The sequence below is a fragment of the Methanocalculus taiwanensis genome (assembly GCF_024372745.1).
Lineage (GTDB): Archaea > Halobacteriota > Methanomicrobia > Methanomicrobiales > Methanocorpusculaceae > Methanocalculus > Methanocalculus taiwanensis.
On record NZ_VOTZ01000004.1, the window covers coordinates 57672 to 115342 of the forward strand.

At 51.4% G+C, this 57671-nt stretch carries 55 protein-coding genes and 1 other RNA gene (2 of these 56 cut by a window edge); 28 read left to right on the forward strand and 28 right to left on the reverse strand.

Annotated features, from left to right (window positions below; all coding sequences use genetic code 11):
- The 10 genes from arlH to FTO68_RS02915 all read left to right on the forward strand — a co-directional run.
- Positions 1-314 carry the end of an archaellum protein ArlH gene (gene arlH / locus FTO68_RS02870; RefSeq protein ID WP_255331862.1) on the forward strand. It extends 448 nt beyond the left edge of the window, so only the last 314 of its 762 coding nucleotides appear in the window; its start codon lies off the left edge, out of view; its stop codon occupies positions 312-314.
- Positions 315-317: 3 nt separating this feature from the next.
- Positions 318-2192: an archaellum flagellar ATPase motor FlaI gene (gene flaI, locus FTO68_RS02875; protein WP_255331863.1), complete on the forward strand. Its 1875-nt coding sequence runs from the start codon at positions 318-320 to the stop codon at positions 2190-2192.
- Positions 2193-2196: 4 nt separating this feature from the next.
- Positions 2197-3807, forward strand: a complete 1611-nt coding sequence (arlJ, locus tag FTO68_RS02880) for an archaellar assembly protein ArlJ/FlaJ (protein ID WP_255331864.1) — start codon at positions 2197-2199, stop codon at positions 3805-3807.
- Complete coding sequence (locus tag FTO68_RS02885; protein WP_255331865.1) at positions 3804-4943, forward strand: hypothetical protein; 1140 nt, start codon at positions 3804-3806, stop codon at positions 4941-4943. The genes arlJ and FTO68_RS02885 overlap by 4 nt, the downstream gene beginning before the upstream one ends.
- Before the next feature lie 44 nt (positions 4944-4987).
- Positions 4988-5794 carry a DUF8579 domain-containing protein gene (locus tag FTO68_RS02890; RefSeq protein WP_255331866.1) on the forward strand — a complete coding sequence of 269 codons (807 nt, stop codon included), beginning with the start codon at positions 4988-4990 and terminating at the stop codon, positions 5792-5794.
- A gap of 71 nt (positions 5795-5865) precedes the next feature.
- Complete coding sequence (locus tag FTO68_RS02895; protein WP_255331867.1) at positions 5866-6228, forward strand: response regulator; 363 nt, start codon at positions 5866-5868, stop codon at positions 6226-6228.
- 3 nt (positions 6229-6231) lie between these two features.
- Positions 6232-7284 carry a chemotaxis-specific protein-glutamate methyltransferase CheB gene (gene cheB, locus FTO68_RS02900; protein WP_255331868.1) on the forward strand — a complete coding sequence of 351 codons (1053 nt, stop codon included), beginning with the start codon at positions 6232-6234 and terminating at the stop codon, positions 7282-7284.
- 1 nt (position 7285) lies between these two features.
- Positions 7286-9517 carry a chemotaxis protein CheA gene (locus FTO68_RS02905; protein WP_255331869.1) on the forward strand — a complete coding sequence of 744 codons (2232 nt, stop codon included), beginning with the start codon at positions 7286-7288 and terminating at the stop codon, positions 9515-9517.
- A 2-nt stretch (positions 9518-9519) separates the two neighbouring features.
- On the forward strand, positions 9520-10140 hold the full coding sequence (locus tag FTO68_RS02910) for a chemotaxis protein CheC (RefSeq protein ID WP_255331870.1): 621 nt from the start codon (positions 9520-9522) through the stop codon (positions 10138-10140).
- A 17-nt stretch (positions 10141-10157) separates the two neighbouring features.
- Positions 10158-10652 carry a chemotaxis protein CheD gene (locus tag FTO68_RS02915; protein WP_255331871.1) on the forward strand — a complete coding sequence of 165 codons (495 nt, stop codon included), beginning with the start codon at positions 10158-10160 and terminating at the stop codon, positions 10650-10652.
- A 19-nt stretch (positions 10653-10671) separates the two neighbouring features.
- Here the strand turns inward: FTO68_RS02915 and FTO68_RS02920 are convergent, their stop codons facing one another.
- A complete protein-coding gene (locus FTO68_RS02920) occupies positions 10672-12453 on the reverse strand; it encodes a ribosome biogenesis/translation initiation ATPase RLI (RefSeq protein ID WP_255331872.1) in 1782 nt (593 codons plus the stop codon).
- A gap of 6 nt (positions 12454-12459) precedes the next feature.
- Positions 12460-12792 (reverse strand): EMC6-like membrane protein, encoded by a 333-nt coding sequence (locus FTO68_RS02925; protein ID WP_255331873.1) that lies wholly within the window; start codon positions 12790-12792, stop codon positions 12460-12462.
- Positions 12793-12848: 56 nt separating this feature from the next.
- Between FTO68_RS02925 and rqcH the strand changes: the two genes are divergently transcribed.
- Positions 12849-14750: a ribosome rescue protein RqcH gene (rqcH, locus tag FTO68_RS02930; protein ID WP_255331874.1), complete on the forward strand. Its 1902-nt coding sequence runs from the start codon at positions 12849-12851 to the stop codon at positions 14748-14750.
- The gene (locus FTO68_RS02935; RefSeq protein WP_255331875.1) at positions 14747-15772 is read left to right on the forward strand and encodes an mRNA surveillance protein pelota; all 1026 of its coding nucleotides are present in this window, start codon (positions 14747-14749) and stop codon (positions 15770-15772) included. Before rqcH ends, FTO68_RS02935 begins: the two co-directional genes overlap by 4 nt.
- 63 nt (positions 15773-15835) lie before the next feature.
- Here the strand turns inward: FTO68_RS02935 and FTO68_RS02940 are convergent, their stop codons facing one another.
- Complete coding sequence (locus tag FTO68_RS02940; RefSeq protein ID WP_255331876.1) at positions 15836-16540, reverse strand: FKBP-type peptidyl-prolyl cis-trans isomerase; 705 nt, start codon at positions 16538-16540, stop codon at positions 15836-15838.
- A gap of 56 nt (positions 16541-16596) precedes the next feature.
- On the opposite strand from FTO68_RS02940, the gene cyaB reads away from it, so the two are divergent.
- Positions 16597-17121 carry a class IV adenylate cyclase gene (gene cyaB, locus FTO68_RS02945; protein ID WP_255331877.1) on the forward strand — a complete coding sequence of 175 codons (525 nt, stop codon included), beginning with the start codon at positions 16597-16599 and terminating at the stop codon, positions 17119-17121.
- On the opposite strand, the gene FTO68_RS02950 is transcribed toward cyaB, so the two are convergent.
- From FTO68_RS02950 to FTO68_RS02960, 3 genes are read right to left on the reverse strand one after another with little or no spacing between them, the layout of a single operon-like run.
- Positions 17090-17758 (reverse strand): metallophosphoesterase family protein, encoded by a 669-nt coding sequence (locus FTO68_RS02950; protein ID WP_255331878.1) that lies wholly within the window; start codon positions 17756-17758, stop codon positions 17090-17092. The two genes, cyaB and FTO68_RS02950, sit on opposite strands and share 32 nt — an antisense overlap.
- Entirely contained in the window at positions 17755-18882 is a 1128-nt protein-coding gene (locus FTO68_RS02955) for a TIGR04013 family B12-binding domain/radical SAM domain-containing protein (RefSeq protein WP_255331879.1), read from the reverse strand. The genes FTO68_RS02950 and FTO68_RS02955 overlap by 4 nt, the downstream gene beginning before the upstream one ends.
- Positions 18883-19293, reverse strand: a complete 411-nt coding sequence (locus FTO68_RS02960; RefSeq protein WP_255331880.1) for a DUF126 domain-containing protein — start codon at positions 19291-19293, stop codon at positions 18883-18885.
- Positions 19294-19337: 44 nt separating this feature from the next.
- Here FTO68_RS02960 and FTO68_RS02965 point away from each other — a divergent pair, with 44 nt between their 5' ends.
- Together FTO68_RS02965 and FTO68_RS02970 are read left to right on the forward strand one after the other, a co-directional pair.
- A complete protein-coding gene (locus FTO68_RS02965) occupies positions 19338-20519 on the forward strand; it encodes a proteasome-activating nucleotidase (RefSeq protein ID WP_255331881.1) in 1182 nt (393 codons plus the stop codon).
- Between the two features lie 19 nt (positions 20520-20538).
- Positions 20539-21012: a DUF5804 family protein gene (locus FTO68_RS02970; RefSeq protein WP_255331882.1), complete on the forward strand. Its 474-nt coding sequence runs from the start codon at positions 20539-20541 to the stop codon at positions 21010-21012.
- 3 nt (positions 21013-21015) lie between these two features.
- Here FTO68_RS02970 and FTO68_RS02975 read toward each other — a convergent pair whose 3' ends face one another.
- Positions 21016-22260, reverse strand: coding sequence for a proteasome-activating nucleotidase (locus tag FTO68_RS02975; protein ID WP_255331883.1), 1245 nt, complete (start codon positions 22258-22260; stop codon positions 21016-21018).
- A 54-nt stretch (positions 22261-22314) separates the two neighbouring features.
- On the opposite strand from FTO68_RS02975, the gene FTO68_RS02980 reads away from it, so the two are divergent.
- Both FTO68_RS02980 and tpiA read left to right on the forward strand, forming a co-directional pair.
- Positions 22315-22836: a multiprotein bridging factor aMBF1 gene (locus FTO68_RS02980; RefSeq protein WP_255331884.1), complete on the forward strand. Its 522-nt coding sequence runs from the start codon at positions 22315-22317 to the stop codon at positions 22834-22836.
- Between the two features lies 1 nt (position 22837).
- Positions 22838-23506, forward strand: a complete 669-nt coding sequence (tpiA, locus tag FTO68_RS02985; protein WP_255331885.1) for a triose-phosphate isomerase — start codon at positions 22838-22840, stop codon at positions 23504-23506.
- A 2-nt stretch (positions 23507-23508) separates the two neighbouring features.
- On the opposite strand, the gene FTO68_RS02990 is transcribed toward tpiA, so the two are convergent.
- Together FTO68_RS02990 and rnpB are read right to left on the reverse strand one after the other, a co-directional pair.
- Positions 23509-24066, reverse strand: a complete 558-nt coding sequence (locus FTO68_RS02990; protein WP_255331886.1) for an XRE family transcriptional regulator — start codon at positions 24064-24066, stop codon at positions 23509-23511.
- 48 nt (positions 24067-24114) lie between these two features.
- Positions 24115-24450: RNase P RNA component (gene rnpB, locus FTO68_RS02995), an RNA gene on the reverse strand.
- 117 nt (positions 24451-24567) lie between these two features.
- On the opposite strand from rnpB, the gene FTO68_RS03000 reads away from it, so the two are divergent.
- Genes FTO68_RS03000 through gltA form a run of 5 tightly spaced genes read left to right on the forward strand, consistent with a single transcriptional unit; the run spans position 24568 to position 30433 of the window.
- Positions 24568-25125, forward strand: a complete 558-nt coding sequence (locus FTO68_RS03000; protein ID WP_255331887.1) for a TIGR00296 family protein — start codon at positions 24568-24570, stop codon at positions 25123-25125.
- Positions 25126-25127: 2 nt separating this feature from the next.
- Positions 25128-26573, forward strand: a complete 1446-nt coding sequence (gene tgtA, locus FTO68_RS03005; protein WP_255331888.1) for a tRNA guanosine(15) transglycosylase TgtA — start codon at positions 25128-25130, stop codon at positions 26571-26573.
- Complete coding sequence (gene arcS, locus FTO68_RS03010; protein WP_255331889.1) at positions 26570-28204, forward strand: archaeosine synthase subunit alpha; 1635 nt, start codon at positions 26570-26572, stop codon at positions 28202-28204. The genes tgtA and arcS overlap by 4 nt, the downstream gene beginning before the upstream one ends.
- A 46-nt stretch (positions 28205-28250) precedes the next feature.
- On the forward strand, positions 28251-29090 hold the full coding sequence (locus tag FTO68_RS03015) for a sulfide/dihydroorotate dehydrogenase-like FAD/NAD-binding protein (RefSeq protein ID WP_255331890.1): 840 nt from the start codon (positions 28251-28253) through the stop codon (positions 29088-29090).
- Positions 29090-30433 (forward strand): NADPH-dependent glutamate synthase, encoded by a 1344-nt coding sequence (gene gltA, locus FTO68_RS03020; protein WP_255331891.1) that lies wholly within the window; start codon positions 29090-29092, stop codon positions 30431-30433. Before FTO68_RS03015 ends, gltA begins: the two co-directional genes overlap by 1 nt.
- Positions 30434-30500: 67 nt before the next feature.
- Here the strand turns inward: gltA and FTO68_RS03025 are convergent, their stop codons facing one another.
- Both FTO68_RS03025 and FTO68_RS03030 read right to left on the reverse strand, forming a co-directional pair.
- On the reverse strand, positions 30501-31361 hold the full coding sequence (locus FTO68_RS03025; RefSeq protein ID WP_255331892.1) for a mechanosensitive ion channel family protein: 861 nt from the start codon (positions 31359-31361) through the stop codon (positions 30501-30503).
- A gap of 5 nt (positions 31362-31366) precedes the next feature.
- Positions 31367-32416 (reverse strand): hypothetical protein, encoded by a 1050-nt coding sequence (locus FTO68_RS03030; protein WP_255331893.1) that lies wholly within the window; start codon positions 32414-32416, stop codon positions 31367-31369.
- A 153-nt stretch (positions 32417-32569) separates the two neighbouring features.
- Between FTO68_RS03030 and FTO68_RS03035 the strand changes: the two genes are divergently transcribed.
- The gene (locus FTO68_RS03035) at positions 32570-34189 is read left to right on the forward strand and encodes a putative manganese-dependent inorganic diphosphatase (protein ID WP_255331894.1); all 1620 of its coding nucleotides are present in this window, start codon (positions 32570-32572) and stop codon (positions 34187-34189) included.
- Here the strand turns inward: FTO68_RS03035 and FTO68_RS03040 are convergent.
- The 4 genes from FTO68_RS03040 to FTO68_RS03055 form a co-directional block, all read right to left on the reverse strand.
- Positions 34184-35422, reverse strand: a complete 1239-nt coding sequence (locus tag FTO68_RS03040) for a GNAT family N-acetyltransferase (RefSeq protein WP_255331895.1) — start codon at positions 35420-35422, stop codon at positions 34184-34186. The genes FTO68_RS03035 and FTO68_RS03040 overlap by 6 nt on opposite strands.
- A 639-nt stretch (positions 35423-36061) precedes the next feature.
- The gene (locus FTO68_RS03045) at positions 36062-36283 is read right to left on the reverse strand and encodes a hypothetical protein (RefSeq protein ID WP_255331896.1); all 222 of its coding nucleotides are present in this window, start codon (positions 36281-36283) and stop codon (positions 36062-36064) included.
- A gap of 3 nt (positions 36284-36286) precedes the next feature.
- Positions 36287-36604 carry a nucleotidyltransferase domain-containing protein gene (locus FTO68_RS03050; RefSeq protein ID WP_255331897.1) on the reverse strand — a complete coding sequence of 106 codons (318 nt, stop codon included), beginning with the start codon at positions 36602-36604 and terminating at the stop codon, positions 36287-36289.
- A gap of 134 nt (positions 36605-36738) precedes the next feature.
- Positions 36739-37815: a GHMP kinase gene (locus tag FTO68_RS03055; protein WP_255331898.1), complete on the reverse strand. Its 1077-nt coding sequence runs from the start codon at positions 37813-37815 to the stop codon at positions 36739-36741.
- Positions 37816-37941: 126 nt separating this feature from the next.
- Here FTO68_RS03055 and FTO68_RS03060 point away from each other — a divergent pair, with 126 nt between their 5' ends.
- Entirely contained in the window at positions 37942-38172 is a 231-nt protein-coding gene (locus FTO68_RS03060; protein WP_255331899.1) for a hypothetical protein, read from the forward strand.
- Positions 38173-38397: 225 nt separating this feature from the next.
- Here the strand turns inward: FTO68_RS03060 and FTO68_RS03065 are convergent, their stop codons facing one another.
- Positions 38398-38733 (reverse strand): hypothetical protein, encoded by a 336-nt coding sequence (locus FTO68_RS03065; RefSeq protein WP_255331900.1) that lies wholly within the window; start codon positions 38731-38733, stop codon positions 38398-38400.
- Positions 38730-39002: a hypothetical protein gene (locus FTO68_RS03070; protein ID WP_255331901.1), complete on the reverse strand. Its 273-nt coding sequence runs from the start codon at positions 39000-39002 to the stop codon at positions 38730-38732. The genes FTO68_RS03065 and FTO68_RS03070 overlap by 4 nt, the downstream gene beginning before the upstream one ends.
- 248 nt (positions 39003-39250) lie before the next feature.
- On the opposite strand from FTO68_RS03070, the gene FTO68_RS03075 reads away from it, so the two are divergent.
- Positions 39251-40336 carry a radical SAM protein gene (locus FTO68_RS03075; RefSeq protein WP_255331902.1) on the forward strand — a complete coding sequence of 362 codons (1086 nt, stop codon included), beginning with the start codon at positions 39251-39253 and terminating at the stop codon, positions 40334-40336.
- On the opposite strand, the gene FTO68_RS03080 is transcribed toward FTO68_RS03075, so the two are convergent.
- From FTO68_RS03080 to mutS, 5 genes are read right to left on the reverse strand one after another with little or no spacing between them, the layout of a single operon-like run.
- Positions 40284-40982: a glycosyltransferase family 2 protein gene (locus FTO68_RS03080; RefSeq protein ID WP_255331903.1), complete on the reverse strand. Its 699-nt coding sequence runs from the start codon at positions 40980-40982 to the stop codon at positions 40284-40286. The two genes, FTO68_RS03075 and FTO68_RS03080, sit on opposite strands and share 53 nt — an antisense overlap.
- Positions 40979-41959, reverse strand: a complete 981-nt coding sequence (locus tag FTO68_RS03085) for a glycosyltransferase family 4 protein (RefSeq protein WP_255331904.1) — start codon at positions 41957-41959, stop codon at positions 40979-40981. The genes FTO68_RS03080 and FTO68_RS03085 overlap by 4 nt, the downstream gene beginning before the upstream one ends.
- Positions 41956-43269 carry a protoporphyrinogen/coproporphyrinogen oxidase gene (locus tag FTO68_RS03090; protein ID WP_255331905.1) on the reverse strand — a complete coding sequence of 438 codons (1314 nt, stop codon included), beginning with the start codon at positions 43267-43269 and terminating at the stop codon, positions 41956-41958. Before FTO68_RS03090 ends, FTO68_RS03085 begins: the two co-directional genes overlap by 4 nt.
- 47 nt (positions 43270-43316) lie before the next feature.
- Complete coding sequence (gene mutL / locus FTO68_RS03095) at positions 43317-45077, reverse strand: DNA mismatch repair endonuclease MutL (protein ID WP_255331906.1); 1761 nt, start codon at positions 45075-45077, stop codon at positions 43317-43319.
- Complete coding sequence (gene mutS / locus FTO68_RS03100) at positions 45078-47702, reverse strand: DNA mismatch repair protein MutS (RefSeq protein ID WP_255331907.1); 2625 nt, start codon at positions 47700-47702, stop codon at positions 45078-45080.
- A gap of 102 nt (positions 47703-47804) precedes the next feature.
- On the opposite strand from mutS, the gene ftsA reads away from it, so the two are divergent.
- Together ftsA and FTO68_RS03110 are read left to right on the forward strand one after the other, a co-directional pair.
- Positions 47805-49160 (forward strand): coenzyme F390 synthetase, encoded by a 1356-nt coding sequence (ftsA, locus tag FTO68_RS03105; protein WP_255331908.1) that lies wholly within the window; start codon positions 47805-47807, stop codon positions 49158-49160.
- Between the two features lie 68 nt (positions 49161-49228).
- Complete coding sequence (locus FTO68_RS03110; protein ID WP_255331910.1) at positions 49229-50872, forward strand: AMP-binding protein; 1644 nt, start codon at positions 49229-49231, stop codon at positions 50870-50872.
- A gap of 2 nt (positions 50873-50874) precedes the next feature.
- Here the strand turns inward: FTO68_RS03110 and FTO68_RS03115 are convergent, their stop codons facing one another.
- The 3 genes from FTO68_RS03115 to FTO68_RS03125 are packed head-to-tail and all read right to left on the reverse strand — an operon-like array spanning position 50875 to position 52967.
- Positions 50875-51204: a DUF3784 domain-containing protein gene (locus FTO68_RS03115; protein ID WP_255331911.1), complete on the reverse strand. Its 330-nt coding sequence runs from the start codon at positions 51202-51204 to the stop codon at positions 50875-50877.
- A 3-nt stretch (positions 51205-51207) separates the two neighbouring features.
- Positions 51208-51417, reverse strand: a complete 210-nt coding sequence (locus FTO68_RS03120; protein ID WP_255331912.1) for a DUF5683 domain-containing protein — start codon at positions 51415-51417, stop codon at positions 51208-51210.
- A 32-nt stretch (positions 51418-51449) separates the two neighbouring features.
- A complete protein-coding gene (locus FTO68_RS03125) occupies positions 51450-52967 on the reverse strand; it encodes an MBL fold metallo-hydrolase (RefSeq protein ID WP_255331913.1) in 1518 nt (505 codons plus the stop codon).
- Positions 52968-53058: 91 nt separating this feature from the next.
- Here FTO68_RS03125 and FTO68_RS03130 point away from each other — a divergent pair, with 91 nt between their 5' ends.
- Positions 53059-54495, forward strand: a complete 1437-nt coding sequence (locus tag FTO68_RS03130) for an aldehyde dehydrogenase family protein (protein ID WP_255331914.1) — start codon at positions 53059-53061, stop codon at positions 54493-54495.
- Here the strand turns inward: FTO68_RS03130 and FTO68_RS11920 are convergent.
- The 3 genes from FTO68_RS11920 to FTO68_RS03145 form a co-directional block, all read right to left on the reverse strand.
- Positions 54470-56353 (reverse strand): sensor histidine kinase, encoded by a 1884-nt coding sequence (locus FTO68_RS11920; RefSeq protein WP_255331915.1) that lies wholly within the window; start codon positions 56351-56353, stop codon positions 54470-54472. The genes FTO68_RS03130 and FTO68_RS11920 overlap by 26 nt on opposite strands.
- Positions 56354-56490: 137 nt before the next feature.
- Entirely contained in the window at positions 56491-56856 is a 366-nt protein-coding gene (locus FTO68_RS03140) for a sensor histidine kinase (RefSeq protein ID WP_255331916.1), read from the reverse strand.
- A 170-nt stretch (positions 56857-57026) separates the two neighbouring features.
- Positions 57027-57671, reverse strand: partial view of a sodium:solute symporter family protein gene (locus FTO68_RS03145; RefSeq protein ID WP_255331917.1) — the end only. Its footprint extends 876 nt past the window's final position; only the last 645 of its 1521 coding nucleotides appear in the window; its start codon lies off the right edge, out of view; its stop codon occupies positions 57027-57029.

Below are 57671 nucleotides of genomic sequence, written 5' to 3' on the forward strand. Positions count from 1 at the left end.
TCTTCTCAGAATATGCTTCCACAGACGTGGTCATGACTTTCTTCACTAACTGTAAAACCCTCGTAGACAATGGAAAGACCATCCTGATCACGCTCCACACCTATGCATTTGAAGAAGACTCCCTTGTACGCATCAGATCCACCTGCGATGCCCACCTGGTGATGAAGAAATCACTCATCGGTGACAAATATGTAATGGTGATGGAGGTTGGAAAAGTGCGGGGTGCACGGAAGACAACCGGAAACCTGGTTTCCTTTGAGGTCCATCCCGGGTATGGTATGAAGATCATTCCGATGTCGGTAGCAAAAGTCTAGACCATGGCATCCTCGCTCTCAATCGACGTAACACTCCCCTTTCAGCCACAAACAGCCGATGTCGAGGAGATCTATGAAGGAGATCTCGAGTCATCAGCGCTGTACCGGATGCTTCCGGAGAATGCACGGGAATATGTCCGCGAGAGCCCCCATCTTCTTGAATATCTCCTTATTTTCCCAGTTGACATCTATGGCATTCCACTTTTCCTCTCGGAACTCAAAGGCGATCTCAAAAAGATGGAGAGTCCGAATGTTATCTACCCTGTCGGTAATGAAACATTCGTCCATATACTCCCCGATCCAAACGATGTACGACAGTATTACATCCCGATAGAGCCCTCGTTCCTCCATAGCGTCGGTTACCTCAACGCAGCAATCGAGTGTAAACTCGTTGACCTCCTCGATGCGCTTGATTATGATCCCGTAACCGAAAAGGAGCGAGCTGATCTTCTCAAAAAACTCTTAAAAGAGATCACATTCATCAAAACATCGCAGGATACCGCACTCATCGAAAGCGCAGAGAGTGAACTGCCAGCGTCGATCAAGGATCGGATCATGAACTTCCTCCAGAAGGATCTCAGTGATACAAAGAAAGACTCAGTTGCGCGTAAATTCCCCGGAGTCCCACAAACTGCGGATGGTAAAGTAATTGTAACTCCTGCACAATATACCGCACTGGAATACGTCCTCATACGCGATAAAGTCGATATGGGGGTTCTAAAACCCTTTCTCCAGGACAGTTATATCGAAGATATCACCTGCAATGGCGTCGGGCCGATCTTCATAGAGCATAAGATCTTCAAAGGCTTGAAATCTGTCATCGAATTTAAAAAATCCGACGAACTTGACCTCTTTGTACTAAAAATGGCTGAGCGGATCAAAAATCCTATCACCTACAAGAGCCCGATTGTGGATGCCACTCTCCTTGACGGCTCACGTATCAACATCGTCTATGGAACCGAGATCAGCAGGCACGGGAGCAACTTCACCATCCGAAAGGCGATGGGCGAACCCCTCTCGATCTTAAATATTATTGACAGCGGCGGTATGGACTACATGTGTGCGGCATATCTCTGGATTTTGATCGAATATGGTATGTCCCTCTTCGTCTCCGGAGAGACGGCGTCAGGCAAGACCACCACACTCAATGCAATAACCGCATTTCTGCCGCCAGAGAATAAAATCGTCACAATTGAGGATACCCCGGAGCTGAACATTCCCCACAGGAACTGGACACGCGAGGTTGCCAAAGGAAAAGGCAAAGGCGAGGGTGAAGGTGGCGAAGTGACAATGTTTGACCTCCTTCGTGCTGCACTCAGGCAGAGGCCAAACCAGATCCTCGTCGGAGAGATCCGTGGTGTTGAGGGCTCAGTTGCCTTTGGTGCGATGCAGACCGGGCACCCTGTGATGAGTACCTTCCACGCATCAAGTGTAGAGAAACTGATCCAGCGTTTAACTGGCGATCCCATCCTCATTCCAAAGACCTTTGTGGACAGTTTAAACCTTGTTGTCATCCAGAGTGCTGTGAAACGGCCAACCGGCGAGACGGTGAGGCGGGTTCTGTCCATATCCGAGCTTGTCGGATATGATCCTGAAAGCCAGGGATTCTCCTTTGTCGAGGCATTTTCATGGGAGCCTGTCACTGATACGCACACCTTTAACGCGAAAGGAATCAGTTTCCTGCTCGAGTACAAAGTGGCAACCCTGCTTGGAATTCCTGAACGGAGGAAAGCCGATATTTATCTTGAGATTGAGAAACGTGCCAAAATATTAGAGAAACTTCATGAGGCAGGATTCACCAGGTACTATGATCTCTTCCATATGCTCACAAAAGTCAGAAAGCAGGGCCTCCTGAAGATCGATATCGGGGGGGACTGAAGGGATGTTTGAGGATGTTGTTGAGCGGCTGAGGGAGAATAATGATGGAAAGCTCCCCTTCGAAGATCTCTTCCAAAGCATATACAAACGCATCACCAGGGTTTTTGATGACCGGAGGATGGCATCTGATATCCTTCTTATGGTCACATATATGGATTCGCTTGCCATTGCAAAGGCAACACGCCCCGAGATTTTTGCCAGTACTTCTGAAAAGAAGGAGTACGCATCGGCAAAAGCGATCAAGAAGATTGAATTCTTTGTCAAGCGGTTTGGGTACAGTTATGTACAGGCAATAACAATCGTGGGTGAAAGGGTTGAAAATGCTCTCTTAAAGACTCTGCTGAATAGATTTGGCAATGCAATGGAGTCCGGGGTGCCCGACATCGATTTCCTTGAGGGCGAACTCTCATCCTCCATGGAGATCTTCAGGAACAACCAGGAAGCCGGATATGAACTCCTGAAGAAGTGGGCGGACGCATACATCGCTATGCTCCTCTCCTCGGTTGTGATCGCTATTACGCTCATGGTGTCAGTTGCAATCTATACGCCAGGTTCTGTTGAGGAGACTCTTGGTATTACCTATGTGATTGTGATCCTGATTTCAGCATTTGGTATTGGAACAATGTTTCAGACGGTTCCAACCGATGATCGCGTCTATAAGTCTGAAGACTGGTCCTCAAAAGAGCAGGGAATGCTGAAAAAACTTGAGAAGATCATTATACCACTCACAATCATCGCATGGCTTCTTGCCTGGGTAATCGGCATCCCTGCGGGCATTGTCTTTATGCTTGTAGGATTTATGGTTGCGCCGCTGGCGATCATCGCATATATTGACAACAGCAATGTCATCGCCCGGGACGAGGAATTCCCAAACTTCATACGTGGAGTTGGTGCAATCATGGGAGGAAAATCAGTGACACTATCAACGGCACTTGCCCAGGTAGATAAGAAATCAATGCCCACACTCTCGCCGCTGCTCCTCTCAGTCTACTCCAAACTGAACCTGGGGCTGGATGAAGAGCTCTCATGGAAACGGTTTATCGGCGAGTGCGGAAGTAATTTTATCTATAAGTACTTCAGTATCTTCCGTGACACCGCAAAGATGGGAGGGGATGCAAAGAAGATCGGAACAGTCGTTGCTGACTCGATGCTTGAGCAGGTGCTGATGAGGAAGCGGCGGGAACTGGCAAGTATGGGTTTTGTGGTTCTCTTAATACCGATGCATGCAGCAATGTGCGCCATCTTCATCGCCCTCTATAATATTCTATCCACCCTCTCAAAATCAATAACGAGTGTAATGACTAGCTTTGAGGCGGCATCGGCAGCAGCGTCGGGGGATGCAATAGGGGGTGCAATGGGTGGAGGGATGATTGGCATGTTCATTGATTTTCCGGATGCCCTGGTCGGTGCCTATGTCGTCCAGATCCTGGTGCTCATCTGTTTTGCAAATGTAATCGTCGGGCAGCTGGCAGTGGGTGGCGATCGGAGCATGGTATATCCATTTCTTTCAATAATGTTTTTAGTCACCGGAATGCTCTTTCTTGCAATTCCACCGGTTGTTGATTTATTCTTCAGCATGGAAGGGCTGGTGTCTACAGGAGGAACTGTTGTATGAAGGATTCATTCAGGCGTATTCTGCTCTTTTTTGGCATTATATTAATAGGATTGATACTCATCTTCATCGATCTGCCAATCCTCTATCTTATTCTGGTTGTATTCCTCTTTGGGGTAATACTCCTCTTCATTACAGGATCACTCTCCCTGAAAAATCTAAGAAGAGAAAAAGAGGATACGATAAAAGAAGAAAAACCAGCAGGACCTACATTTGGCGAGAGGTTTGCAGAAAAAGCACCCACCTTTTATAATCTCTACAAGAAGCTCACCGGTGGAAGCCGAAAGCCAAAAGAGAAGAAAGAGAAAACAAAGAAGGAGAAAGGATCTGGGCTTTTCAGCAGGAAGGAGAAAGGATCCGGGCTTTTCAGCAGGAAGGAGAAGGAGCCTGCACAAACCGCCCCACCAGCCATTGCCGCCCCCGCCCCCGAAGCACCTGACGACGAGCTCGATGAAGAAGATCTCTTCGGCGACATCAACCTGGATGAACTGGATGATGAGGGGCTTGATGATTTTGGAGGAGACGAAGTAGTCCTCGATATGGGGCAGGATGATGCAGGCTACATGGCAGATGATGTCGCATCGATACTTGCCCAGGCAGGAGATCTGGATGACGATCTGGTGGAGGAGGGATTTGATCAGCCGCTGGACACTCCATTGGACGATTCATTTGATGGCTCTTTTGATCAGGAGATTCTCACAGGCAGTGATGATCTCGATTCAATCGATCTTGATGAGATTGAAATGGATGAGGAACCGGAACTTCCGGATGACCTGGTGGATCTGGATGAGATGCCCGATCCATTCGCAGATATTCCTGTTGAGGAAGAAAAGAGCCGGGATAAAAAGAAAAAGGATGACTTCGGGTTTGGCGCAGGTGCTGAGGCCATCAGTTCGAATGTCGGATTCCTTGACGCAAAAGAGACAGAGAAGAAGAGTTCCTTCTTCTCCAAATCCAGCGGTGGAACGGGCTCAGAGGGCGATCTTCTCAGTGAGCTGAAGAGCAGCGCAAAAAATGTCAGAAAAAAACAGGATTTAAGCCTTGTCCGTGATTTAAAGGATGCCGAGGTTTCACCGGAAGAACTGGAAGAAGAGCTATCAAATCTCCTGACCATCCTTGGAGGGAAAAAAGATGAATAATTATCATCCAGCCAGAGAGATGTATAGAGGAAGGGTGATAGTCGATGGTTAGCGCACCAGTAAAAATCCAGCATAATGATGAATGGATCAATCTGAAGATTCAAATAGATGATGAAAAAATTGCCATTCCATCACCGGTTAATGCAACGATTCCGCTCAGGCATATACTCGATCTGGAGGAGAAGAAGAAGAATACTCTGACTATTGTCAAAAAAGACGGGAAAACCATCGATCTCGTCTCTGTTGACAAGGTGCTTTTTGTACTGAAGCATAAGATACTGATGAAATGCAGCGGATATCGGCTGATGGTTCAGTTTATTTCCCCTGCAATACGCGGGGGAGTACTTGTAACAAACGCTACCTGGGAGAAAGGTGCAATCATCGTCCTCAAAACAGGCATCTGGTGCATTACCCAGAACAAACAGATCTGCATTCCTATCTCTGATGTAACAGGTATTGAGATGACAAAGAGAGAGGTAAACGATAAGCCGACCGATGTTGTCAAGATCGATCACCTTGAGCACCACGATGTCGTCTCCAGTTTCATCCTCACCCAGGTCTCAACGCTTGAGATACTCCATAATTTCCTCCAGGAAGCAACAGCGGGCATAAAGATGGAGGGAACCGAACTTGGACCAATGGATCAGCAGATCGCCATGCTCGTGTATTCTGGCATGGACTCCTCGTCAATCCAGAATATGCTCCAGATACAATTTAAAGAGATTGATCGCGTCTATGAGAAGTTAATCAACCTTAATATGGCTGAAGTCAAAGAGATCAGAAGAGAGGTTCAGCTCACTGCAAAAGGTGTCCGGTATATCACCGATGCAACAAAAGCTGGTGTGAATTGATCTGTAGAAATAGTAATCTACAGAACAAAACTCTAAATATCGTCCCACACACATATCTGGATGGATGCTGAATGGGTAGAATATTGATTGTTGATGATACATTGTTTATGAGAACTCTTCTCAAAAACATTCTTTTCTCTGGTGGCCATGAGATCGTTGGCGAGGCAGGAGACGGGACAGAGGCTGTTGAAAAATACCAGGCACTGAAACCCGATCTGGTCACAATGGACGTTGTGATGCCAAAGATGAATGGAATCGAGGCACTGAAGGAGATTAAAAAGATGGATCCCGGTGCAAAAGTCGTCATGTGTACGGCTGTCGGCCAGGAACAGATGGTGAAGCTCGCCATAAAAAGTGGTGCACGCGGATATGTGGTGAAACCTTTCCAGGCCCCAAAAGTGCTTGATGAAGTGAAGAACGTCCTGGCATCATAGACTATGATCACGGTTCTCATTATAGATGACTCCGTCTTCATGCGGACGATTCTGAAGGATATCATCGGCCGTGATCCTGAAATAGAGATTCTTGGAACAGCAGTGGATGGTATCGATGCACTGGCAAAGATCGAACGGCTGGAGCCCGATATCATCACACTCGATATAGAAATGCCCCGGATGAATGGGATCGAGGTGCTTCAGAAGCTCAGGCGGGCAAATTTCGCAAAAAAGCCAAAGATCCTTATGCTCAGTTCACTCACCGCCGAGGGAGCTGAGATGACATTAACAGCAATCCGGCTTGGAGCATCGGATTTCCTCCTGAAACCAACTGACCTCCGAAAAGTCAGGAGCATTGAGGAGGATGTTGTCAGCAAGATCAAACATCTCATCTCCCTGCCAAAAACGATCGTGAAAAAACCGCAATCACGAACGGGACTGGCTCCATCAGAGGCAAAGGCCGATACGCTTGTGTTGATCGGATCATCTGCAGGGGGGCCGCAGATGCTTGATACACTCCTTTCGATGTTACCGCCGGATCTTGGGGCAGGGGTTGTGGTCACCCAGCATATGCCGGTTGGTTTTACCGCGGCACTTGCCGAGCGTTTTAACCGGATCTGTCCGCTTGATGTTAAAGAGACCGAAAATGGAGATCTCATCCAGAATAACCGGGTGCTGCTCTCAAAAGCCGGATACCATACGATAATTACCAATGCCCTGACAACACCCGGAAAGATTGCAGGAAAGATCGTTCATTCAAGCGGCCAGCCCATGCACGGGGTCAAACCGGCAGTCGATAAGACATTTATATCTGCATCGAAGATCTATGGAAAGAATATTGTATCAGTGATCCTCTCAGGAATGGGAAATGACGGGGGTGCCGGAATGCTTGCCATCAGGGAGGCAGGCGGGCGGACATTCGTTGTTCGTGAAGACGAATGCCTTGTCTATGGTATGGCACGGTCTGCACTTGAACATAATGCCGTTCAGGAGACATATTCGCTAAATAAGATGGCAGATGAGATTCACCGGGCAGTCCGGAGAATAGGAGGATAGTATGGTCGAGTCGGAGTTTGAACAATACAGAGGTCTTTTTGTTGCCGAATCACGTGAAAATCACGAAGTGATCGTCAGAAACCTTCTCATTCTTGAAGGCGGCGAAGATCCCGGTGCAATCGATGAGATCTTCCGTGCAGCACATACACTGAAAGGTGCCTCCGCCTCGATGGGTTTTGACACGATGGAACATCTCTGCCATGCAATGGAAGATGTCTTCCAGGCGATCAGAAATAAGGATCTCTCGGTAACCCAGGACTTAATGGATCTCCTCCTCAGCACCGTCGATATCATCGAGGAACAGATTGACGAGATAGAAGAGGGCGGCGATGGGAGTTCGATCAATGTGGATGAGATGGTCGAATCCCTCAGGAGAGCCACCGGAAATGGCGGACCCGCTGAAACTCCATTAAAAACAGAGGTTCCAAAAACAACATCTTTACCCGCTATAGAGACGCTGAATGGCAATCCACACTATACCATTCGGATCACAATCGATGAATCATCCCTGATGAAGGATGTCAGGGCATTAATAGCAATCGGGAACCTCGAACAGTTCGGCACAATTATCACATCAGATCCCCCTCTTTTAGTTCTTGAAGATGAAGATGCACCATTTGACGGTGTACTGACTATTGTAATGGAGAGCGATGCAGGTGCAGAAGCACTCCGATCAGCTGCATCGGGAACCGAGGTTTCCGAAGTCTTCATTGAGGAGATGGGGCATGGGGATACGCCAGCAGAGAGGAGCACCATACCTGATCTTCCCGGATACCAGATGATCATCAGTGTCGAGGAGGAATCGGCGATGAAAGGACTCCGGGCCTGCATCTCCCTCGAGCGCCTTGAAGAGTGCGGAACAATCCTCAGTTGCGATCCTCCGCGTGAGGCGGTTGAAGACGGCCTCTTTGATTCAAACTTTCAGCTGACGATCGCAACCGGCCAGGATCCGGAGGAATTGAAGAAGGCGGCGATGGTACCGGAGATCCGCTCAGTCGACATTATTCCTCTAAAATCACAGGAGCCGGCAGGTAAAAAGGCTTCATCTGCACCACAGTCCCGCGAACAGGCTCCGAAGAAGAAAGATGAGTCCAAGAGCCGCGAGATCAAGAACCTGAGGGTTGATATCCAGCAGCTCGATCGGATGATGAACTTAATTGAGGATCTTGTGATCAACCGGGGACGCCTCAAGCAGATTGCAGAGAAGAACAAGATGAAGGAGATGGACGAGGCGATCAGCATGATCGATCGATCCGTTTCCGATCTCCAGGTCCTGATGATGGATATCAGGATGATCCCCTTAAACCACATATTCAACCGCCTGCCGCGTGTGGTCAGGGATACCGCCCATTATGATGGCAAGGATGTCAACTTTGTCATGGAGGGGGGTGAGACCGAGCTTGACAGAAGCGTGATGGACGGATTAAATGATCCCCTCCTCCATCTCATCAGAAACGCCGTCAACCACGGCATCGAATCACCGGAGCGACGCAGGGAAATTGGAAAACCTGAAAAAGGCCTGGTGCAGCTTTCTGCCCGCCGTGACCGTGATAATGTCATCATCGAACTAAGAGATGACGGTGCCGGAATTAATGTCGAGAAGGTGAAGGCAAAAGCTATCGAGAGGGGGATTCTTTCCCCGGATATGGCGGATCAACTGACAAAAGAGGATGCGATCAGCTACCTCTTCCATCCTGGCTTCAGCACAGCCGAAACCATCACCGACATCAGCGGACGTGGTGTCGGACTGGATGTCGTCAGGGGTGCAATCGAATCACTCAAGGGAACGATCCGTGTCACATCCCATGAAGGGAAGGGATCAACATTCGAGCTTCTCCTCCCGCCAACGATGGCGATCGTTGAGGTGATGATCGTCAGGCTGAACAACCGGAGGATTGCAATCCCAATCAGCGCCATCGTTGAGGTGGCAAGCATGAGGCGGGAGAATATTCACCGTATCGGAACACAGGACTCAATCCTCCTCAGAGATGAGGTACTGCCCCTGCATATGCTCGAAGAGATGTTCGGACGATCCGATTCAACTGAGATCCTGATAGTAGTACAGTATAACAAGGTGAAATGTTGTATTGCCGTTGATCTTGTTGAAGGACAGCAGGAGGTTGTGGTGAAGCCACTGAGCAGGATTATCGGAGTGATCCGTGGTATATCGGGGATCACCATCCTTGGAGACGGGCATGTAGTTCCGGTATTAGATGTAAATACAATGGTGTAACAATGGCATTACTGACACCCACACAGATGGATGCGTTGAGCGAACTGGGCAACATCGGGGCATCCCATGCGGCAACAACGCTCTCGCAGATGTTAATGGGCCAGATAGAGATGACAGTGCCTCTGGTTGAGGTCGTAGATCTGGCAGATATTTATAAGCACGTAACAGATGAAACCTCCGCTCTTGTGATATTCCAGATGCAGGGCGAGCTCGAACAGGGGGGGTATGTGATATTTATCATGCCGCTCTCTTCTGCGATGCGGATGACCAATACGATGCTCGGGATGGGAGACGAGGAGCGAGAGCTGAATGAAATGGACGAGAGTGCATTAAATGAGGTCGGCAACATCATGGTATCTGCATTCCTTGATGCAACCGCAGAACTCCTGGGCGTTGTCATGCTCCCCTCACCCCCGGTTCTTGTGGTTGATATGGCGCATGCCGCAATCGAACAGCTTCTTGCCGAGGTTGCATTCGATGTCAATGAGGTCGTCTTCTTTCACACAAAACTCACATGCGATCAGTATGCCATCAACGGCGACCTCGTGATGCTGCCCGAGATGAACACGCTCTCCCGGATCCTTGAGCTGATGGATGACCTCCTGAAGAAACACGCCTGTTGAGGTGATGGAGTCTTTGAATGGCTGATACAAACCAGGGCCACAGTCAACGGGCAATCGTAATAGGCATCGGCGAATACCATACCGGAGCGGAGCCTATGACCTCGATCGGGCTTGGATCATGTATCGGGCTGATTATGCATGATAAAATCCTTGGTATTGGCGGTATGGCCCATATCATGCTCCCGGAGAGTGGAGGGAAGCGGGATCGCCTCGGAAAATATGCGGATACCGCAATCGATATCCTTTTGCAGGAGCTTTCAAAGAAGGGATCATCGAAAAATATGCTCCAGGCAAAGATGGTTGGCGGCGCACAGATGTTTGCCAACTTCAGCGGAAATCTCTCTATTGGCGAGCGAAATATTGAAGCTGTCAGAGCAGGTTTAAAACAGAAAGGGATCTCCCTTAAAGGGGAGGATGTGGGTGGAACAAAAGGAAGAACCATCCTTTACTGCCCGGCAAATAACTTTACCATATCAATCAGGCGTGCAGATGGCACCTGTTCTGAAATCTAAAAAAAATGTTTTTCCTCTTTTACTCATCTGATGCTGTTGCGTAATAATATTCTCCACGGGACTTCTGGTCACGGTCAAGAAATGAGCCGAGCTTATTGATCCTGGGCCTGCCGGTCTTATCCCGCCTGAATGTAATCCCGAGATTGGCAAGGAACCGGTTCATACCATCCTGCATCCTGAACGGGCCATATGCCGCACCCCGGCTTCCTGGCTCACCCTCAAAGACGAGGAGCCTTTCTGAGAGCATATCAATTGAGTACATATCATGATCGATGACCAGAATACCCACCTCTTTTCCCTCAGCAAAATGCTTCATAACAGAAACGGCATTCATCCGCTGTTCTACATCAAGATGGGCGCTGGGCTCATCAAGGATATAAAGATCGGCATCCTGCGAGAGGCAGAGAGCGATAGCCACACGCTGGAGTTCTCCTCCGGAAAGCGTATCTGCAGGGGACTGGAGTATGGGTTCAAGCACAAGGGGCTCGATGATCTCATGCTGGTAATATGAAGTATCAAACCGCCTTGTAGCTGATCTGAGAAGCTCCTCAACGGTTGCATCTGAACCTGCCCTGATGTACTGGGGTTTATATGAGACTTTGATACCTGGTTGCACAGCATCTGATCCTGAATCTGGTTCCTCGACACCGGCAAGCAGTTTTGCAAAAGTACTTTTTCCGATACCATTTGCACCCACCAGGCCAAGCACCTCGCCTTTGCGGATATCCCCACCCTCAATCGTCAGGCTGAACCCGGGGTACGTCTTTTTCATCGAAGGGATGGTAAGGAGCGTCTCACGCTCGATGGTCTTCATATGCGATCTCGTCTCAAAGACCACCTGGTTCTTTCTGAACCTGACATTCTCCTCATGGAGGTAGCCTTCAAGATACTGGTTGATCCCGACACGAACACCCTTTGGCCGGGTGATCACACCAAAGACGGCTGGCTTGCCATACCCGACATGCACAGTATCTGCCAGAAGATCAAGGATAGCCAGATCATGTTCGACGATCATGATAGGGCGTATTGCCGCAAGCTCACGAATCATCCGGGCAGTTGCCATTCTCTGGTAGATATCAAGGAATGGCGTAATTTCATCGAGAAAATAGAAATCAGCTTCGCGGGAGAGGCATGCAGCAAATGCAACCCGCTGGAGTTCTCCTCCGGAGAGAGTATCGATATTTTTATTGAGAATGCTTGAGAGGGAGAGCTCCCGGATGTAGTGATCCAGCCGGCCGGTCTCATCTGTCCTCCTCAGAAGGTCTTCGACCCTGCCCTGAAAGACCTTTGGAATTCCGTCAATATATTGTGGCTTGACGGCAACCTTGACACCCCTCTCTGCAACAGCCTTGATATAGTCAAAGAGCTCGGTTCCGGCGTACTGCTTCAGGATTCGATCCCAGGTTCCTTCGATCTCCTCTTCTTCGCCGAGATTTGGCTTCAGCTGGCCCGAGAGGATTGCAACAGAGGTGCTCTTCCCAATACCGTTTGGTCCAAGGATACCGGAGACTTTTCCTTCTACCGGGATCGGCAGGCCATAGAGGGCAAAACCGTTCTTCCCGTACCGATGGGTAGGATTGTCAAGTTCGACCGGGAGGGTGATGATATCAATCGCTCCAAACGGGCACTTCTTGATACAGATACCGCATCCGACACAGAGCTCTTCTGAGATCTCTGCCTTCCCATCTTCCCCGATGACGACAGTCTCGTCTCCGGTTCTGACGCGCGGACAGTAGATGATGCATTCGTTTCCGCACTTCTTCGAGTGGCAACGATCACGATGGACGACTGCTAGACGCATGGTGGATCAGAGAAGACTCGTTGTCAGGAGGATAGTCCAGGTGATGAACCATATGGCAAATGTCATGAATCCCTGGTAGAACCAGTCTTTCTTGCCAAGTTCGGTGAGATCAATCCCGATGAACGCAAAGATATGTTTCTGAAAGACGATTCCTGCGAGCAGAATGAATACAGCAAGCATCATATTCGGCTGTATACCTGAAGCATCAGGCACCCCCCCAAGCATATACGAGAGTATGCCTGCGATGAGACCCAGTACGCATGCAATAAGGGTCCGCTTAACCCTCTTTTTATGCTGCTCCTTCTTCTCAATACGTTTATCTGTGGTATCCTTACTCATCTTCGCACCAGTGGTGTATTTTTTAGTCTTCGCATCTTATGTATCTTGGTATTCACATGGCAACAGACAAAGGAATGAGCGGGCTTGATCTGGCAGCATTAACCTCAGAGCTTCAAAGCCTTCTTCCTCTGTGGGTAGGCAAAATATACCAGTACGACAACACATCATTTGGCTTTCGTTTCAATGGAGAAGATAAGGCACGCCACCTCTTTTTTATTGAGATCGGGAGGCGTGCACATCGTGTTCCTGAACTTCCTCCGGCCCCGAAGAACCCCTCAGGATATTCCATGTATCTCAGGAAGTACCTGGACGGGGGAAAGATCCTCTCAGTCAGACAGAAGAGTATCGAGCGGGTAGTTATTCTCGAAATCGGGAAAGGAGGAGGGACGCTCCACCTCATCATTGAGCTCTTTGACGAGGGGAACCTCATCATCACCGACGAGAGCTTCATTATCCAGAATGCTCTGAAGAAACGGCGGTTTAGGGAACGGGAGATTGTCAGTGGGGAGAGATATGATCTTGAAGGCATCGATCTCGCCGATCTGACCCCCGGAGAATTCGGGGAAATCCTGAGATCCCAGGAACGGGATCTCGTCAGGGCAGTTGCCGTCGGTCTGATGTTTGGGGGCGTGATGGCTGAGGAGCTCTGTCTCCGTGCAGGTGTTGAAAAGGCATTCCCGACTCAATACCTCAACGAAGATATCCTCTCCCGCCTCTATCTGGCATACAGGAGCATCATTGGCGATGCACGAACACATACCCATCCTGTGATCGATACACAAGGATGCTGGCCATTCCCCCTCTCAGTTTCAGTAGATCCTGTTTCATATCCGACTTTCTCGGATGCACTCACCTCATACTATCCGCTTCCGAAGATGGAGGAGAAAGAGGAGGCAAAGCGGGAGGTCATTTCGAGGGAAGAGCGTATACGCCGCCAGCAGAAAGCAGCGATAGAGAAGTTCGAAACAAAGATCCGTGAATCGGAACGTGCGGCTGAGCTTATCTACGAACACTACACCGATATCCAGCAGCTGATCAATATCCTCTCTTCTGCATCCGAGAAGATGTCATGGCAGGAGATTGCGAAGGTTATCAGGACAGCAGATCATCCTGCTGCAAAATTGATCGCCTCTGTCAACCCCGCAGATGCATCTGTTGTCATCGATCTTGGGATGAAGATCACAATATCGGTTCAGAAAAGTGTCGAGGGGAATGTCGGAGTCTATTATGACCAGATGAAGAAGTTCAGATCCAAGCGTGAAGGTGCGATCCGGGCGATGAACCGGACCCCTCCAGAAAAGAAAGAGAGAGCGACTGTTCCTAAGAGGCAGAAGCCGAAATGGTACCACCGGTTCCGCTGGTTTGAAACGAGTGATGGCGTGCTTGTAATCGGCGGCAGGGACGCAGACCAGAACGAAGATCTTGTCAAGAAATATATGGAGGGAGGAGACACCTTCGTCCATGCCGATGTCCACGGAGGGAGCGTAGTCATCGTGAAAGGCAAGACGGATAAGATGGATGAAGTCGCACAGTTTGCCGCATCGTATTCAAACTTCTGGAAAGGAGGATATGGATCAGGCGATGTCTATGCCGCTGCCCCGGGACAGGTAAGCAAGACACCCGAATCAGGTGAATTCATTGCAAAGGGTGCCTTTGTGATCAGGGGAGAACGGCAGTATTACCGGAATGCACCTCTAGAACTTGCCGTTGGCGTTGTCCTTGATCCCGGAGTTGCCGTCATCGGCGGCCCGGTTGCGGCTGTTGAAAAGAGAGCAAAATATACAGTCAGGATCACACCGGGGACTTTTGAGCCAAATGATATCGCAAAGAAGGTGGTAAGAATGCTCCGGGACCATCTTCCGGCAACCGATGCCAAGATTCTCAGGAGCATCCTCTCAACCGAAGCAGTCGCCGCCTTCATCCCGGCGGGCGGATCCGATATCAGTAAAGAGCCATGAAAGCAACCTTCTGCGACCTGAAGAGAAATACCGGCGAGATAAAACTGACTCCGGAGTCGCTTGACGATCTCTGGCACCTCTCCCACCTGATCGAGCCGGCTGATCTGGTGTATGCCACCACTCTCCGGTCAGTTGAGCAGTCATCAGATAAGATCAGGCCTGATAAAATAGAGAAGAGGCCGGTTAGGATCGGACTTGAGGTGGAACGGACCGAATTCGTACCCGAATCACGGCGGCTGCGGGTATCGGGGGTGATCCGTGACGGGCCAGATCCAGGCCTGCACCACAGCCTGAATGTCGAGACCGGATACGAGATCTCGGTTATACGGCAGTGGAGAAGATCGGATCTGGCCCGGATTGACCGTGCGGTGAAGGCATCCCTCTACGATGCGATTCATATCGTTGCCCTTGAGGAAGGGGAGGCTGAGATCTGCAGGGTCAGGCAGTATGGTCCCGAGCGGATCACAACGATGACCCAGGGGAGCGGAAAGACCAGAGGGGAGAATACCCGTCAGGCGCTCTTTGAAAGCCTCTACCAGTTCCTACAACAGGTAACAGGGCCAATTGTCATCGCGGGACCCGGTTTCATCAAAGAGGAGTTTGGCACCTATGTCCGATCACGAGCTCCGGATCTGCTTGCCAGGATGGCAATTGTTGATACACAGAGGAGCGGGTATGGCGCGATCCAGCAGGCGATAGGGGATGGCGTCCTTGAGCGGGTAGCAGAAGATCTACAGCTTGCCCATGAGGTTCGGGCAGCAGATGAGGTCTTCAAACGTATAGCACGCGACGATCCGGTTGCATATGGGACCGAAGAGGTGAGGAAAGCTGTTGCATTCGGGGCTGCTGAAGAGCTTATTGTCGCAGATTCTGCCATCAGAAAACCGGAGATCTCATCCCTGATGGAGGAGGCAGAAGCGATGAATGCAAAAGTCCTTGTCCTCTCAACAGAGTTCGAGCCGGGTAAACGTATCGAAGGACTCGGCGGGATAGCCGCCCTGCTCAGGTATAAAATCGCATAAAAACCCCATTTCCATCAACTCATTGTGATTTTTGGGGAAAAAGTGGATTGCCCGGAGAGGCAATCAGTTCTCTTCTTCTGGTACTTCTTCGGAAACATCTGCGGGTATTTCGGGCCGCTTGAATGATTCCAGGAAGACGATCTCGGCAACAGATTCGCTGATCGCAAATAACTCCTGGATGATCGTTCCACGCCAGAGGAACCAGCGCTGATCATAGTTAATTCCGGGTGGAAGGTGGAGAATGAGTTTTGCATCTTCACGTGTGAGATCGATATCCCGGCCTGAGAACAGGCGGATCATTCCCTTCATCTTCTCTTCGTCATCTTCGACGATCTCTTCAATGGTGAAGGTATAATCGAGCGTCTTGCCGGCAAGCGGATGGTTGAAGTCCACGATTGCACGCTGGCCGATGATATCAATAACGACACCTTCCTGTTTCTCCATCGTGATCCGCATACCGACTACCGGCTTTTTCTCAAATGCCTTTACCGGGTATGCCTTCACCTTCTCTCTGTCATGCGGGCCAAAACCCTTCTCAGGTTCGACGGTGACCGACTGCTCAACACCAACTTCGGCGCCGGTGAGTGCCTCGTCAAGGCCGGGGATAACATGGGTGCTGCCAACCTTGATGACCATTGGCCCATAGCGGGCCGACTCATTGAAGATGCCTGCTTCTTTTGCTATCTCTTCACGTGTCGTGTCAAAGGGCATGCCTCCGATCGATCCTGTATACGAGAGCCGTATAAAAACTCCATTCTCGATTGCCATAATGATACCTTGTCTTAATTACTGCGCCTGAATAATACTTAAAGAAGAGGTACTTTATGCTTGAGATTGAGATAAAAGTGAGAGTTCCGGATCTCCAGCCTATCCGGGAGCGGATACGTTCATCCGGGGCAGCACTGCTTGGAGAAGGAGTCGAATATGACGCTTACTATAACAGCCCTGAGAGAGATTTTGCATCAACCGACGAGGCGCTCCGCCTGAGAAAGGCAGACGATTACGCACTCCTCACCTATAAAGGGCCAAAGATTGGATCCGGCTCTTTCAAGGCGCGTGAAGAGCTGAATATCAGAGTCGAGTCCCTTGATACCATGGATATGCTCCTCCAGAGGATCGGATTTCAGAAGACTGCACATGTGAAAAAGTACCGGGAATCCTACAGGATAGGGCAGGCTACTGTGACGCTTGATACTGTGGAGAACCTCGGCACCTTCGCCGAGATCGAAGCGGCAGCCGAACTATCACAGGAGGAGGCTGAGCTGGAGATTGAGAAAATAGCAAAAGAATATGGTATTAGTGGTGAGCGGCTCACACTCAGTTATCTTGAACTGCTTCTTGAGGAGTAGAGATGAGATCAATTGTGATCTCCCCATCTTCATCAGGAATCATAATAATTGCCCCGTAGCCCTCTGAGGCGGGACCCGGGTTAACCACCCAGGTATTTCCTTCCTTCACAACACCCCTCTGTTCATGGATATGTGCACAGCAGACGACATCAAAGGCATTGAGGTGCTTTTTGATGCTGACTGATCCGACATGAACATCCGGACTGACCTCATCAAGGATGCCAAATGGAGGCGCATGGGAGATAAGAATATTTATTCGATTCTTCTGCATCCTTTTCAGAAGGCTTTCCAGCGTGGAGCCGATCTCCTCTTCGCTGCATTCAAAAGGTGTATCGAAGGGGGTTGGATTCGAACCCCCAATCCCGGCAATGGTAACCGATCCAATGGTGATTGACGATCCATGCAGGCAGACAGCATCCGAATCATCAAGGCAGGCAAGCGATTCACGGGGATCGCAGTTACCGGGAACTGCCAGAACAGGGAGGCTGAGACGTTTTGTTAAGGTGGAGATATCCGTAACAGGGCCAAGATGAGTGATATCTCCAGCGATAAAGAGGCAATCCGGTTCAGTTGCAAGGAGCTGATCGATATGATCGTAGTTCCCGTGGAGATCCGCAAGGAGCAATGCTTTCATCATATATCTTCATTATCACGCGGAATACTCAAAAACCTTCGTTCCGGTTCCATCCAGTACCCCGTGATCTTCCCCGAGAGGGCAAGCGATCCAAATGCCTTCTCGATATCGGGAGGGAGAGGGGTTGGATCTGCACCGGCAAGCGGGGTGCCGGGGAGCGGCTGGAAGTAGTGGAGGTGTACTTTTCCATGCCTGATGATCGAGCGGATCAGATCCATCGTCATCTCCAGATCCTCTGCCATCTCACCCGGAAACCCGACGATCATGTCAACGATCGGGAGGAAGCCATGGGATCTACAGAGATCAAGGGCTTCTTCGGCATCTGTCCGGGTATGCCCCCTGTTAATCGCCGTAAGGATGCGGTCGCTTCCGGATTGTGCGCCAAAATGGATCTTCTGTCCGGCAGTATATCGTTGTACCAGCTCCAGTGCCGGATCAGAGATCCAGTCGGGGCGGACTTCAGAGGGGAATGTCCCAAACCAGATCCGGTTCATCGCCGACAGGCGTTTCAGAAGAGACTCCACACGATCAAGGCGGGGTGTTCTGCCATCTGATCCATATGCAAGCGCATTTGGAGTGACAAAACGTGCATCAGAGACCCGCTTTGCCGAGTCTGCAATGGAGTCAATGCTCCGGTGGCGCATCCGCCTCCCAAAGAGCCGGGGCGTCTGGCAGTAGGCACAGCCATGCGGGCATCCCCTTGAGATCTCAAGATATCCCTTGACCTCCAGAAAACAGGGATATCCGTCAAGCAGAACCGTATGATCAGATGGAGTATACCATTCTCTTGTCGCAACTCCGGGAACAGGATCGGTTGATTGCGAACGGATTGCATCAAGGAGGCGGGGGAGGGTCTTCTCCCCTTCGCCAACGATCACATAATCTGCATACCTTGAAACCTCCATGGGGCAGGCTGATGCGTGCGGACCCCCGACAATAGTGATCCCGGGTGCATCCCGGATCTCGGATCTGAACTGCGGCTCATTGATGCTGTTTAAGCTGTAGCAGGTGACATCCCCATCCGGAGATCCTGAGATATCAAGCTGATAACCTGACTGCCTGCAGGCGGCATAGAGTACCGCATAGGTATTCCGGGCAGCCCTGATATCCCGCCATACAACCTTCATCTATGAATTCGCCCAATCCTTGCAGATCAGCTCGCCCCTGTCACCGTCAACGGTTACATTCATCCCGCTCTTCAGGGATGAAAGGCCGCCTTCCAGCTGATCGATCATCGGGATTCTGGATATTATGGCTCCAACAGCAATGATCGCCTCAGCTTCAGCGTTTATCATAGCAGCAGGTGCACAATCATTCTTCTTCAGGCTATAGATCACATAGGATCCAACAGTTGAGCCCTTTCCAAATGGGAATGCGAGAATTTTTCCGGCGATTGATATACCCTCCAGAGGATGGCCTTTCTCGATGACGATGCCCGTTTCCGGATCAACGCCTGAGAGGAATGATATCGGAGCATCTGTTATGATCAGTTCGCCTGTTGCTGTACCTTTTGCAATGGATCGTCCTTTGATTATCACAATACCACCTAATAAGTGGTGGGAGCATAGAATATATTATAGCCATGGATGAATCCCTCATCGACAACCCATGTAGTGACTCGACACTTCAGTCGCAGCAGCTGAAAGAGCTGTATGAAACATTGGTCGAGCTCCGTGAGAGACTTGAAGCACAGCAGAGAGAGGTCTCAAAACTCAGGGAGGAGAATACCCAGTTAAAGCGGGAGAATACGCAGTTAAAGCGGCTTCCGCTCTTTGTCGCGGTTGTTATCGAAAAGTTGCCTTGTGGTGAGGTATACCTTCGTCAGCAGGGGAATAACCAGGAGTACATCACCCATGCAAGCGATGATATCTATCCCCTCCTGAAGGCAGGATCAAAAGTTGCAGTGAATAACGCGCTTTCCATTGTTAAGGTGGTCGGAACGACGTTTGATTCACGCGTGAGGGTGATGGAGCTGGAGTTGTCCCCGTCACAGACATTCGGCGAGATCGGCGGCCTGACAGATCAGATCGAAGAAGTAAGGGAAGCAGTCGAATATCCTCTCACCCGGCCTGAAGTCTTCAAACGGCTCGGAGTAGAGCCGCCAAAAGGCATCCTGCTGTATGGGCCGCCCGGTACCGGGAAGACCCTGATTGCAAAAGCAATTGCCCATAATGCAAATGCAACATTCATCAGGATGTCAGGATCTGAGCTTGTGCATAAGTTCATCGGGGAAGGAGCACAGCTCGTTCGTGAACTCTTCCAGCTTGCCCGTGAGAAAGCGCCATCTATTGTCTTCATCGACGAGATCGATGCTGTCGGCAGCACACGCACCCATGACGGCACATCCGGTTCGGCAGAAGTTCAGCGGACATTGATGCAGCTGCTCGCTGAGATGGACGGTTTTGACAACCGTGGCGAGATCAGGATCATGGCAGCAACAAACAGGCCGGATATGCTGGATCCTGCCCTTCTTCGTCCGGGGAGATTTGACCGGCTTATCGAGATTCCATTCCCCGATAAAACATCGCGCCAGGATATCCTTAAGATTCATTCAAAGAACCTCAGCCTGAAAGATGTCGATCTGAATGTGATCGCTGAAATGACTGAAGGGGCAACCGGCGCAGAACTGGAGGCAATATGCCGGGAAGCGGGAATGATCGCTGTCAGGCAGAATGCAGATTATGTTGTAATGGAGAACTTCCAGTCCGCTGTCGAAAAGGTCAGGCATAAGAAGGCCGAACCAGATACACGAATGTACCTGTAAAACCGCAAGAGGTCAGAACATGCGGGTCATCTTCATCCCAAAGCCCGGCATCGACCTCTACCACACTTTTATCCAATCCGAGACGAGCAGATTAATCCTCAGATTTTATGCGCCCAGACGCCGTTTCGGGGGAGTCGTTGAGGTGCCTGTATCCACACTCGGATCCGGGCTCTCGCTTGCATCCGAACTCAGGTGGTACATCAGGCGTTACACACGGGATTTTCTCATTAAAACCGGAGATGGCCATATTCTCTCCCATAAGCTCGCAAAAGAGATCTATGAGCGGAACCTCTCCTATCCGGGGGGAGACTGGGAGTTTAGCTACATCTGTAAAATACCAGCAGAAGAGGGAATAACCACCCTCTCAGTCCTCTGCATTGAAGATGAGGCAGGAAAAGAGCATGAGATAGCCGGGTTTTCAGATCCGGCATGCGAGGCAACAGGAGATGAGATCTCCTGCGCCCCTGAGGAAAAAGAGGATGATAAAGAGTAATGTTCAGGCGAACATCGTTCCTGTGGCTGAAGAGTACGTCATACGGTTCCGCTCGAAATCCGAGATGACTTTCCGTGTAGCTTTCTCAAAGTCATTCTGAGAAACAGACGGGCGTTCTTCCCGTATTGCACACATTCCTGCCTCCATGCATATGGCAGCGAGATCTGCACCATTCTTGCCCTCGGTGATCTCGGCAACCCTTCTCAGATCAACATTGTCTGCAAGGGTAATCCGTTTCGTATGGATCTTCAGGATAGAGAGCCTGCCTTCTGTATCAGGGAGGGGGATCTCGATGATACGGTCAAATCTACCCGGCCTGAGGAGTGCCATGTCCAGAATATCGATTCTGTTCGTTGCCCCGATGATCTTGACATCACCTCTTGACTCAAAACCGTCCATGTCGGCCAGGAGCTGCATCAGCGTTCTGTGCACCTCACGATCACCGGAAGAGGTCTCCTGGCCCCTGGATGCACCGATTGCATCAATCTCATCGATGAAGATGATCGAGGGGGCGTTCTTCTTGGCGCTCTCAAAGAGTTCACGCACAAGACGGGCCCCTTCACCGATGTACTTCTGGACAAGCTCTGATCCGACAACGCGGAGGAATGTTGCCTCGGTCTCATGAGCCACCGCCCGTGCAAGTAATGTCTTTCCAGTCCCTGGCGGACCATGGAGGAGGATACCTTTTGGCGGGAGTATGCCGACCCTCTCAAAGAGATGGGGTTTTTTCAGTGGAAGCTCTATCGACTCACGCAGTTCGGCGACCTGACGGGAAAGACCGCCGATATCCTCGTAACTCTCGGTCGGTCGGCTTTCAACCTCCATACCGTAGACCTGTGCATCATAGGTTGATGGGAGCACCTCAACTATCGCCAGCGTCTGCTGGTTCATTGTGCACCTGACACCGGGTTTGAGCTCATCAGCATTGATAAATTGTGATGTGCGCACAAGAAATTTCGGTCCTGCACTGCTCCGGACAACAACACGTGTATTGTCGATGACATCCGCAATTGTTCCGACAATAAGAGGCGGGCTCCTCATCTGCTCAATCTCTGACCGTAGTTTACGAACTTCCCTCTCGTACCTGACCTTCTGGGTTTCGAGGTACTGCCGATCGGTCTTGGACTGCCGGAGTTCCTCTCTTAACTCCTGGTTCCGTCCCTCAAGCTCGGTAAGACGCTCGAGCACCATCCGGTATGAGTCATCGGAGCGAAGCGGATCCTCAGGGGCACGGGATTTTACGGTCATACTTCTTCAAATAGATATATAGGAAAAAAAGTTATAAAGTTGTTTGGGATATGTATGCAGCCACAACATTGTGAAGCCTGTGGAGAGCTTATCAGAGGGCGATCTAAGATTGTACGCATTGAGGGTTCAAAACCGATGAAAGTCTGTGACCGGTGCGCCCGGCTTGGGACGGAGGTGCAGGTCCAGACAGGGCCAAGGCCCTCATCCGGCAGGACAGGGGTCGGAGTGTCACAATCATCCGGGCGGACTGCCACTCCTCCTGTCCGCAGACGGCGTGATGTCTTCGATCTTATCGGGGGCGATATCGTTGAAGATTACGCTGATCGAATCCGTGAAGCACGTCTTGAAAAAGGGATGAGCCAGAAGGATCTTGCCCTCGAGATGAAGGAGAAGGAGCACCTCATTAAAAAGATCGAGAACCGCGAGCTGATCCCTGAAGATTCGGTTCGGAAGAAGCTTGAAGCCGTGCTCGATATCCATCTGATTGAATCCGAAGGGATGCCGGATGACGGCGGTGGGCATGCAGAGGCCACCGGAACAACGCTTGGGGATGTCATCCAGATCAAGAGGAAGTAAGATGAACTCTCCCTTCATCCTCATTAATTTCAAGACATACCGGGAAGGAACCGGGTATGGTGCCGATCGGATAGCACGGGCGGCGAGCGCGGTGATGGAGGATACCGGCGTGACGATTGGTATTGCACCTCCCTATACTGACCTTCGTAAAATGGCAAGGCACTTTTCGATTCCAATCTTTGCCCAGCATATCGATGGTGTAGGAGCAGGGGGTTTTACCGGCCACACTCCTGCGTATATGATGAAGCTGGAGGGCGCTACCGGTTCTCTCATTAACCACTCCGAGCGGCGGCTGACACTCGCTGATATCGAGGCGTCACTGACTGCCGCAGAGGCAGAAGGATTGACATCCATTATCTGCACAAACAACATCAGAACAACAGCTGCCGCTGCCGCACTTGGACCCGATTATGTGGCAATCGAGCCGCCTGAGCTGATTGGATCGGGGATCTCTGTTGCGCAGGCTGATCCTGAGATCATTGCCGGATCCGTAAAGGCTGCTCTGAAACAGAATAATCAGGTTAAGGTGCTCGCTGGTGCCGGGATCCAGTCCGGCGACTGTGTCAGGATATCCCTTGATCTCGGCTGTAGTGGCGTTCTGCTTGCATCAAGTGTAGTGAAGGCAGAGGATCCCGAGGCTGTGCTCCTGGATCTCGTCTCAAAGATCTGAGATTATTCTACAATTAACGAGATGAGGTCATGTTTTGTGATGACCCCCTCAACACGCCCTTCTTTCATCACAAGCACCGCATGGTGCTGTTCTAAAATACCGACGACGGTCTCGATCTCTATTTCGGGGGGAACAGTCGGGAAACTCGATTCCATATAATCGCGGACCGTTGGATGATGCCCTTTCTGGTGCTTCTGCTCGGCGATCGCTGTTAAGATGGCTGATTCGGAAATACAGCCTACCGGCACTCCGTCCTGCAGGACAGGGAGTTGTGAGAAGGCCATCCTGTCCATCTTCTCAACTGCCGAGAGAATCGAGTCCTCTGGTGAGACACTCTCGACAGGAGCGTGCATCAGGTTTGCTGCGGTTACAACAGGCACTTCGGCAGATGTAATGACATCAACAATCCGCCGGAGGGTGCTGACACGAGGGTCAACCGATCCCCGCTCGATACGTGCGACCATCGACTGGCTGATCCCGGATCTCCGGGCAAGTTCAGCCTGGGTCATTCCAATACGGCGCCGTGCAGATCGGATCTCATCTGCGGCAGGAATATGCATACTATTACTATCAGTGATATATGAAAAAAGCTGCCCTGGTGCGATGATGAGTGGGAGGAGTAAGCCCCCTTCTGTTCATTGCGGCATTCAGCTAAGCGCCGTACCCGGGCGGGATCCGGGCATCCCTTCTGCCCTGTTTGGCTTGCACCCGCAGGGATTCACCGTTCCATCGATCCCTGCCGATACGCTCAACGAGTTGCAGGTATCGCATCACCAAAAGATCGGTGAGGCTCGATCGTTTCATTGCTGGCGGCAGGACGTGTCGTTTCTGTGTCATTGCCATGACTCTCGCCATCCCCGATTGACCGGGGCTGCGCGCCCGGAGGGTGGGGGGACTTTCCTCAGCAGCCCAAATAGGCCACCGTCAGCCGCACTCTCCCTCTCATCGCTGTACAATAGAGCAGAAAGCACTATGTACAGTATAGATTTATCGATGTATACAGAGATTAAACCTCGTATCATCGGAGATACCATCATCTTCTCCAAAGGCGATTGATTACTATGATGCTTCTGTCCGAGGAAGACGGGAGGATTGGGGTCTCCCTCGCAAGAGAGGCTCTCAGGGCGGCAGTACTGCGCACAGAACTGGCGCCGCCGCCCCTTCCACCGGTCTTTTCTGAGAAACGCGGTGTGTTTGTCACCCTCAAACAAGCAGGTGAACTGCGTGGGTGTATTGGCATCCCCCTTCCGGCATTGCTGCTTAAGGATGCGATTATTGAAGCGGCACACTCTGCTGCGCTCCAGGATCCACGGTTTATGCCGGTCAGGGCGAATGAGCTCCCAAAGATTACAGTGGAGGTGACAATCCTCAGCATCCCTGAAGAGATCACCTCATCTGCGATTGAAAGAGCGGATCATGTGGTTGTCGGACGGCACGGCCTGATTGTGAAGGGAAGAGGGCAATCCGGCCTTCTGCTGCCCCAGGTTGCATCGGAATATGAATGGAATGCGGTTGAGTTCCTCGATCATACATGCGTAAAAGCAGGCCTGTCGCCAGGATGCTGGCGGGATGAACAGGTATCCGTCCTCAGGTTCGAGGGCCAGATCTTCTCTGAGTAACCATGTCAATACAGTTTGAAGTAATGCACAAGGATATCGCCGGGAGGGTCGGAAGGCTCACAGTCGGCAATAAGCGTATCAGAACCCCGGCACTCCTTCCGGTGGTAAATCCGCATATCCAGATTATCCCACCTGCCGAGATGGCCGCGATGGGGATCGAAGGGCTGATCACAAACGCCTATATCTTCTCAAAGAGCGCCGATTTCCGTGAAGAGGCACTATCCCGCGGGCTGCACTCGGTGCTTGGATTTGACGGACTGATCATGACAGACTCGGGATCGTTCCAGCTCTCGGTCTATGGTTCGGTCGATATCACCAACGAGGCGACCATCTCATTCCAGCGTGATATTGGAAGTGACATCTGGGTTCCGCTTGATATCCCAACCCATCCGGATACCCCCCGGGAGACTGTCGAGGCGGACCTTACAGTCACCATGAACAGGCTCCGGGAGGCAAAGGAGCTCTTTGGGGATGATGCACCCCTCGCAGGGCCGGTTCAGGGCGGCCTGCACCCCGACCTGCGAAAGAAGGCAGGACGCGGGGTGAGTGAGCTGGGCTTTGCCTTCTGCCCGATCGGAGCAGTTGTTCCGCTCCTGGAAAGTTATCGATATAAAGAACTCGTCAGTTCAGTCATGCCTGCAAAAGAGGGACTCTCATCTGCTGCATGTGTCCACCTCTTTGGTGCCGGCCATCCCTCGATGTTCGCACTCGCTGTGGCGATGGGCTGTGACATCTTTGATTCTGCTGCATATGCCCTGTATGCACGGGAAGGCCGCTACATCACACCTTCAGGAACCCTGAAGATCGCTGAAATGTCCGAGCTCCCCTGTGCCTGTTCTGTCTGCCGGTCCCATACCGCTGAAGAGCTTCGATCTGCTCCGGATAAGGAGCGGCTCCTTGCCTACCATAATCTTGCTGTGACCCAGGCTGAGATCTCCCGTATCCGCCTCTCCATCCAGGAAGGCACACTCTGGGATCTTGTCGATGAACGGTGCCGCGCCCACCCGAGGCTGCTTGATGGTTACCGTGAACTGCTGAAGAATGCATCGGTGCTCGAACAATCCGATCGTGCAACTAAACGGAGGTTCTTCTACCGTGGCGATGAATCCTGCAGGCGGACCGAGGTGATCAAATTCCAGCAGATGATTCCCCGGATACAGCTCTCTGCACGCTCGCTCATCCTCTGTGGAGGCCCCCGGCCACAGGAGTTTGAGGAGGTGCTTGAGCTTCGGCCACCCTTTGGTGCAGTGCCGACAGAACTCTCCGAGACCGCACCGATGGGGCAGTCTGAAGTTCCGGAGTGGGATGATGCGATGCTCACAACTGCCTTTGCCGGGGTGGAAGCGCTTTTATCATCAAACCCGGATTGCGAGGTGACCTTCTCGGCAACACCTGAACTTGCCGATCTGATCCGAAGACGGTTTCCTGATGCAACGGTGATCTCATGAGCAGGTTTGAGGTTCGCCACCGTGACGGGCTTGCTCGGCATGGTATCTACACAATCGGCGATAGAACAATTGAAACCCCGTGTGTGATAGACCCGATTGCCGTCTTCCCGGATCTTGCATCCCGGCCCTTCTCCAATATACCGCTCCAGGCTGATGAGGCATTTGTGAAAGAGTGGTTTGAGAAGAGTGGCGAAGAGCCAATCCCTGTCCATCCGGTTCTCTCTGAGGGGATCTCTTCAGGTGATGCAGCGATCATCTCCTGCTGGCATACCGCCCTGACAAATCCCAGAACCTATGCAGACTGGGTGGAGCAGTTCATCTCAACGCTGCCCCCGGACGCTGCCCGGTATGCACCAGCCTCCGCACTCCCCTCCAATGCCGCGATGCTGGTTGCGACCGGTTTTGACCTCTTCGATACGATAGCAGTTGACCTGAGAGCTTCACAGGGGCTCTTCTGCACACCTGAAGGGGTCTATCCAGGATCATGGATCGATGAGGGGGTCTGTTCATGCCCGGGATGCCAGAGTGGCGAACTGAGGGAGCATAACCGCCAGGCGCTTGTTTCTGAGATCCGGCTAGCAGCTGCACTCCTGAAGCGGGGAGAACTGAGAGAGCTACTCGAGATGCGGTGCAGATCTGACGCAGCCATGGTGGCAATCCTCCGCCATCTTGATTCAAGGAAGGCATTTCTCGAGGGTAATACCCCGATTGCCCGGACGACCCCATTCAGGGCATATACAGCAGAATCAATGAACCGGGTTGAGATCGATCGCTTCGAAAAGAGGGTGATGAACAGGTTCTCACAGGATAGATGGGATGTCTGTGTTCTCCTCCCCTGTGCTGCACGGAAACCCTACTCGTTCTCGCAGAGCCATAAGAAATTCCAGGAGGCAGTTGCCGGGAGAGCACATGAGGTGATCGTCACCTCACCGCTTGGCGTCGTGCCGCGTGAGCTTGAGCTGATCTATCCTGCTGCCCACTATGATGTACCGGTCACCGGCTACTGGGATCGCGAGGAGATGCATATCCTCACCGGCTACCTGGCAGAGTATCTCCGCACTCACCCGTACCGGCGTGTCATCTCCCATCTTGAGGGCGGGGCCTCTTCCGTGGCGCGTTCCGCAGCTTCAGAGGCTGGCATTCAGCTTGAAGAGAGCTGCATTGACGGGCGCCCGACATCACGGGAATCATTGAACCAGCTCTATGATGCACTGGCAGGCGAGCGGAAGCGATCTCACGATATCATCAGCGGCACCATACAGTGGCAGTTTGGTGAGACGATCGATACGAAAGGGATGCTCATCAAAGGCAAAGGCCCTGAGAAGAAGATCTACCGGGGTCGGCAGCAGCTCTTCTCCTTTGATCCGAAAACAGGGCTCCTGAGACCGACCTTTGAAGGCTGGAGCCTCCTTTCCGGCTGCTACCAGGTCAGGATAGAAGGCTTTGTTCCGCAGGGCGATATCCTGGCACCAGGTGTTGCAGAAGCCGATCCGGCTATCCGCGAAGGAGATGAAGTGCTTGTCTATGGAGAGGGCGTGCGTGCGACCGGCAGAGCGATGATGTCCGCAGACGAGATGCGCCGTTCTTCACGCGGAGTGGCTGTGAAGGTGCGTAAGGTAAAGAGATCCTAGCTGCAACGCATACGAGAGTATTGAAATCCATCCGGAGTGGTTACAAGTGTATCAGGTAAAATCTGCGCGATTATTAGCAGAAAATGTTTATGAAACATGGATTGAAGCGCCTCACGTCAGCAGAAATGCAGAGGCCGGGCAGTTCCTTGTGCTCCGGATCGATGATGAGGGGGAACGAATCCCCCTCACCATCTCGGGGGTGGATGGGGACTGTGTCCGCGTCATATTTATGGCAGTCGGGACAACGACCGAAAAACTTGCTGCCCTGAAAACCGGGGATGCAATTCATGATGTTGTTGGCCCTCTCGGACAGCCGAGTGAGGTGCACCACTTTGGAAGCTGTGTCCTCGTCGGCGGGGGTGTTGGGATCGCATGTCTTCCTATCATTGCAAAAGCGCTGAAGGAATCCGGAAACAGCGTCATCGGGATTATCGGTGCACGGAACAAGGATCTCCTGATCCTTGAAGATGAGATGAAGGAAGCCTGTGACGAGCTGATCATCACCACCGATGATGGCTCATACGGCATCAAGGGCTTTGCCGCAGGTCCCCTGAAGGAGATCTGCGAATCACGACCACCGGATGCGGTCTGGGTGATCGGACCTGCCATCATGATGAAGGTAACTTCGGGCGTGACAAAACCCTTTGGCATTAAGACATTTGTCTCACTGAACCCGGTCATGGTGGATGGGACCGGGATGTGCGGATCATGCAGGGTTGTTGTGAATGGCGAGACGAAATTCGCCTGTGTTGACGGACCGGAATTTGATGCCCATCAGGTGGACTTCGACCTACTGATGAGCCGCCAGCGGTTCTATCATCCCGAGGAGAAAGAATCCCGGGAACACCACCATTCCGGAGGATGCGGCTGCGGGGGTCACCACTGATGGCTGACCGTTCTGCTGAAGTCAGGATCAATGACTTCTCCGAGGTCGACTGCGGCATCTCAGCTGAAGAGGCAGTTATCGAGGCGGAACGCTGCCTCCGGTGCAAGAAGCCTGCATGTGTTGAGGGGTGCCCGGTCGGAATCGACATTCCCGGATTCCTGAAGTATATCGAAGAGGAAGACTTTAGATCTGCAATCGGGATCATCAAAAATAGCAATATGCTCCCTGCGATATGTGGCCGTGTCTGCCCTCAGGAGGTGCAATGCGAAGGTGAATGTATCCTCGGCGTCAAAGGTAAGCCGATTGCGATCGGCGCACTTGAGCGATTCCTCGCAGACTGGGAACGGGAGCATGGCGTTACCGTTCCTGAATCCAAAGAGAAGAGGAAGGAGAGGATTGCCATTGTCGGATCAGGTCCAGCCGGGCTGACCGCAGCGGCCGAACTTGCACGAAACGGGTTTTCGGTTACAATATTCGAGGCGCTCCATGCAGCAGGTGGAGTTCTCATCTACGGGATTCCCGAGTTCCGCCTCCCAAAGAAGGTGGTGGCCGCCGAGATCGATGAGGTGAAGCGGCTTGGTGTTTTGATCAGGACCAATCATCTTGTCGGGAGGAGTGTGCCGGTTGAAGAGCTTCTCTCCTATGATGCAATCATAATCGCCACCGGTGCCGGGCTTCCGGCATTCATGGGGATCCCCGGAGAGAACCTGATTGGTGTTTATTCTGCAAACGAATTTCTGACCCGCGTGAACCTGATGCATGCAAATGCGTTCCCGCAGTATGATACCCCTGTTAAGCGGGGAGGGAATGTGGTTGTCATCGGCGGCGGAAATGTCGCGATGGATTCAGCCCGTGTCGCCCGCAGGATGGGTGCAGACGTGACACTTGTCTACCGGCGCAGGCAGGAGGATATGCCTGCAAGGCTCGTTGAGGTGCATCATGCCGAAGAGGAGGGAATACGCTTCCTCACCTGCACAAACCCGACCCGGATCCTTGGTGAGGGAACCGTCACCGGTGTCGAGGTTGTCTCGATGGATATGTGCGAGCTCGACGATTCGGGCCGCCCAAGTGCAAAGCCGATTCCAGGCAGCGAGCAGATCATCCCCGCGGATGTCGTAATCGAGGCGATTGGGCAGAGCCCGAATCCACTCCTGATCAGGATGATCGAGGGGCTTGTCCGTGAGAAGAAAGGAAACCTGAAGGTGGATGAAAAGGGCAGAACAACTGTTCCAAAGATATTTGCAGCAGGCGATGTCGCAACCGGTGCGGCTACTGTGATCCTGGCGATGGGTGCAGCAAAAGTCGCCGCAGAGTCAGTTCGAAAGATGTTTGATGGCGAATAGAGAGTAAAAGACTCTCTCATCGCTTTTTTTTAGTTTTTTCGTTATTTTCCCCTTCACTGGCGAGATATCAGGAGAGTTCAGGCATCTCACCGGGAACATAGTATCTTGGCGGGAGGATTCCTTCCTGCTGGAATGCCCTTTTTGTTCTCCGTGAGATCTCTGCCTTACATTCAAATTCATCGCGGAGATCCCAGACATACGCACGTGCCCTGAGCCGGACAGAGTGGAGCTGGTTTTCAGTAAGAATGGTATAAAAGCATCGATCAGAGATATACACATGCCGGGATGTGACAACCGCCTCCTTGAAAATAGTAATGGCACGATCGAGATCTGCTGAATGATCGATGTAGATATCGATGACAACCATCATCTCGGTGAGGCCTGCATTAGCGCTTGCGACGCTCTGGGTGATGATCTTAAAGTTTGGGATGGTGACATAGTTGTCATCCGGGGTGACGATGCGGGTATCGAGCATCCCGATTTCTGCAACCTCACCATAATGCTCACCCATTGTGATCCGATCCCCAATCCGGAAGGGTTTCTCAAATGCGATGATCACGCCGCCGATGATGTTTGCAAAGACATCTTTTAGCCCAAAGCCGATTGCAGCACCAAATAAACCGGAGAAGGCAACAATTTCGATTGTCGAAAGCGTTATAATCTGATGAAGCAGGAGCAGGATCGCGGTTGTATAGATGATGATATTTAAGATCGGCACAATCATCCTAACAGCAATCCGGGCATGGCCAAAGTGTTCTGAGAGCCTGATCAAAAGGAAACTGATGACTCTGGCGAGGATATACGCACCTATGAATATAATAACAGCATCCAGTATGAGAGGGAGGATTTCGTTGTAAATCTCCGAAACCGGACCATTCACCAGACCTCCATGAGAGGAGGTCGTATCGGGTGTAATGCCATCCACCATACAATTCACTCCCAGATGATCCTCAGTGATCTGAGGAGATCATGCACCCCGAGGATCGCTTCAGGGCAGATCTGGTATCCACCATTCTTTTCACTGATAATACCGAGTGTCAGAAGCCGGTACAGTATCGGATTGATATCATATTCAAGAGCCGCCACCTCTTCAAGATATTCCTTTGAAGTGATCCCGCTCATGGCAATCACCCCGAGGATGAAGGCATCCTTTCTGATCAAAGGATCATTGACTCTGACCGGCTGATAATCCTTCAGGTTCACCGTTGGATAGTCAAAGCTCCTCTTCCAGATTGCCTTTCCAATCCCGGGATTTCCCTCGGCCATCTTTGTTATTTTTTTGAATACGACCTCCTCATCAGAGAGGGTCTCTTCAGCATTTCGTTTTCGAAATGCAAGGCTGTCGACATTGAACCTGGGGAATGGTACCATCAGGGGTTCTTCTTTGAAGGGAAGATGCACCGGATGCCTTTCGGTACGGACAAAGGATGGGAGTTCAACCTCCACTCCGCCGATGAACTGGAGTTCAGCATCAGTGTAATCTTTCAGGATACATTCCCGCATCTCTGTATCCGAGAGTGGATGGATAAAAATCATCTTTGGAAAGATCCGCTCCACCTCCCGTACTCTCCTGAGATAGTTCCATGCATAAAGGTTCCATGTGGTGATGAAGAGGGAGTTGGAAATGGCGACTTCGTCGAGGAAATCATCCAGTACGGAAAACCCCCCGATATGCCGGGAGAAGAGGTACTGGCAGCCATCCATGAGGAAGATTGGCTTTTTTGAACGATAATCCAGAAGATTGCGTTTATTCGTTATCTGTGATTCATATTCTACAAGATAGGTATCGTCCTTATATGTTTCATGAACTGCAGATATCAGGGTACTTTTACCAGAATAGGGAAGGCCGATGATTGCAACATTCTCCCTTTTATGCGAGCGATATGCATCGATTACTCCCTGAATCTCTGCAAACTCCTTCTGAAATACCGTACATGATGCAGGAGTTATTACTTCTGAAGAATCAGCCGGATCACCCGTCATCAGACCACACGCCACAATATCAGAGGATAGCAAGATAAAGCTTACTCCTGGAGAAAAAAGTGATCAGGGCAAGACATATCACCGGTAAATGAGAATGGATCTACAGATTTCTTTATACGATGGCAGATATTCCAGGGAGAAAGGTGGGCGAATATGACAAACAGCATCTATGTGATCGGGCACAAAAACCCGGATACTGACAGCATATGTAGTGCAATCGGATATGCCGCATACCTAAACCAGCCGGATCCCGGCAGGTACATCCCCGCACGCTGTGGCGAGATCGGCGCAGAAACAGCTTATGTCCTCTCCCACTTCGGAGTTGACGCTCCTGCCCTTGTCGAGTCTGTTGAGCCGACAGTTGCCGACATCCCATTCACCTATACCCACCGTGCACAGATGGATCTCCCGACGATTGACGTTGTCGATATGATGGAGGAGCAGGATGTCAGGAATATCCCGATTACCGATACTGAGGGAAAATTTGTAGGTCTTGTCTCAGAACACGGACTGGCACGGGCATATGTCCGGCGTACCCGGATAGAACCCCTCTCTGTCCTCCCGATAAAAGTCGAGACTCTGGCACGAATCCTCGAGGCTGAAGTAGTTGTACGGAATCGTGATCTCCTTGAAGGAAACGTCTATATCTCAATCGATGCGCTGCATGTCACCCTCTCCCGCCTGACAAAGGATGATATCGCCATTGTCGGGGATAATGAGCCTTCACAGCTTGCCCTCATCCAGGCGGGAATTGCCCTTTTGATCATCGCTGATGGTGCTCCTGTTGGAGATCGGGCGATCAATGCCGCAAAATCACAGGGAGTTTCAGTCTTCTCAACAAAACTCGATGCATTTGGTGTTGCCAAGATGATCAACCTCTCATTGCCGGCAAGCGAAGTGATGGCAACGGATGTTCCGATCATCCACATGGATGACGGGCTGGATTATGTCAAACAGCTCGTGACAAATTCCAGGTACAGGACCGCCTGTATTATCGATGAGGAAGGGAAGCTCCTCGGCATGATCTCACGGAACACGTTTGTCTATGATATTCAGAAATCTGTCATCCTCGTTGATCACAATGAGTACAGCCAGGCAGTGGATGGTATTGAGAATGCCGAGATACTCGAGATCATCGACCACCACCGGCTTGGTGCAATGACGACATTAAAGCCAATCCGGTTCATCATGGAGCCGGTAGGCTCAACCTCAACGATTGTTGCCTCAATCTACCAGGAGAGCGGGCGCACTCTCCCCGACACCATCGCCGGACTGCTCCTTGCGGGCATCCTCTCTGATACTCTTGGACTGAAGATGTCGACGACAACGAAGAAGGATGAAGAGATGGTTGCATGGCTTGCAGAGAGGACCGGGATCGATCCGGTGGAGTTTGGCATCTCGCTTTTCAGGGAGGGGATGGAGCTCTCAAGCTTCTCGATAGAGGAGCTTGTGAAGAAGGATCTGAAACGCTACAGCCTGTATTCGATGGATGTTGCCATCTCCCAGGTGATGGCCCCATCTTCTGAGTTTGCCAGGCAGCATGAGGAAGAGATCCGATCCACCATCGAGAACCTCAGGAAGCTGATGGAGGTCGATATCTTTGTGGTTCTCTTAACAAGCGTCTTTGAGAATGGATCTGATCTCTATGCGGCAGCAGATGACCATACACTTCAGCGTCTGGATTACCTCAATCAACCAGTCCGCCTTACAGGTGTTATGTCCAGGAAAAAGGATTTTCTCCCGCAGTTTGGCCAGCTGATCAGGGGATTATAAACCACCTGGCTTTCGCATCATAGGGACAACGCCTGATCCTTCAAGATTACCAAGTGCAAAAGCATACCGCTCCCGGATCGTCTTTGGGAGAGCATCTTCTGGGATCTTCTCAAAGCCATACCTGCCATACCATCCGACAAGCACCTTTGTTGAGTGCATGTACAGCCATTCTTCTTTGCAGGAATCGATCAGGGCATCCATTGCATATTTTGCAAAACCGTGGCCCCGGTATGCCTCGGGTGTGAAGACGGAGTCGACTTCACAGCCATCAGAGTGACGGCGGCATCTCGCAAGAGAGACGAGTATGCCCTCTGCAAAGGCTCCAAACACCCGGTCCATCTCTGGATTTGCCGTCTGTTGGTGGTACGTCTCCCATAGTTTTTCCGCAAGGGGGAATTCAGAGGGGAGCAGTTCACGCCCCTCCATCCTGAGCGTAAACTCAGGGTAGCGGATATACACAGGAATACTGGCCTCTGCAGCAACACCTGCAACGGTTGATCCGATCTTCGCCTGCTTCAGGTAATCAAGATGTCCGAACCTTGAGAGGAGGATCATGGTTGCCTGAAGTGTCTCTGCAACAGATAGGATCGTTTTGACACGCTCTCCATGCAGTACAAGAACAGATATCGAATACCGTTCCTCTCCATTCCTCATGAGATCAGCAGCATCCTTCAGCTGCTCACGGAGCAAGCGGATTTTCGCATGATCTGCTGAATCAGCGACATGCAGCAGCGTGATCTGCCCTTTGATATTCAGGCTCTTCACAAAAGCCATGATCTCATAGGAGATGCTGGAGAGCTCAATCGGAATGAGCACATTATCAAAAATCTCCGGTTGGCTGCTGTTTTTGAGATACCGGGAATACTGCATGATCAGGAGATCACGGCTCACATTGAGGAGCAGGTTATCTGACACCGATCCGAGGAGGTATTTCCCGACTTTTCCCTTCCCCCTTGCACCGACCACGATTGTGTCTATCCGCTCATCTTCTGCAACGGATCTGATCGTTGTTTCTATTGGCTGCGCAACCTGCTCTTCGATCCTGATCCGGGTAGAGATGCCATGGGATGAGAGGAGGATGCGATACTCCTCCAGCTTTCCGGCGGCTTTCCCGCCTGCTTTTCCTTCTGCCACATGGAGAATTATGGCGTCAGTGATCCCCGGCAGTTCAGAGGCCATCCGGAGGGCCGCCTCGGAATAGTCTGAAAAATCAGTTGGTATGAGTACCCGCATGCTTCATCTACCAGATGAAAGTGATAGAGGGCATAGGATATAAGGTGGGGGGATTTGGGTTTTAAGATTTATTCTGGCTCTTCTCCATATTTCTGAAGGCCATTACTATAGGAAGAATATAATAATATGTGAATAGTCTTAATTTGCTATTTTCTGACCAATGGAGATAGTAAAATGTCACAATATATTTTGACACTCATACAGTTTACTTCATCTTCATTTTTTAAAGCTTATTGGTGGTAAAAGAGTCAGAGACAAGCATGGAGTTACGCCGGGATAGGGGGCTCTGGTACTCGTGTGGCAAAAGCCCCCACCGCCCACTGCCCCGTCCGCACATGCTTCGCAAGGGAGGTTGTACTGGGCGGCCGCAGATGCTGGCGCGGGGAGGGGCGAGGATGCTCCGTCTGGCTTTCAGAGGAGATATGCCCCGATTCCTTCGGAATCGCCTTTCAGGTTGCTCTGATGAGCAAGGGCTTATCACCTCTGCCAGCCTGTTTCTTTCCCTGACCCCGCCCCCCGATACCCGCGCCGCACCTGCTTTCGTCACTCCTGATTATTTTGGTTGCTGCAGCGGGATCTTTTCCCACGTTCCGAAGAATTCAGAAAAAATCTGGTGATCAGAATTTTGGAGAAGAGTCTTTATTCTGTCCCGGTAGTGATGATCCGCTCAACCTGCTCGATAAAAGCATGAGCCTGTGAGATAACGATTGATACATCTTCCATGGTTATCCGGTTGAAGATCGTATAATCGACTTCTTCTCTGAGGATCTCAATGCGGTTGAGTGCACGGCCATGTTCAACTGCTAGCTCACCAGTCCGAATATAGTGTAATCCGATTGCAGAAATATCGTCTTGTTTCATCACTCATACCGCAATTGCGTCAGCATAGACGTTCCTGAAGAACAGATGATGACGTCGTTCTTCAACCAGAGCTCTTGGGATTACTTTAACTGAGATGTATTCCTCAGTCTCAAGCAGGAGATCAAAAGCAAGATCGATGAGCTTACTGCGGACTTCCCGGTTATCAGCCTGGGTAATGACAAGAATATCGATATCAGAGTCCTGATGATCGTCTCCCCGTGCGACAGATCCAAAGAGAAGGATCTCTTCAATCGCACCACCATATGCGGCTCGTGCCCTGTCTGCATATAACTTAATAACCGGACGGATCTGCCGTATCATAGGATGAAAGATAGTACTCCTGATGAGTATATGTGGTATTCCCAGTATCAGACTTAAAATAAGACTAAAGTTTCTTATTTTCGATCAGTTCTTCCCGATCTGAGTAAATGGAGAGATTGATCCGGGTCACCCCCTCACGCCGGGGGGATCACCTTCACACCCTCGTTATCGATTTCGGTTGTAACCGCAATCTCAAGGCCGATCTGCTGCACAATTGCCTGCATCTCCTCTTCTGTCCTGTCAGTGATGATCGCAACGGCGGGGCCGACCGAGCTCATCGCGACAAACTCAAGCCCGGCTTCGCGGAGGCGGCTCATGTACTCGTAGAGGGCGAAGCTGTGGTGTTCAACCTCGGCCCGTTTTGAGCCCCTAAACTCGATCTCCCACATGATATCGCCCATCGCCTTTAAGTCACCGCGTTCAACTGCCGGGATGAAGTCCATCAGCATCATGTAGGATTTCAGTTCGCGATCCCGGTAGTCGAGTGTCCGGGCTTTTGTCATCAGGAGATCGAACTCGTGTTCGCCTGCACTGGAGACTCCGGATGGCGGGATGACGATATAGACGTTCTTGTCTTCTGCAAAGGAATGGTGGTAGACAAGAGTGAGGCAGTCACCCATCACACCAATACCGCCGTGCGTGGAGACAGCGGGCCCGACGCCGGTCTCAAATCCATAGACCACATCGCCAGTGTCGGTCTCCTCGACATAGTTATTACCGATAAGCATCCTGATCTGGTCAGCGGTGAGTGGAGAGCCGAGGGCTGCATTTGCCGCATGGCCGACGACCGTGAGGAGCGTGCTTGTCGAGCCGAGCCCCACATGCTCCTTTCCATGATCGGCTGCGGTGACCGAGAAGCCGCCCGTGTAGCCGACTGCTTTTGAAAAGGCAATGAGGAAGTGGCGGATGATCGCCTCACGCGGATGGTTGATGGCAATTCCTTCAGGCTGACATGCAATCTTTGCTTCGCAATAGAGTTTGAGTGCAAATCCAAGACCTCCGCCACCGGGGTGGCCGGGTGCAAACCGGTTCATATCAAAGACGGTCAGGTGAATCCGGGCAGGGGCAATTGCTGTGAAGGTGCCTTTCTGTGGCGAGGGGGTCACCGTTCCTTCAAGATCGCATGTCCTGATCTCCTCTCCGGGAGCAAATGCCATGAACTCATACTCGACAAGGTCAAGGTCACCCCCACGGATCTTCATCGTTGGCATGGTATATCCCATTACGATTCCCTATTCAGGATGATAGTCTTTCTGATATGGTCTTTACGGGGTTCTGATCACTTTCGCCCCCCGTTCTCTGACATTATATGGGTCGGGATAAGAATAATCAACAGGATGTCAGAACAGCTCAGGAAACTCCATCGCCTTTCGATGACCTGTTTTGATGTCACACTGACTGAAGGTGAGAATGGATGCAGGAGATTTAATAGCAGGTATCTGAAGATGCTCCTCTCTGGATCCTGGATATCAAGTGCGAATGCTTCGAAAGTGCACGAGGCGTGTGATGCGGGAGGAAATAGACTGACTGACACAATGCATATCTCAACGGTCAATCTGTTGATATGAAGATCGGTCGAGACTGTTCGTCTCCGCTGCACTTCGTTTTGCTCCGCTCACAGACTCTTCCCTGCTCTTCCGGAGTTGCCCTGCTGGTAGGATAGGATGACGCCTCATGCTTGTTCGGCAATATACGGCGATAGTAAGTGATATATCCATGGGGGATATGAGTTTCAGAATCGATCTTGTGGAGATATTCATTTAACAGGAGGTTTGTTCATATTTTATGCTTCTTTATGAATAACCAAAACGCCGATCATTAGCTGTGTGATCTAACCATTCGATGATCACCACGATTGTATCTCCATCACTTGCAACTGTGTAAAGTAATCGTAAGGAACGATTGAGATTATATTTCCAGAGATTTTTCAATGCTCCATTTCGTTTCCGATAGGTCTTGGGAATCAGTCCTTTTGGAACCTGTACTCCACAGAATGCATTTTCAGATAAAGCATCAAATGCATTCTCAAGGAGAGTAAGCAGCTCCCTATCACAAGATTTTGAGGATGTCTTCAATTTATTGAAAGCATTTTTGACCTTCTCATCAGCAAAGAAAAGGGTTGCTTTCATCGAATCCGTAATTCTTCACGCGCCATGTAATATCGGGCGAGTTCAGGATCAAAGATCCAGCAGACCGCATTATTGGCATCAAGGGCAATCTTGTTTGATTCAATCAGGTAATCAATTGCTGTTTTGAAGGTCTGGTACATCATTTTCCGTGGAAGAGAGGACCAGAGGGCTCGCCGCCGGTATTCACCGCTATGCTCCTGAACGAACTCCTCGATCATCCGGATCGTATCAAGTGTGGGGGAGTGTGTCGAGGAACGTACAGCTGACATACAGAATTGTGTGATATATACATATATATAACCAATACCCGATACACCGGAATGCTGCAAGGGTATGTGAAATATGGTGATACAGGAGCCAGTAGCAGCCCTTTTCCGGCTCCACTTCACGTTTTTTTTCAATGGGATGAATCTCCCGAACAATTTTCCGCGAGAGATAGCATTTCTGATCTGATCCTGATCACTTTCGCCCCCCGTTCTCTGACATTATATGGGTTGGGATAAGAATAGTCAACAGGATGTCAGAACAACTCCGAAAACTTCAGGCACTCTCCCGATCCTGCTTTGATCTGGCAGCAGCAGATTCCGGGAGAGAGTCCGCCATGGTGAGAGGCGGGTACCTGAAGATGCTGCTGCATGGCAGATGCAGCTTCGACTGCGCATACTGCGGGATCTGCCAGAGGGAGAATGCGCCGGCATTTGCCCCGAAGGAGCTGGCAGAGCTGATATGTACACTCTGGAAGAGCGGCAGGATCACCGGCCTCTTCCTCTCAACCGGGATCCCCCGCGACTGCCAGGAGAGCATGGATGACCTGATCGAGGCTGCCACCCTCATGCGGCGGGGAGGGTTTGCCGGCTACCTGCACCTAGAGGTGGTGCCAGGCGCCCTCCGGACCGATATCAATGAGGCGGCGAAGCTCGCAAACCGGATCAGCATCAATCTCGAAGCGGTGAGTAAGGATAGACTCTCTGAGATCGCATCTGTGAAGAACTATGAATCAGATCTGCTGCGGCGGCATGCATGGGTAGCCGAGGCCGCCCCGGGCCGCCATACCACCCAGATTGTTGTCGGAGCGGCAGCCGAGACAGATGATGAAATTATCTCCTTCATGCACCGCGAGTACCGGGATTTATCACCTGCCAGCATCTACTATTCGGGGCTTGTACCCCTCCCCGGCACTCCGCTTGCCGCAGCTGCCCCGGCAAACCCCGCCCGGATGAAAAGCCTCTATGCGGTCGATGCGCTGGTGCGGGACTATGGGTATTCGCCGGATGAGACCGCTTCTGCCATTGACGAGGAGGGGAGGCTCCTGCCGGGCGATCCGAAGATCAATTGTGCCGGAAGAATCAGGATCGATCCATTGTCAGCATCAAGGGAGGAACTGATCAGGGTACCCGGGATCGGCCCAAAGGCAGCTGAGAGGGTTATCACCATGAGAAGTGCCGGGCGGACGGTGACAGAAACGATGCTCAGGGAGGCGGGTGTTGTGATGAAACGGGCAGGGGCGTATCTGGTGGTTGGGGGGAGTGTGCAGGGGCGGCTCTCCTCCCTCACTTATACTCCCGCTTCGAGTACTGGTACTTCTCGTCATCCCCGCCCTTGATCGTGATGTACAACCACTCATACAGCGACTTCAGTGTCCCAAACTGCACGTACCGCCGCATCGAGAACTTCACCCTGAGCTTCCCATCCAGCTTCACGCGTCCAAGGAGGCGCATCCGGCGTGCAATCTCAAGATCGTCTCCGGCATCGATGGTGCGGTACATCCCTGCCTCGAAGAACGCTTCCCGCCGGAATGCCGTATTGCAGCCGAGGGTGTAGTAGAGAGTGTGGGTATAGTAGCCGAGCCGTGAGAAGGCATTTGCAAGGGCAAGCGATATCTTGTGCCTGATACCGGGCTCGATCGGCTCGACAAGCCCGTAGAGCTGGACAACTGCCGGATCAGAGAAGCCTTTCCCGATCCTGGCAATCCAGTCCCGTGGAATGATACAGTCTGCATCGGTGGTTGCAATGATCTCACCCTTTGATGCCTCCGCACCGTCGTTTCGTGCACCACCTACCTTTTTCGAGGTCTGGATGAAGACGAGATCCGCATATTTTTCTGCAATCTCCCGTGTCCGGTCTTTTGAGTTCCCGTCGACGACGATGATCTCATATTCGGAACGGGGAATTGACTGGTTGGAGAGGCTCTGTAAACACCCCTCGATATTCGACTCTTCATTATAGGTTGGAACAATAACCGAGATCATGCTTCCTCTATGAGCCTTCTATAGGTATTCAGGTGTTCATCTGCAATGCGTCCGATATCAAAGCGCTCGGTAAAGGGGCGGGAGATACCCTTGAGCCGCCGGAGAGCGGTCTCATCTCTCATGAACCCTGCTGCTTCATGAATATCAGAAAAGAGGAGTGACGCATCGCCAAATACTTCCCGAAACTCAGGGATATCCCGTGCCACCACCGGCACGCCGGTTGCAAGCGCCTCAAGGAGCACCATCGGCATGATTTCAGCATATGAGGGGAGCAGGAAGATATCCGCACCAGCATATGCCTCGGTGATATCGGGCACAAAACCGGTGAAGATCACGTTCTTCCCCGAGCTCCGTTTCATCATCTCGATCTTTGCATAATCCTTTGATAATACGCTGTATGGATAGCCCCCCACCCAGACAAAGGTGATATCCGGCATCATCCGTGCAAGCTTCAGGAAGTCATAAATCCCTTTCCTCGGTGTCTCCTGGGCAACCGTCAGGACAACCGTTGCCTCATCAGAAACGCCGATGCATCGACGGAACCGTCTTCCCTTCTCATTATCAGGATAGAATTTCTCCCGGTTCACCCCGTTTGGAATGAGGGTTGTCGGCATATCAGGGAGCATCTCCTGGATCTCACGGAGGCTTGGGGGCGTTATTGCAATGATGTGATCGAATTTGCCATAGATCTTCGGATACTGGTTATTAATGAAGGTGGAGAAGGCAACGTTTCCATCATTCAGCCGCGGGGTGGAGTGTGCGGTTAAGACCTTCACTCCCTTGGTATAGGAGCGGTGGGTCAGCGCCATCGGGCCGAAACTATGGTAGTGCACCAGATCGAAATCTGCATTATAGGAGTTCCATGAGATCTCATGGTGAACACGATGATCGATCTGCCGGTACAGGGTCTTTGCAAGTGTTGAACAGCCGATGTATTTAAAGAAGAAGATATCCTCGACAAAGATGTTTGCTCTCATGAATGTCGCTCCATAAACGAAAAGGCGCTCTGGATGCACCCATCCATATTCAGATACTCAAACTCAGAGAACCGCCCGACGAGATCGATCCCCTGCTCCTTCAGGAACGAACGGACAACGGAGATATTCTCCAGGTAATCGAGATCATAGACCACATAGGCAAATTTCGACCTATACACCGAACTATGGGCGATACTGGCATCTGCTGGTATGACACCCATCTGCACGAGGCTCCTGATCGTATCATCAAGAATCTCCATATCGGTGAGCCTGGAGATGGCATCCCCTTCATTATAGGTGATCTCGGCGAGCACTGATGCATGCCCTGCCGGGGCAACAGCATCGCTGTAGTTTGAGGGGAAGGAGATCCGGTTGAAATAACCGCTTTCAGCATCCGGGATATACACCCAGGAAAGGGGTGGCGCAGAACCGGAAAACCCGATACAGACGCTGATAAGCGAATTATATCTCAGCGCATCGCAGGCCCTCTGCACCTCTTCCGGAACATAATCCAGGCATGGTAGAAGATGCTGGAGCGGGATTGTGGATATCACCCGATCAGCGGTATAATCGGTTGTTCCATCGCTGATCACCCACTGTCCGTCCCTCTTCCGGAGAGACGAAACAGAATAGCCTGTCACAATACAATCCTGCACAGGCTCAGAAATAGCCTTCACAATCGATTCTATTCCCCCCTCAATCGGGTACGTGAAGACCGACTGGTGGGTGTACCCTTCAGTCGGGATGCCGATTGCAGATCTGATGATATCATCAACCGGCGGCCGGGGCACCCGTCCCTCCATCCAGTGCGCTGACATCCGTTCAGTCGGGAAATTCCAGATCTTCTCGTTATACGGATTCAGGTAGCAGTCTGCGATTCCACGTCCGAAGGTGCCAAGAATCCAGTCCCTGAAGTTCCGAGGTGCCGGGATCTCGCCCTTCTCCGCGGCGATGATCGTTTTGATATATTCGCTGATGCAGTAGAAGAGATCCTCTTTTGGAAGTTCATAGAGGCCGTTTTCAAATGGATAGGTGACCATCAGGCCTTTATAGAAGATTTTGGTATTCCTTTTTCGCTCTGCCTTGTTTGAAGAGAGGAGATCATTCATAAACGAGAGCACAGTCTCGTTCCGCGAGAAGATGATATGCGATCCGCCGATGTCAAAAGTAAATCCATCCGCTGATTCCGAGCGGCATAAACCGCCGATCCTATCCTCTTTCTCGAAAACGATTGCCTCTTCCCCTGCCTGCTGCAGGAGCCGGGAGAGTGTGACGCCTGTGAGCCCACCACCGAGAATAGCCCATCTCACACTATATCATATGATGAGGTCGCTAATATGGATTTGTCCGAAATCACCTATCGTCTCCTGAAGAGGTGCTCAAGATCGGCTGACCCGAACCTGACAAGAGCGGGCCGTCCATGTGGACAGGCGTAGGGCGGCCCTGCAAGAATGAGCTGGTGTACAAGCCGTTCCATCTGTTCCTGCGAGAGACGGGTATTCCCTTTGATGGCAGCCCGGCATGCAATGGTTTTGAAGACACGCATCCTCCGCTCCCCGGCCGGTCCCCGGATACCCTCGATCACCTCGAGGAGAAGTGATGTAACCTCACCTGGATCATCCAGCTTCACCGGACCTGCAGGCACCGCCTGTACTGCAAAGGTATCGCCGCCAAACTCCTCGATCACAAAACCTGCCGATCGGAGATCCTCACTGGCATCCATTACGAGTGCGGCATCCTTTCTTGAGAGCGACACAATCACCGGAACGAGAAGATGCTGGAATGCAGAAGACTCACCATCTCTCTGCTGGAGCTGGTCAAAGACGATCTTCTCATGGGCAGCATGCTGGTCGATGATAACAAGCTCTTCATCTGCTCCAGTGGCAACGATATACGTCCCATCCACCTGCCCGAGTACCCTGTAGACCGGCGTGGCATCCGCGGGGACAGGTGCGGGCGATCCGGTAAGCGCAGTCTGGCGGAGCTGGCGATCGGATCTGCCATAGGTAGCTGATCCTTCTGATACAACCGGCTGGGATATGGTCAGCTGGGGAGCCGCATCCCTCTCTCCCGATAGAGGCCTCTGAATGGCTGCCTGAATAATCTGCTGTTCCTGGCCCTTCTCCGTCACCGCAGACCAGACGGTCGTCCTCACCGCATCCACCACCTGCCTCTCTGATGAGAATTTTACCTCACGCTTCGTTGGATGCACATTCACATCCACTTCACCCGGATTAATCCTGCAGTCGATCACGGCAAACGGGTATTCGCCTTTCGCAAGGCTTGTTCCAAATCCATCCCGTATCGCCCTGACAAGGGATGGAGAAGCAATCTGTCGTCCATTCACCGAGATGTAGATCTGATTCCTGGTTGTCCGTGATCCGAGTGGATATGCGACATATCCCACAACCGGCATTTCACCTCTGAGCGGAGAGAGGGTGATGAGAATACGTGCGAGATCGCCACCAAAAAGGCTCTGGATCGTGTCAGGCAGATCCCCTCTGCCGGAAGTTGCAAACTTCTCTTTCTCCTGATGCATCAATTGAAATGAGATCTCCGGGTGAGAGAGAGCTGATCGCTCCATCAGGTCGAAGACATGCGCAAGCTCTGTTGAGACAGTCCTCAGAAATTTCCTGCGTGCCGGAGTGTTAAAGAAGAGAGAACCAACCTCGATCATGGTACCAGGCGGGGCGGCACATTCAGAGAGATCGGTGATCAACCCCCCGGAGAGCGTTATTTTGATCCCGGCGACATCCTCCCGCCTCCTGCTCGTAAGAGTGACTTCAGAGACTGCGGCGATACTCGCAAGCGCCTCACCTCTGAATCCAAGAGTGCTGATCTCCGCGAGATCCCCGGCAGTCCTGATCTTACTGGTTGCATGTTGCCGGAATGCAAGCGGTGCATCTTCCGGCGACATTCCCCTGCCATCATCAATCACGGTTATCCGCCGGATTTCTGTACTATCGCTCTTTATATGGACACGGATGCGTGTTGCTCCTGCATCAATTGCATTCTCCACAAGCTCCTTCACAACAGATGCCGGCCGCTCCACCACCTCTCCTGCCGCGATATGGGAGATCGTCTCTTCATCAAGGAGATGGATTGTCGGGTCTGCCATTTATTCACCAGCCTTTTTCTTCAGTTCTGCTAACCGGTTCAATGCTTCGATCGGGCTCATCGTATCGATATCGAGAGACGAAAGCTCAGAGAGGACCGGATGATTCTGCTTCTCAACTGAACCGGAATCCATCAGGAGAAGTTGTGTGTAGCGGGGCTTTTGTTTTCCAGGTGCCTCAGCCCGCTCCTCTTCGGCTAGTGTCTCCCGGAGGATGGTGCGGGCCCGATCAAGTACCTTCCCGGGCACTCCGGCGAGCCGGGCGACATGGATACCATAACTCCGGTCGGTTGCACCGGGGATCAGCTTTCTGAGGAAGGTGATCTCATCATCAGTCTCCCGTACCGCGAAATGGTAATTCCTGACCCGCTTCAGCTCGCTCTCGACCTCGACAAGCCGGTGAAAGTGGGTGGCAAAAAGTGTCTTTGGACCGGATGAACGCCTGCCATGGAGAAACTCAAGCACGGATCGTGCAATGCTGTATCCGTCAACGGTGCTTGTGCCCCTCCCGATCTCATCCAAAATCACCAGGCTTCTTTCGGTCACATGCCTGAGGATGTATGCGAGTTCAACCATCTCCACCATGAAGGTGCTCTGCCCCCCTGCAAGATCATCTGATGCACCGACACGGGTGAAAATCCGGTCACAGAGGCTGATCTCTGCAAGATCTGCAGGGACAAAGGATCCCGACTGTGCCATGATACAGATGAGGGCAACCGAACGCATATAGGTCGATTTTCCTGCCATATTGGCACCAGTCAGAATCAGGATCTGATCGCCTTCACTATCCATTTCGGTATCATTTGGAACAAAACCGGACTGCACACTCTCCTCAACCACCGGATGCCGCCCGCCCCGGATCACAATAGAGGAGCCGTCTGTTAAAGCAGGGCGCACATAGCCCCTTCTGGCAGCAGCATCTGCAAAGGAGAGGAGGAGATCGATCATCCCGACTGCCCGTGCCGCTGCCTGAAATGAAGGCACCTGCGGCCGGAGTTGCTCAATCAGATCGAGATAGAGTTCGGCCTCACGGGCTAGCGCCCGGTCATCTGCAGTCGCGATCGTCCGTTCATACTCACGGAGAGAGGGGAGGGTGAACCGCTCACCTGACGCTGTCGTCTGTTTCCTCTCATATTCGGGCGGAACACGGCTGAGGTTTGGTTTTGTCACCTCGATATAGTACCCAAAGACCTGGTTATAGGCGATCTTCAATGATTTTATCCCGGTCCGTTCGCGCTCGGACTGCTGGAGCGAGAGGATCCAGTCACGCCCGGATCCTGCCGTATTCCTGAGAGAATCCAGATCCGGATCATATCCATTGCGGATGACACCCCCGTTCCTGACAAGAAGGGGCGGATCATCCGCTATTGCGGATCTGATGAGGGAAATAGTCTGATCAAAGCTCCCAATCTCCCCGGCAAGTTCTTCCATCAGGGGAGGGATTACACCTTCCAGAGCGCACGCGATCCCCCTGACAGCATCAAGGGAAAGAGCCAGTGAAATCAGATCGCGTGGAGAGGCATTTCCAATTGCAATCCTACCTGATATCCGTTCGATATCACCGCAGCTCGCAAGATAGTCGAGAATATCGGCCCTGATCAACGGCGATCCAATCAGCCATTCCACCATATCCAGCCGGTCATTGATCGCCTTTTTGCTGGTGAGAGGGGCTGTGATCTCAGAGGAGAGTGCCCGTCTCCCCATCGGAGTCTTTGTTGAGTCAAGGGTTGAAATCAGGGTTGCTTTTGATCGCTCCCCTCCAATTGAACGGGTGATCTCAAGGTTTCTCTGGGTAACAGCATCCAGAATCATACGATCTGATGCATGCATGAGCCTGATCTCAGAGAGATGGGGAAGAGCGTTCTTCTGGGTGGCAATTGCATAGGAGAGGGCAGCACCAGCTGCTCCCACGGCAAGCGGCATCTCAACAATCCCAAAGCCTTCAAGGGTTGCAACACCAAAATGGCGGCAGAGAAGAGAGTTTGCATCTGATGGATCAAATTCTCCGGGATGCCGATTTGTTGCCAGAACAAAATATGATTCGAGAAGACGGAGAATCTCCGGATCTGTTCTCTCCGGAATCAGGCATTCTGCCGGTCGCGAGGACTCGATGACAGACGCAATCCCCTCATATCCTTCGCGTTTTGAAATCTCGCGGAGAGAGAACTCACCGGTTGTTATCTCAAGGATCGCAATACCAAAGGATTCGGCTTTCCGGTCAGGGAGGAGCGCCATCAGGTACCGGGAATCAGGTGCATCGACAATCGATGGATCGACTGTGCATCCCGGTGTATGGACACAGACGACATCCCGTTTCACCACCCCTTTTGCTTTCTTTGGATCTTCAACCTGTTCACAGACCGCAACCCGGTACCCTCTCCGCACCAGGCGGGGAATGTATGCCTCTGCTGCATGATAGGGTACGCCAGCCAGTGGAATTGGCTTGCCATCCGGATCAGCTGACCGTGAGGTCAGAACAATGCCAAGCTCCCGGGCACAGATCTCCGCATCCTCGTAAAAGGTCTCATAAAAATCACCCATCCGCATAAAGAGGATACAGCCCGGGTACTGGTTCTTCATATCCTCCACCTGCTGCATGGCAGGTGTCAGCCGTCTGGGCTTCGACATATGTACCTGATCGCATCTCTCTCCAGAAATAATCAACGATCAGTGATCACCAATCCGGATCCTATGCGAAGAATTATCGCCTTCCATGCCATGATTTCTCATATGGGCAGCATTGGATTCTTCAGAAAAGCAATCGAGACGATGCCTCGTGATGATCTTGACGCAGTCATCGACGAGCGTGTCCGGTATACCATACAGTATGCAAATGACAATTCGCCATTTTATAGAAAATGGTTCCGGGAACATTCGATCAATATTTCAGATATCCGGGAACATGAGGATCTGCTACAACTCCCGATCATCTCCGGCCATACGATTAGAAACAACCAGCCTCCACTGACCGATTCCTTCCAGTTCCTCTCAGCAAAGATGAATGAGATCTACACAATCCATGAGACGAGCGGCACAACCGGCAACCCCAAGGCATTCTTCTTAACCTGGCAGGACTGGCTCCGCTACTCGGAAAAATATGCCAGGATCTTCCGTTCATATGGCATATCAAAAGGTGATCGCGTCGTCGTCTGTGCCAGTTATGGGATGAATGTCGGGGCAAACATGATGACCCTTGCAGCACGCCGGACAGGCACGACCATCATCCCCGCAGGAAAATGCACATTTCCGATCAGGATAATCAGGAACTACAAGCCGACTGTTGTGATCGGGTCGGTTTTTAAACTGATCAGGCTTGCACGGCGGCTTGAGGCGGATGGGATCGATCCAAAAGAGTCCGGTATCGAGCGGCTTGTCGTCGGGGGAGAGAGTTTTGCCGAGGCTTCGCGGAAATACCTCAGCACACTCTGGGACTGTGAGGTCTACAATACCTACGGGAGTACCGAGGGGACGATGTGCGGGGAGTGTGTGGCAAAAGCCGGCCTCCATGTGCCAGAAGATCTCATCCACATGGACCTCTACAATCCCCGGATGGACCAGTTTGTTCCTGATGGAGAGTACGGACGGATCATCCTGACAAAACTTCTGCCTGTCGGAGAGCGGTGCGGAACACTCCTGATCAACTATGATACCGAGGATGCAACCGCAGTCGTCTCACGGGAGAAGTGCTCCTGCGGGAGGACATCGCTTCGGATCAAGACACCCGAGCGGGAGGGGGAGCGGTTCTTTGTGGAAGATCTCTCCTTCAATCGTGTCGATATCGAGCGGGGAGTCTTCCAGCCGGATAATATGCAGTACCTCACCGGAGAGTATGAGGCATTCCTCTATGGTGGGAGGGAGACAGACTCAACAGTTCTCCGTGTCAGCCTTGAATGCACTGATCCTGCAAATACGGATATCTCACTCATTCAGGAGACATTCAGGAAGGCATTCTTCAGGTTCAAGCCAGAGCTCCGTGAGTCATATATCAATGGATCGCTTGAGATGCTCTTCCACTTCACAGGACCCGGGGAGCTGGAGCTCTATAAGGTGCAGGGGAGGCCAAAGCGGGTCGTTGACAGGCGCTGAACCAAAACCATCTGATTCAAGATGAATAATAACGAATACATCTGTTCATGTTGAATATGGAGCCGAATATGCCCGATTACGAAACGGGCTACACGGACTTTCGCGTCGAAGTGCCGGAATACTATAACTTCGGGTTTGATGCAATTGACGCAATGGCAGAAAAAGACAGGAATAAACTCGCAATGATCTGGGTGAACCAGAATGGGGAAGAGAAGTACTATACCTTCCGCCACCTGATGAACCTCTCCAACCAGATCGCCAATATGTACATCAAGCGCAACCTTGGAAAAGGCGACCGGATCCTGATTATGCTCCCGAGGATCCCGGAATGGTGGACATTTGCGCTGGCTGCAATTAAACTCGGGGTGATATTCTGCCCATGCCCGACAATGCTCACTCCAAAGGATCTGAAATACCGTGTGAACCTCGGCAAGTTCAAGATGATCATAACAGATGTCGAGAACGCCTGGAAAGTGGAAGAGATCTGTGAAGACTGCCCTTCGCTTGAATTGAGATTTGTTGTTGATGGGGAGCTTCCAAACTGGATCAGCTATCCTGTGGAGCTGAATTACCCAGCACCGGCATCGTACCGCCTCGCTCCTTTCTCTGGCGGCAGAAAGACCAAATCAACCGATCCGATGGTGATATACTTCACCTCCGGCACAACCGGTGAGCCAAAGATGGTGATCCACGATCATGGCTATCCGCTCGGGCATGCGATCACAGGTAAGTACTGGTACGATCTCCGGGACAATGATCTCCATCTGACGCTTGCCGATACCGGGTGGGCAAAATCCTCGTGGGGGAAGTTCTTTGGTCCATGGATCTGCGGTGCATGCGTCTTTGTCTACGATATCAGGACAAAATTCAATCCCACAGAGATCATCCCGCTGCTCGAGAAGTACGAGATCACCACCTTCTGTGCACCACCGACGATCTTTCGGATGATGATCCTCGCAGACCTTGATGCATTCGATCTCTCGCAGCTTCGGCATTGTGTCAGTGCCGGAGAAGCATTGAATCCTGAAGTGATCAAGGTCTGGAAAGAGGCCACCGGGGTGACGATCTACGAAGGATACGGACAGACCGAAACAGTGCTCTGTATCGGAACCTTCCCCTGCATGGAGCCAAAACCAGGCTCAATCGGAAGGCCATCACCCGGATGGGAGATCGAACTTCATGATGAAGAGAACAAGCCTGTTGCTCAGGGTGAGATCGGAACGATAGCTATTCGAACAAATCCACGTCCAATCGGGCTCTTCAAAGGCTACCTCGATAACGAGGAGGCAACAAAAGATGTCTTTATCGGCGATTTCTACTACACCGGAGATAAGGCGACGATGGATGAAGACGGGTATTTCTGGTTTGTCGGAAGGGACGATGATGTCATTAAGAGTTCTGGGTACAGGATCGGTCCTTTTGAAGTGGAATCAGCCCTCCTTGAACACCCGGCTGTGAAAGAGTCTGCGGTTGTTGGTGTGCCCGACCGTGTCAGGGGAACAATCGTAAAGGCGTTTGTTATCTTAAATGACGGATTTGAACCTTCAGACAAGCTCATCCGTGAGATCCAGAATTATGTGAAGCACGTCACTGCACCATACAAGTATCCCCGTGCCATTGAATTTGTAAACGATCTCCCAAAGACAATCTCCGGAAAGATCAAAAGGAAAGAACTCAGGCAGATGGAGCTGGAGAAATACAACTCCAACTGATATTACTCTTTTTTATCAAAGGTCCGCGCCCGAAGGGCGACGACGATCGCAGCAATCGGAATGATTCCTGCCGTATAAATGAAGAATATGAACAGTGCATACTCTGGAAGGAGCAGAAGCAGAAGAAAGATGGCAGCAGCAGCCACAGCAAGTGCGAGCAGGCTGTTTCCGATCCATGCGATCAGTCCATCCGGGTCAGCAGTGGTCTTTCTATCAAAACCGGCAATCAGGCTCGTCTGCTTCCGGTATTTGATCAGGTACCCAAGAGCAAAGAAGACCACTGCGATGAACTCGATGATAAGCAGGAGGAGGAGAGGTGCATCACCGATCATACCTCACTCCTGCTGTGCCGCGACATAGGCATCGTACATGCTGTAGAGCCAGACGATGATGTAGAATGGAATGCCGATGATGAGTGTTGAAAGGCCGGCAAACAATACCGCCAGAATAAAAAGGGCGATGGCCTTTAAGAGCTGTCCTGTATAGAACTGCCCAAGGCCTGGAATAAAGAAAGACAGGATTACTGCCAGTATGGGGGATGCCATGGTAGTAACTTTCCACTGCTAAGAGAAAAATCTTATGCAGGGTGCCGGTAGTGGCTGATATCGCCAAACACAACAAGCTTTCCGTCTTCCAGTACAGATACCGCGCCATGCCCTCCGCAGATGAAACATCGCGCACCAATCTTCTTCATATCCGAATCAATCTCTTCGGCAAGGGCCATGAGTGCATGCCGCTCCTGCCTCGCCAGATCCGAATCGACATTCACCGAGGTGACTAAAAAATCCGCGATTGAGTTGTATTCCTGCCGGTCAGAAGTCAGGCTTCTGAAGTTCATCAGAGCATCGCTTGTGAAGAGGAGGCCGATATCCGGCGCCAGCAGGAAGACCTGTCCATAGATATGCCCGCCAAGACTCTCAAGCACCTCGAACCGAAAGCCTCCGATCGAGAAGGTATCGATGATCGGAAAGATCCCGCGCCTCCCCATCGGGTTCTCTGGAAAGATGACCCGCTCCACAGGCGGAGTACATCGTGAGAAGAGGTTAATTATCACCGTATAGACGGCTTCGAGGATCAGATCCTGGCTCCGGGAGCCATATCCCCGGTTGTTGCATTCGATGATCGCATCAGTGCCATGGTGGAGGTATGAGGGGATCGGAAGAAGACCCGCGGCACCGCAGTGATCGGCATCTGCATGGGTGCAGATGACCCGTGATATACCTCTGTACCCCGGCAGTCCAATCTCATGAAGCATCCGCTCGATATCCGCATGATAGATCCCATATCCCGTATCGATCATCAGCCGATCAGATCCGGCATCAAAGATGAAGATACTCCCCCCGCCCGGTGGCTGGATACAGGAGAGGGATGAACCATCTGGAGTTTCAATCTGCTGGTAATCGGCATAAAACCCATCGCCGGATGTTTCTGTCAGGAATGTTCCTATCCGCTCGATCTGGTTGAATACCCTCCGCGGATCTTCTCCCCGGTTTGTGAGCTCCTGAACGACGTGGTTTAGATCGCCAAGTAACGAGAGGAGGAACTCATCATTTGCCTCACCGATGAAGGGCCGGATCTTCTGTGCAAAACAGATATAGAAGATCGTTTCGTCAAGTGCTCCCCCGAGGCTCTCATATTCAAGGATCTCAAGCCGGTACCGGCTCTTGATGGAGTCGATGACCTCCTGAATCCTGGGAGATTCAATAACATTTAAGCGCAACGTCAGCCGATCAGGATGTCTGCCGGTATCATCAAAATCGATCTCCGCAACATCAGCGCCTGCCTTTGCACAGGCAGTGAGGACATCATAGAGGGCTCCGGGGCGATGCGGCGTCGGGAGATAGATATGAAAGAGGAGGATGTTAACCGGAGGGATATTCGACTGAAGATAGCCGATCTCACGGAGCCCTTCACGGATCTGGCGGTAGTTCTCTTCGCCTGCAGTCATCTCAAAGAAGACAGTATTCTTATCGATCCGCCGGTTGAACTGGATACGGTTGATGTTGCCGTTGTGCCGCCTGATGATATCTGCGGCTTTGAGAAGCGATCCCGGCTCATCAGGCATCCGGGCAATGAATGAATGTTTCTCTTCCATTTTACGTTATTCTTCGATTGTATTCAACGTTATATCTTCTCCTTTGGTTCCGATCACCACTATTATCTGATCATACCCTGGATCTCTCTGTATGCAGATGATGATTGGCGATCAGTTCACCGAATCTGTTTCAGGAGAACGCACCAGTATCACCAACCCGGCAAAGGGCATTCCCGCGGGTGAAGTTCCATCAGGGGGAAAGGAGGATGTCGATCTCGCGGTGGAGGCTGCCTTTGAAGCATTTGGAAGATGGAAAGAGCTGCCCAACTCCCACCGCGGGGTTGCCCTCTTCAGATCTGCGGGGCTGATCAGGCAGGAGGCAGACCGGATCGCCCATATACTGACCACCGAGCAGGGGAAGCCGCTTCGTGAAGCAAAAGATGAGGTGCTTGGTGCAGCAGCAGTCTTTGAATATTATGCAGGATCGGCATCCCTCATCACATCCGGATATTCGGACACATTGCCGCGGTATGGATACGGCGTGGTGCAGAAGAGGCCCCTTGGGGTTTGCGGTGCGATCATCCCCTGGAATATGCCCATATTGATTGCTGCCTGGAAGATCGGAGCAGCACTTGTTACGGGAAATACACTCGTACTGAAGCCATCGATCCAGGCGCCGATGGCGGTGCTCGCACTCGGCGAAGTGATGGAGCGAGCTGGACTGCCCCCGGGGGTGCTGAATATTGTAACCGGAAAGGGGACAGATGCGGGCGATCCACTTATCAGGCATGATGCAGTCAGGAAGATTTCATTCACCGGCAGTATCCAGACAGGCCAGGCGATTGCCAGGGCGACCGCCGGCACCATGAAGCGGCTGACACTCGAGCTTGGTGGAAACGATCCGATGATCGTCTGTTCCGATGTTGACCCGGTTGCAGCCGCAGATGCAGCGCTTGCACTCAGGCTCTATAACTGCGGCCAGATATGCACCTCTCCAAAACGGATGATTGTAATGGATGAGATCCATGATGCATTCGTATCCCGCCTTCAGCAGACAATACCGGAGGTTGTCATCGGTGACGGCATTGATCCCGCATCCCGGATCGGCCCCCTGAATAATGAAGCTGGGAGAGTCGGTGTGGAAGAAGCAATCCAGATGCTTGAGGACGAAGGGGCACACATCTTCCGTGGGAAACTCTCCGCCGGGCTTTCAGAACAAGGGTTTTTCTGCCCACCAGCCCTTGCTACAGGATGTGCGGCTGATTCAAAGGTGCTTATGGAAGAGATCTTCGGTCCCCTCATCCCGGTTATCCGGGCTAATGATCTGGATGAAGCCATTGAAATTGCCAACAGCACACGCTTTGGACTGGGTGCCTCGATATGGACACAAACGATCAACACTGCGGAACAGGTAGCAGAAGAGCTACAAGCCGGTATCGTCTGGGTGAACCAGCATATGAAGCTCCCCCCGGAAGTGCCCTTTGGCGGGGTGAAGGGAAGCGGCTATGGACGTGAGAACGGCCTCTCCTTCATTGATGCCTATACAGAGGAGAAGACGATCCTCATTGCCCGGCAGGGGCTTTTTTGAGCCTGATGATAAATGATACGCCCTCCGAGGGATCGCCCGGCACCCGATCTTCAACTGAAACAGAACCACCATACCTATCGACAATCAGGGTATGGACGATGAAGAGGCCAAGCCCCTTCCCCTTCACCCTCTCAGTTCCCCGTGTATATTTTGTGAAGATAACCGGTTTCATCGCGTCCGGGATGCCGGGTCCGGTATCGTTGATTGTTATCCTGACATGATCGTCCTCTGTCGAAACAGAGATTGTGACGCGGACATCGTCACCCCCAAACTTCAGGCTGTTAGATATGATATTTGAAATTGCCTGGGTGAGAAGCGAGTCTGCAAAAACAGAAATTTCTTCATCCTCCATGTGTAGATCGATCCGATCATCAGCTTTGGCTTCTTTTCTGAGGATTGGGGCGATTTCAACAGGCATCAGTGATGCCTCTGCATCCTGGATCTCACGCAGCGTGGCGACATTATCGATGATCTCATCGCTCTTCTTCAGGGAAGCCCTGAGTGGCTCGATATAGGGCGCAAGGGAGGGAGCAGCCTCTGATTCCAGAAGTTCAAGATACAGCATTGATGTATGGTTTGTGTTGTTGATATCATGGGTGATCAGGTCTAAAAAGAAGCCAACCCTCGCATGGGCTTCTGTGAGATCAGCAGTCCGCTCAAGTACCCGCTCCTCAAGCTCCTCGTTCTGAACCTTCAACTCTTCTTCAGATGCCTGGAGCCGGCTCATCATATCCTTCAGCCGATCCATCATCTGCTGGATGGAAAGGGAGAGCGACCTGAGCTCCGGGGGGCCTGCGATCTTAATTGGGTGATTGAGATCACCTCCGGATATGATTTTTGTATCATTGACGAGCCGGTGAATGGGCCGAGTAATCGTTTCTGCCACAGCATACGCAAGAATGCCGCCGATCAGAATTGCGATGACAGCAATGAGGAGATGCAGCATCAGGAGATTATGGAGCTGCTGTTTGATCGGAGCCGTGTTGTAGGTCATCTCTGCAACAAGATTCATCTCAGGAGGATTTTCATTTGAGGAGAGATCGATTAAAAGGAAGCGGGTGTAGATATCTGATCGATAATCCCCAATCTCGACCGTCTCTTTGGTTCCAGTCACAGTGGAAATGATCTCAGAACGCCACTCTTCGGGGGTGTAGCTCGAATTGCCCACCTCATCCCCGATAAAATTGAATATGCGGATCGAAGTGAGGTACGGGTTCAGCTGATGAATTCTTCCTGCAGCCTCGGTGTACCTGAGTGCCGATCGCATCTCCTGGATCTGATCATCCATATAGCTGATCTCCAGGATATAGCAGTGATCAGGGGTTGGATGATAGACAAATTTCCTGAACATGCCGGTTGAGAAATCCTTGGTAATGCGATCCGAAGTAAATACATTTCCTTCACGGATCTGTGTAAGGCGGCGATAGAATTGCGGATACTCTGAAAAGTCCATGAGGTGATCGGGGGGATAGGTAGTATACTCAATCACCCCTGCCTCATTGATGATATAGAGTTCATATCCTTTTCCAAATGATGCTTTCAGCCCTTCAAGGTCGATTTTGGCTGGATCTCCCTCACTTTTTTCATATTCCTGAAGAAAGAGATCCATTGGATCTTTGAGTTTGTAATCAAGGGACTGGTCAAAGAGGAGGAGGCCCCGATCAACAAGGATCATCGACTGGATGAGCCCTTCTTCATTCTTCTCCTGTTGAAGGAGCATGGTGTTTTCGAGCTGAACGCGTGAGGAATGGTAATTGACATTGATGACAACTGCGGTGATGATGAGGATAATCAGGACTATGCTTCCAAAAAGAAGCCAGCTGAACGGTATTTCTTCTGTTAATGAGGATCTGGTCACCAAATATCCACCAAAAAGGTCTGTATCAATACCAGGACATGAACCCGAATAAAGGTTATTGTTCCCTCTCATTGAACCAAAATTCTAAAGGAAAAATAACGGATATAAGGGAGGAGTAGTCGTCTGTAGGAAGTGTTTTAAGCATCCTCTCCTGCCTTAAAAAAACCTTTTGGCACCAGAATCTCAAATTTCGCCCCCTCACTATATACCCCGATCTCACGAATGGCAATCCCGGTTATTGCGAGGATCTCACGAGCAAGGAAGAGCCCAAAACCTGTATTTTGACCAATACCAGGTTTGAATATCAGCTCTTTATCATCATCCGAAATGCCGTACCCATCATCCTCATAGAGGATCACAAGGCCGTCTTCTGTCTCATTACAGCTAATACGGACCTGTGTTGCTTTACCTGCATGCCGGAGCGTATTATCCATCAGGTTTGAAAAAACCTTCTCAATCATCGGATCGGCATAGATGGCAACTCCCGGGCAGTCATTTATCACAGGCAGCAGACCCCCACACATTCGTCCGATCAGCCCGGATAGTGAGAGCCATGCCGGTTCATAAGCCCCCAGTTTCTCATATTCCCTTGCAAAGGCAAAATGATAGTTGTTCTGAGGGTGAGAGATAGTATAATTGTTCCTATTTCCCCCTCACTCGTGGTAATCAAATCCTACTTTTTTCTGAAGATGTACCACCCGGTCATCGTCTCATCCAGTACCTTCTCGCTGTTCTTTGTGGTGAAAAGACTCACAATGATTAATGCAATCAGTGCCAGTGTCACCGAATACAGGCTGAAGTGAACCGGGAGCTTTGCCACGTACTGGTGGTAATACCCGAAGACACCGGATCCGATAAGTCCACATACCATTGCCGCAAGTGCGCCTTTTGTCGTTGCTCCGCGCCAGTAGAGCCCTCCAAGGATCGGGATTGCAAACGTTGAAAGCATAACACCAATCCCCATCCAGATCAGCCAGGCAAGCATCTCCGGGGGATTGATGGCAAGGATTAGCGATATAACGGCTGCTAAGAAGACAGAGGCTTTTGATATGGTGAGGACTTTCTTTGTTGACGCTTCCGGATGGAGGATGTTTTTATAGATATCCCAGGAGAAGATCGTCCCGATGGTGAGCATCAGGCGATCGGTTGTTGACATCACAGCAGCAAGAACAATAACCGCAAAGAATGCCCAGATAAGCATATTTGGTGCGGCGAACTCGACTCCAAGGATGAATGAAAAGTCCTGCGCATTGATAGCTTCGGGGAGGATGATCTGGCCTTCTTCGACAAGTACGCGGACAGCGAACCCGACAAATTT

Coding starts and splice junctions, on each gene's coding strand:
- FTO68_RS02920 (WP_255331872.1), bottom strand. CDS start 12,453: ATGCGTCTAGCAGTCGTCCATCGTGATCGTTGCCACTCGAAGAAGTGC.
- FTO68_RS02915 (WP_255331871.1), top strand. CDS start 10,158: ATGGCTGATACAAACCAGGGCCACAGTCAACGGGCAATCGTAATAGGC.
- FTO68_RS02980 (WP_255331884.1), top strand. CDS start 22,315: ATGCAGCCACAACATTGTGAAGCCTGTGGAGAGCTTATCAGAGGGCGA.
- FTO68_RS02890 (WP_255331866.1), top strand. CDS start 4,988: ATGGTTAGCGCACCAGTAAAAATCCAGCATAATGATGAATGGATCAAT.
- FTO68_RS02970 (WP_255331882.1), top strand. CDS start 20,539: ATGCGGGTCATCTTCATCCCAAAGCCCGGCATCGACCTCTACCACACT.
- cheB (WP_255331868.1), top strand. CDS start 6,232: ATGATCACGGTTCTCATTATAGATGACTCCGTCTTCATGCGGACGATT.
- ftsA (WP_255331908.1), top strand. CDS start 47,805: ATGGGCAGCATTGGATTCTTCAGAAAAGCAATCGAGACGATGCCTCGT.
- FTO68_RS03115 (WP_255331911.1), bottom strand. CDS start 51,204: ATGATCGGTGATGCACCTCTCCTCCTCCTGCTTATCATCGAGTTCATC.
- FTO68_RS03050 (WP_255331897.1), bottom strand. CDS start 36,604: ATGATACGGCAGATCCGTCCGGTTATTAAGTTATATGCAGACAGGGCA.
- FTO68_RS03065 (WP_255331900.1), bottom strand. CDS start 38,733: ATGAAAGCAACCCTTTTCTTTGCTGATGAGAAGGTCAAAAATGCTTTC.
- FTO68_RS02885 (WP_255331865.1), top strand. CDS start 3,804: ATGAAGGATTCATTCAGGCGTATTCTGCTCTTTTTTGGCATTATATTA.
- FTO68_RS02925 (WP_255331873.1), bottom strand. CDS start 12,792: ATGAGTAAGGATACCACAGATAAACGTATTGAGAAGAAGGAGCAGCAT.
- FTO68_RS02910 (WP_255331870.1), top strand. CDS start 9,520: ATGGCATTACTGACACCCACACAGATGGATGCGTTGAGCGAACTGGGC.
- FTO68_RS03110 (WP_255331910.1), top strand. CDS start 49,229: ATGCCCGATTACGAAACGGGCTACACGGACTTTCGCGTCGAAGTGCCG.
- tpiA (WP_255331885.1), top strand. CDS start 22,838: ATGAACTCTCCCTTCATCCTCATTAATTTCAAGACATACCGGGAAGGA.
- FTO68_RS03000 (WP_255331887.1), top strand. CDS start 24,568: ATGATGCTTCTGTCCGAGGAAGACGGGAGGATTGGGGTCTCCCTCGCA.
- FTO68_RS03120 (WP_255331912.1), bottom strand. CDS start 51,417: ATGGCATCCCCCATACTGGCAGTAATCCTGTCTTTCTTTATTCCAGGC.
- FTO68_RS02990 (WP_255331886.1), bottom strand. CDS start 24,066: ATGCATATTCCTGCCGCAGATGAGATCCGATCTGCACGGCGCCGTATT.
- flaI (WP_255331863.1), top strand. CDS start 318: ATGGCATCCTCGCTCTCAATCGACGTAACACTCCCCTTTCAGCCACAA.
- FTO68_RS03085 (WP_255331904.1), bottom strand. CDS start 41,959: ATGAGAGCAAACATCTTTGTCGAGGATATCTTCTTCTTTAAATACATC.
- FTO68_RS02965 (WP_255331881.1), top strand. CDS start 19,338: ATGGATGAATCCCTCATCGACAACCCATGTAGTGACTCGACACTTCAG.
- mutL (WP_255331906.1), bottom strand. CDS start 45,077: ATGGCAGACCCGACAATCCATCTCCTTGATGAAGAGACGATCTCCCAT.
- FTO68_RS03035 (WP_255331894.1), top strand. CDS start 32,570: ATGACAAACAGCATCTATGTGATCGGGCACAAAAACCCGGATACTGAC.
- FTO68_RS03125 (WP_255331913.1), bottom strand. CDS start 52,967: ATGGAAGAGAAACATTCATTCATTGCCCGGATGCCTGATGAGCCGGGA.
- FTO68_RS03060 (WP_255331899.1), top strand. CDS start 37,942: ATGTCAGAACAGCTCAGGAAACTCCATCGCCTTTCGATGACCTGTTTT.
- FTO68_RS03025 (WP_255331892.1), bottom strand. CDS start 31,361: ATGGTGGATGGCATTACACCCGATACGACCTCCTCTCATGGAGGTCTG.
- arcS (WP_255331889.1), top strand. CDS start 26,570: ATGAGCAGGTTTGAGGTTCGCCACCGTGACGGGCTTGCTCGGCATGGT.
- FTO68_RS03030 (WP_255331893.1), bottom strand. CDS start 32,416: ATGACGGGTGATCCGGCTGATTCTTCAGAAGTAATAACTCCTGCATCA.
- mutS (WP_255331907.1), bottom strand. CDS start 47,702: ATGTCGAAGCCCAGACGGCTGACACCTGCCATGCAGCAGGTGGAGGAT.
- FTO68_RS02895 (WP_255331867.1), top strand. CDS start 5,866: ATGGGTAGAATATTGATTGTTGATGATACATTGTTTATGAGAACTCTT.
- FTO68_RS03045 (WP_255331896.1), bottom strand. CDS start 36,283: ATGAAACAAGACGATATTTCTGCAATCGGATTACACTATATTCGGACT.
- FTO68_RS02955 (WP_255331879.1), bottom strand. CDS start 18,882: ATGAAGGTTGTATGGCGGGATATCAGGGCTGCCCGGAATACCTATGCG.
- FTO68_RS03055 (WP_255331898.1), bottom strand. CDS start 37,815: ATGCCAACGATGAAGATCCGTGGGGGTGACCTTGACCTTGTCGAGTAT.
- arlJ (WP_255331864.1), top strand. CDS start 2,197: ATGTTTGAGGATGTTGTTGAGCGGCTGAGGGAGAATAATGATGGAAAG.
- rqcH (WP_255331874.1), top strand. CDS start 12,849: ATGGCAACAGACAAAGGAATGAGCGGGCTTGATCTGGCAGCATTAACC.
- FTO68_RS02935 (WP_255331875.1), top strand. CDS start 14,747: ATGAAAGCAACCTTCTGCGACCTGAAGAGAAATACCGGCGAGATAAAA.
- FTO68_RS02940 (WP_255331876.1), bottom strand. CDS start 16,540: ATGGCAATCGAGAATGGAGTTTTTATACGGCTCTCGTATACAGGATCG.
- FTO68_RS03130 (WP_255331914.1), top strand. CDS start 53,059: ATGCAGATGATGATTGGCGATCAGTTCACCGAATCTGTTTCAGGAGAA.
- FTO68_RS02975 (WP_255331883.1), bottom strand. CDS start 22,260: ATGACCGTAAAATCCCGTGCCCCTGAGGATCCGCTTCGCTCCGATGAC.
- FTO68_RS03040 (WP_255331895.1), bottom strand. CDS start 35,422: ATGCGGGTACTCATACCAACTGATTTTTCAGACTATTCCGAGGCGGCC.
- FTO68_RS02905 (WP_255331869.1), top strand. CDS start 7,286: ATGGTCGAGTCGGAGTTTGAACAATACAGAGGTCTTTTTGTTGCCGAA.
- FTO68_RS03070 (WP_255331901.1), bottom strand. CDS start 39,002: ATGTCAGCTGTACGTTCCTCGACACACTCCCCCACACTTGATACGATC.
- FTO68_RS03080 (WP_255331903.1), bottom strand. CDS start 40,982: ATGATCTCGGTTATTGTTCCAACCTATAATGAAGAGTCGAATATCGAG.
- FTO68_RS03075 (WP_255331902.1), top strand. CDS start 39,251: ATGTCAGAACAACTCCGAAAACTTCAGGCACTCTCCCGATCCTGCTTT.
- cyaB (WP_255331877.1), top strand. CDS start 16,597: ATGCTTGAGATTGAGATAAAAGTGAGAGTTCCGGATCTCCAGCCTATC.
- FTO68_RS02950 (WP_255331878.1), bottom strand. CDS start 17,758: ATGATGAAAGCATTGCTCCTTGCGGATCTCCACGGGAACTACGATCAT.
- tgtA (WP_255331888.1), top strand. CDS start 25,128: ATGTCAATACAGTTTGAAGTAATGCACAAGGATATCGCCGGGAGGGTC.
- gltA (WP_255331891.1), top strand. CDS start 29,090: ATGGCTGACCGTTCTGCTGAAGTCAGGATCAATGACTTCTCCGAGGTC.